Here is a 55,473-nt window from a genome sequence, read left to right on the forward strand (position 1 = left end):
GCGGGTCAGGCGCATGAGTTTGCGGATGCGTTCGTCGACGGGGAGGCGGCCTTGGGCGTCGCGGGTCCAGTGGGTTTGTTGTTCTTCGCCGCGGACTCGCGGGGTGTAGCCGAGCATCGGGCCTGCACCGCCGGGGTCGGCTTTGGGCAGGATGGCGGCCAGGTGGGCGGGGACCAGTGCTCGGGAGACCAGGGCTAGGCGGATATCGCTGCCACCGTCGGGGGTGATGCGTTGTGCGGCAACGACACCGAGGCCGTCCAGGGCTGCGCCGTGGCTGCGGATCTCGGTGTTGCCGATGGTGCTGACGCTGGCCACTCGGGTGTCGGCGTTGGACATGATGGTGAAGACCGCGGACAGGCCTTGGTCGCCGCCTCGGGGGAAGCGTTCGCTCAGGACTGTTCGTAGTTTGTCGGCGGCGTCCGCGGTGGTGGGGGTGGTGCGGACCGCTAGGGGGTCGGGGTGGTCGTAGGCGTCGTCGAAGCGGGTTTCTCGGCGCCAGACCCAGTCGAATTCGTCGCTGGTCAGGGTCCAGGTGGGGGTCATCGGTCGGTGCGCTCGCTTCCGGCGGGGGCTGGCTCCGTCGTGCCGTGTTGGGCGAGTAGGGCCGCGACCTCGGGTGGCAGGGTTGGCGCGGTGGGTTCGATCGCTGACCGGCTTGGAGTGGAAATCGCTGGGGCGCTTTCGGTTTCGATCGGCTGGTCGAGCAGGGATGCGACCGGGGGTGCGGCAATGGGTGCTGCGGTGGTGGTCGGGGTTGGTTCGCTCGGCTCGAGGTCGGCGCCGATGACTCCGGCGAGAACGTGTGTGGTGTCGAACAATTCGGGCTGCACGCGGCGTAGGTAGTCGGGGGAGCCGTGTTCGGAATCGTCGTCGCCGGGCTTGCGGCCTGCGCCTGCCCCTGCGCCCGGCATCATGCCCATGCCGGGTCCGCCTACGCGCGAACCCGCCGCGGACCCGCCTGGCGCGAGAGTTGCTCCTACACCTGGTGATTGGGGCTGACCCGGCACCGCCGCACCTGGCGAGCCGAGACCGCCGGGTGAACCGCCGCTGCCGAGCGGTGAACCCGTGCCGCCCGAGGGGGAGCCGGTGCCGCCCAGCGGGGAGCTGACTCCTGCTGGGTTCGCGGCAGCGGGTGCGGTTGACGCCGGTTCGGTGCTCGCCGGGGACGTGTCGTCGGTTCCCGTGGGTGTTGTGCTGGGGCTTTCCGCTGCCGGTGAGTCGTCGGACGTGGGGGAGGTCGGGCTGCTCGGTTCCTCGGCCACGGGAGTCTCTGGCGCCATTGGTGTTTCAGCGGTCGGACTGCCCGCCGATGGCGACCCCGCGCCCGGCGAACCACCGCCCGGCGACCCACCTCCGGAACCGTCCGGTCCGCCACCGGACCCTGGTCCGCCGGGCACCACCGAGTAGGACGGCACCCCCGACCCGGTCGGCGGGATGGTCGGGGTGTAGATCCGATTCATGGTCGCCTGCGTGTCCAGTTCCGCTTGCCGCTGCGCCTGCCGGTCGACCGTCGCCACCACCGGGTTGGTCAGGCCGGGAATGACCTGGATGTAGTGGTCGTCGGGTTTGGCCGCGACGATCTGCGCGGTCGGTGCCTGCACGGCCATCCGGATCGCCTCCACGGCGGGTCCGACGATGTCGAGGCGAGTTTTCATCGCCTCGCACACCTGGGCCATCTGCTGGATCGAGGTGTTGAGCGCGGCGATCCCGGCGCGCGCGGAATCACCGCTGGCGCCGGCCCATTCCCCGTGTGCCAGTAGCGCATTGGCCTTGGTCTGGTGGGTGGTCGCGATCCGGGTGAGCTCGGTGTCGATGGTGTTCCAGGTTTCGCGCAGGGTGTTGATGGTGGTGATGCTCATGCCACCCTGGCCGTTCTTGCCGTGGACGCCGTCGTAGATCTGCTGGTGGGAGAGGCCGTCGAACTGGTCGACGGTCTTCACATAGTCGGGATCGGTTCCCGCCGACTTGTCGCGCAGCGCCTGATCGATCGACTGCGTCCGCGTCAGCGCGTCGATGACCTTCTGGTTGTTCGGAAACACCGCGGTCAGCGCCGCCGGGTCGAGATTGATGAACGGAAAAAGCGGATTGGATGGCGGATTGTCACCGGTCATTTCGTGCCCCTCCCACAGGTGATTCGGAGGCGTTCGCGGCGACCGCGGATCGCCCCCACGCCCCACCGACAGGCCATCTATAGATGGCATCGGCCAGTCGCGCACATAATGCCATCTATAGATGGTCGACGCGAGAGCGATCCCTCGGAAACCTCATGGAGATGTCCGAATCCGCCGTCGAGAAGCAGCTCATGGCGATTTTGGGGCAGCACCTGGCGACTCTGCGCGAGGCCAGCGGCCTCACTCAGGAGGCGGTGGCGGAAGCCGCGGGCATCAGTCGCAACTACTACCAACTGCTCGAGAACGGCATGGGCAATCGCACGACGAAGAAGCCGCCGAACCCGCGGTTCTCGACGCTGATCGGGCTGAGCACGGCCCTGAACACGACGGTGCCCGACCTCGTCGACGTGATGTTCGGACGAAGCGCGAGCTGACGCCGAGATTGCCGTGTGGGCGACGCTTCAGTTCACGTGGGGTGCGGTTTCGGCCAGTGTCGGGTAGTCGAGCAGGTCGATGTCGTTGGCGGCTTTGTCGCCGTACTTCATCATCACGGTGAACAGGCGGGAGCCGAGGAACCAGTTGCGGAGTTTGATGCCTCGGGGCGTTTTGGGGGCCAGGAAGGGGCCGGTGTTGCTGTTGCCCGCTATTTTGGCGTAGCGCTTCATGATTCGGTTGTAGTTGTCGTATGCCGTCACGTGATCGTCTGTGGCGGAGGCTAGTTCGCCTGCTAGGACGTAGGCGCCGACGATGGCGAGGCCGGTTCCGAAGCCTGCCAGGGTGTTTCCGTAGGCGGCGTCGCCGATGAGGGCTGTGCGGTCTCGGGTGTAGGTGCCGTTCATGCGGACCTGGCTGAGCGAGTCGAGGTGGATGTCGTCGAAATCGGTGAGGTCGGTGAGCATTCGGGGGGTGTGCCAGCCCATGTCGGTGAAGGTTTCGGTGATGATCCGGCGTTGGGCGGCGGGGTCGTTGCGGGGGTAGTCGAGTTCGGGGGAGGCGAACAGGTACATCTGGGGGGCTTTGGGGCCGCCGTCGACGGCGAGTTTGCCGGGGGTGTTGTGGGCGTGGCCGGTTGCTTTGTCGGTGGTCGGGTCGCTCGAGCGGGTGCCTGCCACGCAGTAGTAGTAGCCCAGGTGTGCGACGTAGTCGGATTCGGGGCCGAAGGCCAATTTCCTTACGCGGGAATGGATTCCGTCGGCGCCGAGGACGAGGTCGAAGGTGCGGGGTGGGCTGTTCTCGAATCGCACAGCCACCACGTCACCGGTGTCGTGCAGGTCGGTGATGGTGTCGCCGAAGACGTATTCGACTGTGTCGGCGGTCTTTTCGTACATGATCTCGGCCAGGTCGCCGCGCAGGATCTCCAGGTCGCCGCCGGTGAATTCGCCCGACATGACGGCGAGTTCGTGGCCGCTGTCGTCGACGAAGACCAGGTCGGTGGTGCCGGTGCGGCGGGCGCGGACGTCGTCGAGGATGCCCATGCGTTCCAGCACCGTGAGGTGGGTCTTGCCCTTGAAATCCACAGCCTGGCCGCCTGCGCGCAACGCGGGGGAGCGCTCGACGACGGTGACAGCGAAGCCGTAGCGGTGCAGCCAGTAGGCGAGGGCGGTGCCCGCGACGCCGGCGCCGGAGATGAGAACAGTGCGCATGGGGAGCTCCTGACTAGGGACCGGGAATCTGTGTCCGGTGGATACAAATTAGCGTATGGTAGACACAGTTTCCCGTCAAGGGGTTTTCAGGAGAGGATGGGCAGATGCCGCCGCCGACCACCGTCGAGCTGCTGTGGGGAACCGCGCAGCGTCCCAAGCGTGGGCCCAAGCCCGCGCTCACCCTCGACGGGATCGTCGCCGAGGCCATCGTGCTCGCCGATGCCGAAGGGCTGTCCGCGCTGTCGATGCAGCGGTTGGCGCAGCGGCTGGGCTTCACCAAGATGTCGCTGTACCGGTATGTGCCGGGCAAGGAACAGCTGACCGCGCTGATGCTCGATGCCGCGATGGGCGAACCGCCGGATATCGGTGGGGGACAGCGGAATTGGCGGGTCGCGCTGCGTGCCTGGGTCGAAGCGATTTTCGACCGATACCGCGCGCACCCGTGGGCGATCGAACTCACCCTCGGCGTGCGCCCCTTCGGCCCGAACGAGATGGGATGGACCGAGGCCGCGCTGGCCGCTCAGGCGGGGACCGGACTGTCCGGCTCGGAAAAACTCGACGCGATCGTGCTGCTCAACGGTCACGCCCGCAACCTGGCCCAGCAGGTCGCGTCGATGACCGACGGTGGTGAGCAGCAGTTCACCGAGATGATGGTCGCCGCCGCCGACCGGTATCCGCAGGTCCGTGCCGCTTTCGCCGAGGAGGCCGTGGCACCGGCGGGGAAGGGCGGGCCCGACGACGCCCTTCGCTTCGGTGTCGACCGCATTCTCGACGGATTGGCCGTGCTGATCGACCAGCGAAGCTGACCCTGGTCTCACGGCGATCAGCGCCCTAGGCTCGACGCATGAGCGATGAACAGCCCGCCGTCATCACCGTGCGCGAATTCTTCGGCGCGCTCGAACTCGGCGTGGTCGACGAGGCGGTCGAGCTACTCGACCCCGCGATCGTCTGGAAGAACACCTCGCTGCCCACCGTGCGCGGCAAGAACCGGGTCGCCAAACTGTTGCGCGGACTGAATCGGCCCAAGCTCGGGTTCTCCGCCGACATGCACCATATCGCGGCCGACGGCGACATCGTGCTCACCGATCGCACCGACTATCTGCACGTGGGTCCGGTGCGGATCGGCTTCTGGGTGACCGGCACCTTCGAACTGCGCGACGGGCGAATCGTGTTGTGGGACGACCACTTCAGCAAGGGCAATGTTCTGCGCGGCACCCTGGTCGGCGTCGTGAAGGCGATTACCGGCCGCTGAATTACTGGTGCTTGCGCAGGTAGTCCAGGTAGGTGGGGCGCAGCACGTCGGCGAGCTTGCCGTCGCCGGCGTGGATGTAGTCGTCCAGCATCGGTAACACGTATTTGATGTCGGCCGAGCTCTCGCCCAGATCGCCCGCTTCGGCCTGGGCCGCGGGGATCGACTTGAGCAGTTCCCACAGGAATTTCACGTCGCCGTGACGCACGGCTGTTTTCACCGCGCGGTCGTGTAGTTCCTTCGACGACAGCTCGTTCAGATCCTGGTCATCGGCCATGTCTGCATGGTAGCCGTCGTTAACGACAAATTCACGACACACCTGTGCCGGTCCGGCAGCGCGGGCACGAATTGGGCGGTAGCGTCGGAGATGCGAGTCGCGTCGGTGTGATTCGTACGGGAGGTCCTGACCGTGACTGAGCTACTCAGTGCGAGAGGGCCGGCACCTGGCCCTCGGGGCGGTTGACGTCAACATCAACCCCCACCAGGACCGGCCGGTCCAGCGAGATCGTTCGCGCGGGTGCCGTGCGAACACCTAAGGAGCCCACCGTGACTGCTACACGCTCCGTTTCCGCTTCCGCGAAGCACACGGCCCCTACCTCCGAGAAAGCCGCGAAAACCACGTTCGTCGTCGACACTTCCGTCCTGCTGTCCGATCCCTGGGCCGTGACCCGGTTCGGTGAACACAGGGTGGTCCTACCTCTGGTCGTGATCAGTGAGTTGGAGGCAAAACGTCACCACCACGAGCTCGGTTGGTTCGCCCGCGAAGCGCTGCGCATGCTCGACGACCTGCGGGTCAAGCACGGCAGGCTCGATCAGGCGCTGCCGATCGGCACCGAAGGCGGCACCCTGCAGGTCGAGCTCAACCACACCGATTCCTCGGTACTGCCCGCCGGATTCCGTTCCGACACCAACGATTCCCGCATTCTGGCCTGCGCGCTGAACTTCTCGGCCGAGGGCGCGGATGTGGTGTTGGTGTCCAAGGACATTCCGCTGCGGGTGAAGGCCAGCGCGGTCGGTTTGGCCGCGGACGAATACCACGCGCAGGACGTGGTGACGTCGGGCTGGAGCGGCATGGTCGAACTCGACGTGACCGGCTCGCAGATCGACCAGCTCTACACCGATTCGGTGATCGACCTGGATCAGGCACGAGAGTTGCCGTGCCACACCGGCGTTCGCCTGCTGGGCAGCAGCTCCAGCGCACTGGGTCGGGTCACCGCCGACAAGCGGATCCAATTGGTGCGCGAGCGTGAGGCTTTCGGGTTGCACGGGCGTTCGGCCGAACAGCGGATCGCGTTGGACCTGCTGCTGGACGAGAGCATCGGCATCGTGTCGATGGGTGGGCGCGCGGGTACCGGAAAGTCGGCGCTGGCGTTGACCGCGGGGCTCGAGGCGGTGCTGGAACGGCGCACCCAGCGCAAGGTGGTCGTGTTCCGGCCGCTGTACGCGGTGGGCGGGCAGGAGCTGGGCTATCTGCCGGGTTCGGAGAGCGAGAAGATGGGCCCGTGGGCTCAGGCTGTCTTCGACACGCTCGACGGGCTGGCCAGCCGTGAGGTGCTCGAGGAGGTGCTCAGTCGCGACATGCTCGAAGTGTTGCCGCTGACCCACATTCGCGGGCGGTCGCTGCACGATTCGTTCGTGATCGTGGACGAGGCGCAGTCGCTGGAACGCAACGTGTTGCTCACCGTGTTGAGCCGCCTTGGCACGGGGTCGCGGGTGGTGCTCACCCACGACGTCGCCCAGCGCGACAACCTGCGCGTGGGCAGGCACGACGGGGTGGCCGCGGTGATCGAAAAGCTCAAGGGCCACCCGCTTTTCGCGCATATCACCCTCACCCGCAGCGAGCGTTCGCCGATCGCGGCGCTGGTTACCGAGATGCTCGAGGAGTACGGTCCGAACGCGTAGATCAGCCGGCAATCGGGCCGCGTCAAGGCCCGAATCCGTTTGATTACCGCAAACAGTGGGTATTATCCGCGACGACACCAATCCAGCAACGGCTCGGCGAACATCGTTTTGCCGGGCCGTTGCGGATGTCGGCCAGGCTCCATGTCGGGGGTACGCCCCCGGGGGCCACTCGCGAGAGGATGGATATGAACCACTTCGCTCGACGTACTGCTGCCGGGAGCGCCGCGGTCCTGGCTGCGGCGGGTCTGCTGTTCGCTGCCGGCTGCAGCGAGGAGAACAAGGACAAGGCCAAGGACGCCGTCGCCTCGGTGACGTCGGCGGTGGGTGCACCGGGTGGCAGCGCCACCACGGAGCCCGGTGGCATGACCACCACCCCGGGTTCGGAAACCACCTCCGGTTCGGAAACCACGTCCGGTTCGGCCACCACCAGCGGGGCGGCCGGTGAGTCGACCACGGTCTCCACTCCCAACGGCGACATCGCGATCTCCGGCGAGGTCTACAAGAAGTACAAGGCGGCAGGCGGCGCGAGCAGCCCGCTCGGCGCTCCCGAGGAAGCCCAGGAGTCCGGCCCCGACGGCGGCGAGTACCAGGACTTCACCGGCGGCACCATCTACTGGAGCAAGGACTCCGGCGCCCACATCGTCTGGGGCGCCATCCGCGAGGCGTGGGAGGAGAACGGCGGCGCCAACGGCACGCTGGGCTACCCGACCAGCGACGAGAAGGACATCACCGGCGGCAAGCAGAGCGACTTCACCGGTGGCACCATCACCTGGGTCAACGGCGTCACCACCGTGACACCCAAGTAGCAGCCGTACCTGCGCGCGGGGGCCCGGTTACCCCGTAGGTCCCCGCGCTCGCGGCCCAGGTACTAGGTTGTCTGGGTGCAGAAAACTTTGACCGATCGTGAGTTGCTGGATTCGCTGGCCGACGTGGTGGAAACCAACCTGCGTCGGCACATCGAGGTAGCCGACGCCTGGCAGCCGCACGAGCAGGTGCCGTGGTCGGACGGGCGCAACTTCGCCTTCCTGGGCGGCGAGGACTGGACCCCTGAGCAGTCCGAGCTCAGCGACACCGCGCGGCTGGCGCTGACCGTGAGCGTGCTGGTCGCGGACAATCTGCCGTCCTACCACCGTGAGCTCGGCAAGCACCTGCGCACCGGTTCCTGGTGGCGCTGGGTCGGCCGGTGGACCGCCGAGGAGAACCGCCACGAGATCATGATCCGCAACTACCTCATGCTCACGCGTGCGGTGGACCCGGTCGCGCTCGAGCGGGCCCGGATGCAGCACATGACCGACGGGTTCAACCGTCCCGCCATGCACCTGATCGACGTGCTGGCCACCTGCGCGTTCGAAGAGCTCGCGGCCGCGGTTCGGCATCGCAACACCGCCGCGCTGGGCGAGAACCCGACCGTCACCGCGATGGCGGAGAAGCTGGCCGCCGACGACGAGCTGCAGGCGGAGTTCTTCGCCGCGCTCGTGGGCGAGGCACTGGATCTGGTTCCCGATCAGGCCGTGCGGGCCATCGCCGACCGGATCGCGGATTTCCGGGTGCCGCACGTGGATCTGCCCGGTGGCGGTTCCAGTGACGAGGCGCTGGCCGCCGCGGGCATCTACGATCGCGCGAACGAGGCCGAGCTGGTGTTCAAGCCGCTGCTGCAGCGCTGGAACATCTTCTCCCGCACCGATTTCAGTGAAGAGGGCGAGAAGACCCGCGCGGAACTCGCGCACCTGGCCTGATATTCGACCCGTGAACGGCCGTCACCTTCGAAAGAGGTGGCGGCCGTTGCGCGTTCAGCGGTCGACGTCGGCCATGGCCAGCACGTCGAGCTTGGCGTCGAGTTCCTCGAGGGAGAGCTTGCTGGGCACCAGGCCGCGATCGATGACGGTCTGCCGGATCGTCTTCTTTTCGCGCAGAGCTTGTTTGGCGACGGCGGCGGCTTCCTCGTAGCCGATCGCGGAGTTGAGCGGGGTGACGATCGACGGTGACGATTCCGCGAGGGTGCGCAGGTGGTCCTCGTTGGCGACCAAGCCGCTGATGCATTTGTCGGCGAACAGTCGAGAAACGTTGGCCAGCAGGCGAATCGACTCCAGCAGGTTGCGGGCCATCACGGGGATGTAGACGTTGAGTTCGAACGCGCCACTCGCGCCGCCGAACGCGATCGCGGCGTCATTGCCGACTACCTGCACCGCCACCTGCGTAACTGCTTCGGGCAGAACGGGATTCACCTTGCCGGGCATGATCGAGCTGCCCGGCTGCAAGTCCGGCAGCTGCAGTTCGCCCAGGCCCGTCAGCGGGCCCGAGCCCATCCAGCGGATGTCGTTGGCGATCTTGGTCAGGCTCACCGCGATGGTGCGCAGCGCACCGGAGGCTTCGACGAGACCGTCGCGCGCGGCCTGTGCTTCGAAGTGATCGCGGGCTTCCCTCAAAGCATCAATTCCGGTGGTGCGCACCAGTTCTGCCACGACCTTCGCGCCGAATCCGGCGGGTGCGTTCATGCCGGTACCCACCGCCGTGCCGCCGATCGGCAGCTCGCCCAGCCGTGGCAGCGTGGCCAGCGCGCGTTCGATGCCCGCGGTGATCTGGCGGGTGTAGCCGCCGAACTCCTGACCCAGCGTCACCGGCACCGCGTCCATCAGGTGGGTGCGTCCGGACTTCACCACGGTGCGCCACTGCTGCGACTTGTCCTGTAGGGCCAGGCGCAGATGCTCGAGGGCGGGAACGAGTTCGGTGATCACGGCCTCGGTGGCGGCCAGATGCGTCGCGGTGGGGAAGGTGTCGTTGGACGACTGCGACATGTTCACGTCGTCGTTGGGGTGCACGGTCACGCCGTTGCGGGCGGCGATCGACGCGATCACCTCGTTGGCGTTCATGTTGGAGCTGGTGCCCGAGCCGGTCTGGAACACGTCGATGGGGAACTGGTCGTCGTGGCGGCCGTCGGCGATCTCACCGGCCGCGGCGATGATCGCGTCGGCCTTCACCGGGTCGAGCAGGCCCAGATCCCTGTTGACCTGCGCGCACGCGGCTTTCAGCAAGCCCAGCGCACGGATCTGCGCGCGTTCGAGGCCGCGTCCGCTGATCGGGAAGTTGTCCACCGCGCGTTGCGTCTGCGCCCGCCACAGGGCGTCGACAGGGACGCGAACCTCCCCCATGGTGTCGTGCTCGATCCGGTACTGCCCGTCGTCGTCAGCCATAGTTCGACACTAGGACGAGATCGCCGCCGATGGGGGGCCACACACCCGCGCGAAATCCCACAGCCGCGCGAGGAATATTCAGTCCGAGTCCTCCGGCCAGACCGCGCGCACCTCGTTGACGTAATCGGCGGCCTGCTTGCGTCCACATTCCGCGGAGTCGTGCACGCGCGTGGGGTCGAGTTCATTGGGCCCGATTGCCTTGCGGCACAACTCATCCGGGTTGATCACCGTGACCTTCGCCGATCCCAGGTGCTCGAGCTGGTTGGAGATCCGGCCGCTGCGGCGACCGGACAACACGTTGGACGCCAGGCCCACGATGCGGTCGTAGCCTTTCGCCAGATCCAGATTCATCGGCGAACGGACCCCGCCGTCGATGTAGGTGTGGCCGCCGACCGACGCGGCGGGCCACGCGAACGGGATCGCGCAACTGGCGTTGACCGCCTCGGCCAGGGTCACGTGGCTGTCGCGGTCGAAAACCTTCAGCTTCCCGGTGTGGGCGTCGACCGCGGTGATCCATAGCGGGCGCTTGGGCCAATTGCGTTCGGGCAGGCGCGAAGACACCGCGGCCAATCGCAGCACCGGGTCGATCTTCGACGTGCCGCGGGAGGCGCGCGCGACCCGGCGCGCGGCACTGGTGTCGCTGCGGGCGGTGCGCGCCAGCAGCGCCCACCGTGCCACCTGACGCACCGAGAGACGGTTGGGAATCTCGGCGAACAGCGGCCCCAGTTGCCGTTTGTAGAGCTCTTCGGTCGACAGCTTGCTGCGAATTTGCGCGCCGACGACCGCGCCCGCGGACGTGCCGATCACCAGATCGGCCGACCGCAGGTCGATCCCGGCATCGGCCAGACCGGCGATCATGCCGATCTGCCAGCCGAGACCGGCGATGCCACCGTTGCCGAGGACCAGGGCGGTGCTGGGCGTTGCCATAGTTCGACTATAGGGACGCCCAGCCCCGGATCACGGTAGCGGCGGGTTCGCGCTGTCGTCGCCGTCGAAGTCGACCGAGGAGTACTCGCGCAGCTTGGTCAGACGGTGGTACGCGTCGATCATGCGCACGGTGCCCGACTTGGACCGCATCACGATCGACTGGGTCGACGCGCCGCCGGCGTAGTAGCGCACGCCGCGCAGCAGGTCGCCGTCGGTGACGCCGGTGGCGCAGAAGAACACGTTGTCGCCGGAGACCAGGTCGGTGGTCGACAGCACACGGTCCAGATCGTGGCCGGCGTCGATCGCCTTCTGGCGCTCTTCGTCGTCCTTGGGGGCGAGCATGCCCTGCAGTTCGCCGCCCAGACAGCGCAGCGCGGCGGCGGCGATGATGCCCTCGGGGGTGCCGCCGATGCCGACCAGGATGTCCACGCCGGACTCCGGACGCGCGGCGGCGATGGCGCCGGCGACGTCACCGTCGGAGATCAGGCGGATGCGGGCACCGGCGTCGCGGGCCTGCTGGATGAGGTCGTCGTGGCGCGGACGGTCCAGGATGCACACGGTCAGATCCGACACCGACAGGCGCTTGGCCTTGGCGACGCGGCGGATGTTCTCGCCGATCGGGGCGGTGATGTCGATCGAGCCGGCGGCGTCGGGGCCCACGGCGATCTTGTGCATGTAGAACACCGCGGACGGGTCGAACATGGCGCCGCGCTCGGCGACCGCGAGCACGGAGATCGCGCCGGGGGAGCCCTTGGACATCAGGGTGGTGCCGTCGACCGGGTCGACCGCGAAGTCGACCTCGGGGCCGGTGCCGTCGCCGACGAGTTCGCCGTTGTACAGCATCGGCGCTTCGTCTTTCTCGCCTTCGCCGATGACGACGATGCCCTTCATCGACACCGAGCTCACGAGCTGGCGCATGGCGTCGACAGCCGCGCCGTCGCCACCTTCCTTGTCGCCACGGCCGACCCAACGGCCACTCGCCATCGCACCTGCCTCGGTGACGCGGACCAGCTCGAGTGCGAGGTTGCGATCGGGTGCCTCGCGGCGGCTGGGGGCGGGCGAAGATGCCGTCATTGCGGAGTGCCTCCTTGGCGTTGGTGATACCGGGGCAATTGTCGCATTACGAACCGGCACGCCCGTGCACGACCTCCGCGCGATGCCCCCTGGGCGGGCAGGCGCGGGCTCGAGTGGATACTGATAGCCGTGTCCCAGAAGAAGCACCGCATTTTCAACGACTATCGCGATCTGTTCTGGTCGTTGGTCCCGTTGGTGCTGGCCGCGGTCGTGCTGGCAGGGGTCGCCAGCCAGTGCACGGTGGCCACGAACGGGCCGACCCAAGGTCAGATCCCGCATTTCGACGCCGATGCCGCGTTGAAGTCCGATGCGAAGTCGCTGCCGTTCCCGATCCGCAACCCGGTGTTGCCGCAGGGGTGGCAGTCCAACTCGGGCAGTCGCGACACCATCGCGGCCGCGGGTGGCGGTCCGGTGAGCACCGTCGGGTACATCACCCCGCAGGGCACCTACATGCGGTTCTCGCAGAGCAGCGCGTCCGAGGAGGCGTTGTCACGGCAGGAACTGGGGTCGCGGTATCCGACCGGGGCCACCGACGTGGCCGGTCAGAAATGGGTGGTCTACTCCGAGCCGACCGAGGAAACCGCGTGGATCGCGGACCTGGGCGGGGTGCGGATCCTGATCACCGGCGCGGGCAATGAGGCCGCGTTCACGACCTTGGCCACCGCGATCACCGCGGCGCCGCCGCTGTCGAAGTGAGTTGATCAGCGCACGATCAAGCTGGGTGTGAACGTCTGATTCGGTGGTCTTTCGCCGCTGGTCAGTGCGGCTACCAGCATCCGAACCGCGGCGGCCGCCTGCTGTTCGCGGTGGGTGTCGATGGCCGTCAGTGGCGGGTCGTTGTCGCGGGCGATGCTGCCTTCGGAGGTGATCAGGCGCAGGTCGGTGCCGATGGTTCGGCCGAGTTCGCGCGCGGCGGTGACGCATCCCGCGGCCACGGAATCCAGGGGCGCGTAGATGGCATCGACATCGGGGTGGTCGGTCAGCAGTCGGACGCAAGCGCGGTGGGCGAGTCTGGTGCGACCGCCTTTTTCGGTGAAGTCGACTGTTTCGATGATGGGGGTTTTGTGCGCGGCGGGGCACCAGTTCTCGTAGGCGGTTCTGGTGGCGGCGGCGTTCTGTCGGCCGCTGTTGTCCACCAGCAGTGCTGGTTGTCGCGCGCCGGTGGTGAGGAAGTGGGTCATGGCCAGGTCGACGGCGGCGTCGCGGTCCAGGGCGACCGAGCTGGCCGGGCCGGGGGCGTGGCCGCCGATGGTGACCACCGCCAGGCCGCGGGCGGTGGCCGCTTCGACGATGCCGTCGACGGGGTCGGGGTCGATGAGCAGCACGCCGTCGGCGGCGAGGTCGTGGACCTGGTCTTGGTCGCCCAGTGGCGGGACCAGGACCAGGGCGTAGCCGTGGCGGAATGATTCGTTGGCTGCGGCAAGGGCGGTGCGGGTGTACCAGTCCAGGCGGGATTCCTGGTCGTCGACCTGGTCGGCGACCATGGAGGTGACCAGGCCGATCATCATGGTGCGGCCGGTGCGCAGGGCTCTGGCTTCCCGGTTGATCCGGTAGCCGAGTTCGGTGGCGGTGGCCAGGATGCGGGCGCGGGTGCTGTCTTCCATGCGGCCCTTGCCCGCCAGCGCCAGGGAGACCGCGGACGGTGAGACACCGGCGGCGGCCGCGATGTCGCGCATGGTCGGCCTCGGTGGCACACGCACCTCCTTCGTGGTCATCAGGTTACCGAGGGATCGGCGAAGCGCAGCGCGACGACCCGTTCGACAGCTCCGACCAGGGTGTAGAGCACGATCGACGCCGCGGCGACGACCGCGATCGAGGCCCACAGTTGTGGATAGTCGTACCGGGGAATGGCTTTGAGCATCGACGAGCCCAATCCTTCGCCGGTACCGAGCCATTCGGCGATCAGAGCACCGATCAGCGCGCCGGGCACCGAGATTCGGATCGCCGCGAACAGTGACGGCAATGCGGCCGGCAAGGCGACCATGCGCAATGCCTTGGCTTCGCTGCCGCCGTACGCGCGGATCAGGTCCATGCTCTGCTGTGGGGCGGCGCGTAGACCGGCCACGATGGTGACGAAGGCGGGGAAGAACACGACCAGTGCGCCGGTGATCGCGACCATGGTCATGCCGCGCCCGAACGTGGCAACCAGGATCGGGGCGAGGGTGACCAGCGGGATCGAGCGCAGCAGGGTGGCGACCGGGACGGCGCTGCGTTCGAATTCGCGCGACAGCAGTGCCAGTGCGGCACCGCTCAGGGCCAGGCTCAGGCCGACGACGAAGCCCAGGCCCGCGTCGCGCAGGGTGATGGTGAGGCCGTCGATGATCTGGGCGCGGTGGGCGGGTTTGCCGTCGAACAGGTAGGTCCACACGTCCATCGGGGTTTGGCCGATGCGTGGGCCGATCTGGGGGAAGGCGGCGAGGAAGCCGAACCACACGGCCAATACCAGCATTGTCGCCAGGGCTACCGAGCCCAGAAATGCCAAGACGCTCTTCATGATTCACCCTCCGGTGCGGTGATGGCGCCCGGTCCATACAGTCGGGACTGGACCAACTTGCCCGCCAGCGAGGCGGCGAAATACCCTGCGCCGGCGAGTAATCCGGCCGCCAATGCCATGCCCCAGGTGCGTGGTAGGTCGTAGGAGGACTGGGCGGCGGTGAGTGCCACGCCGACGCCGCTGTCCACGCCGCCGAGGTATTCGCCGAGGATCGCACCGAGAACCGCTGCGGGGGCGGCGATTTGGAGTGCTGCGGTGGTCGACGGGAGGGCGGCGGGGATCTGGACTCGTCGGAGGCGGTGCCAGCCGTTGCCGCCGTAGGCGTTGACCAGGTCGATGCTGGTGCGGTTGGCGGATTTGAGGCCGGTCAGGGTGCCGATCATGGAGGTGAAGAACACCGAGACCGCGGCCAGGAACACCGTCGGCGTGCGCCCGCCGAACACCACGAGCACGATCGGGCCCAGCGCCAGCAGCGGGACGCAGTAGCTGATCACCGCCAGTTGGGCGGCCAGTGGTTCGGTGCGGGGGAACACGGCCACGGCCAGGGCGACCGCGATGGCGGCGATATTGCCGAACACGAAGCCCTGGAAGGCGCCCCAGGCGGTGATCGACAGGTTGGGGCTGTAGAGGGCGAATCCGTCGCTGACCACCGACGATACGACGGCCCACGGGGTGGGTACGGTCTTGGTGCTGAGCCCGGCGATCGCCCACAGCAGCAGCAATACCGCCGGGCCACGCAGTCTGTTCATGCCGGCCGCCGTTCGCCGAACAGCAGGCCCGACAGGTGATCGTGCAGCGCGTGGAACTCGGGGGTGCGCATCATCTCGGGTGCGCGCGGGCGCGGCAGGTCGATGTCGACCAGTTCGATCACCCGGCCCGGTCGCGGCGACATCACCGCGACGGTGTCGGACAGGAACACCGCCTCGCCGATGCCGTGCGTGACCATCAGGGTGGTGGCGGGCTTCTCGGTCCAGATCCGCAACAGTTCCATGTTCAACCGCTGCCGGGTCATGTCGTCCAGTGCGCCGAACGGCTCGTCCAGCAGCAGCACCGACGGCTTCACCACCAGCGCGCGGGCGATCGAAACCCGTTGTCGCATACCGCCGGACAGCTGTGCGGGTTTGGCGGACTCGAAGCCGGTGAGGCCGACGAGTTCGATCAGCCCGTCGATCACCGACTGGTCGATCGGCAGACCCGCCACCTGCAGGGGCAACGCGATATTGGATCGCACACTGCGCCAAGGCAACAGCGCGGAGTCCTGGAAGGCGATGCCCAGTTCGTGTTCGGTGCGCAGCTGTTCGGGGGTGCGGCCGTTCACCAGCGCCGAACCCGAGGTCGGGGTGTCCAGTCCGGCCAGGATGCGCAGGATCGTGGACTTGCCGCACCCGGACGGTCCGAGCAGGGACAGGAACTCGCCCTGCTTGCTGCTCAGATCCACCTCGGAAAGCGCTTCGACTTTGCGCTTGCCCGCGGTGAATGTCTTTGTCAGGCCTTTGATTTCGATACCACTCATCGCAGGCCCTGGTTCTCGGCGTACAGCTCGGTCAGCACCGAGGCGTCGAACAGTTGGGCGGCGGTGACCTTCGAACCGGTGCGGCCCAGTGCGGTCACCGTGTCGGAGATCAGGGTCGGTGACAGGGTGAGCAGTCCGTCGCGGCGGGTGTCGGGGGTTTGGATCAGCGGCAACGTGGCATCCAGCAGGGCCCGCTGCTGTGCGGTGTCGAGCTTCTGATCGACGCCGTACTTCTGCACGGCCAAGGCGACACCGCGGTCGGGGTCGGCCAGCGCGTCCTTCCAGCCCTTGATCTCGGCGGTGAGGAACGACTTGCACTTGGCGCGGTCCTCGGTCAGCGACTTCTCCGACACGACGAAAACCTGTGCGCACATGCGCAATCCGAAGTCGCCGTACAGGAAGGAGGTGGTGGCGAAACCCTTGGCGCGCAACGCGACCGGTTCATTGGTGGTGAACCCAGACCACGCGTCGACCTCGCCGTTGACCAGCGGCGACGGATCGAACTGCACCGGAATGACTTTCACCGACGACGGGTCGACGCCATTGGCGGTCAGCAGCGCTTCGAAGGTCGGCAGGTTGTGATCCGCGACGCCAACTCGCTTGCCTACCAGATCTTTCGGCGTGCGCAACGGCTTGGATTCCGGCGAGGTGATGCAGGCCGGACTGGTGGACAGGGTCGCGCCGATGATGCGCACGGGCACCCCGCGTTCGATCGCGGCGGCCACCTTCTGCGGGGTGGAGGTGCCGATCCAGACCTTGCCGGTGTCGATCCCGGCCTCGGTGCTGGTACCGGCCGCGCCACCGGCGAGCAGGTCCACGGTCAGCCCGGCGTCGCGGTAGTGACCGTTCTCGATGGCGAGGTATTCACCGGCGAACTGGACGTTCTTGATCCAACCCAATTGCATCGCAATCGAATTGCCGGTCTGAGTGGAGTGGGAGGCGGCGGGGGAACAGGCGGCCAGGCCCGCGGCGGCACCGGCGTATCCGGTCAGTCGCAGGGCATGTCGACGGGAGAGTTGCATGGTGGGGCGCCTTTCTCAGTTGCTCAGTCGGTAGGACCAGCCGCTGTTGGGCAGCGCGGTCGAAGTGGAAACAGTGTCGGTGGACACGACGTCGTCGGCCTTGCCCTGAGCCAGCAGGCCATAGGGGTCGAATTCGCGTTTGAACGCCGCCTCTTTGGGCCCCCACGGCTTCATGCCGCTGGCGGCGAGCACGGGGGTGTGGGTATTGGCGATGAACAGGCCGGCCTGCTGCAATTGGGAGGTGATGTCGGCCAGTTGTTCCTGGCTTTCGAATTCGAAAACCGGCGAGCCCTGGCAGGAAAGCCCACCGTCGATGCGCTTCATTTCCAGATGCAGCGGGCCGAGTTCGCCGAAATCACGGTGAATGCGCATGATCGCCTCGTACAGGTCTTCTTGCGGATACAGCGCGAGTAGGCCGATGAGTTTCTTGTTGCGGCGCTGGTAATGCATCATCGAATGCCCCCAGGTGAATTCGTACAGCGGAGCGCCGTAGGTGCCCTTGCCTTCGAGGCAGCGGTAGCGGATCTGGCCGCCGTTGGCGTGCACGAGATCCTCGACATTGGGCACCGACTGCACCGCCGCCATCAGCAGCACCATCGCCTCGCCGTCGGGAACCAGGCCGTCCAGGTCGGGAAAGTACTGCGGCAGGGGATGCGCGTGCGGGGAAACGACCTTCTTCAGCACGCCGTCGCTGTTGCAGATATCGACCGAAAAGCGCGCAGCCTGCGCGAATTCCGGGAACGAGATCACCAGCTCATGCCATTCCCAGGCAGGCGACACCGGCAGTTCGACCTCGGTGATGATGCCGTTGGCACCATAGGCGTGGTGCACGGTGTTCACGTCGCGGCCGCGCAATTCGATCAGGCGCGGATGTTCTTCCACCGTCATGACTTCCAGCGCGGTGATATTGCCGGTGTCGCGCAGAATTCCCCACTGGCAGCTGCCGATTCCGGCGTGCCCGCCCGCGATATAGCCGCCGATAGTGGCCTGCTGTGACGTGGACGGGTGCATGCGCAATTCCCAGCCCGACGGGCGGATCGCGGCGTCGATATCGGACACGACCGTGCCGGTGAGCGCGCGTACGGTGCGCGGGACCTGCCTGCCGCGATCGCCGTGCCAGCCGATCACGCCGGTCAGGGCGGTCACGTCGATCACCGCGCCGCCGCTGAGCGGCACACCCTGCCCGAACTGCCCCGAACCCGCGCCACGCACGGTGATCGGGATGCGGTTGCGCGCGCACGCCGCCACGGCGGTACGCAGTTCCTCCTTGTCGCGCGGGGCGATGAAGATCTCGGCATTGCGGCCGCGCAACAGGTCTCGCAGCACCGGGCTCTGCGCGAAGCGGTCGCGGCTCTTGCTGCGCAGCTTGCGGGCGTCGGTGGAGTGATCGATGGGGCCGAGATCGGTCCGCAGCTGGGTCAGGGCTTCGATAGGTGACATCGGTAGGGCTCCAAGGTGTTTCGGGAGGTTGCCGGGGGAATCCGGCATCGAGGAATGGGTCAGAGCAGTGCGCGCAAAGCGGCGACACGCTCGTGGACCGCGCCGGGCGCGGTCGGTTCGAAAGGTCCGGTGGACACGCTGCGTCCGGCCACGCGTACGTCGGTGATGTTGGCTGCTGACAGCGCAAGAACAGTGTGCGCGTACAGGTCTGGTGACACCGGGCCCGCGCTGGGGCGTTCGGGATCCAGGACGATGAAGTCGGCGAACTTGCCCGGCTCCAGGCTGCCGACCCGGTCCTGCACGCCGAGTACTTCGGCGCTGCCCAGGGTGTGCATGCGCAGGATTTCGCGGCTGGACAGCACGGTCGCGTCCTTGGCGGCGGCGCGCAGCAGGTACAGCCCGGTGCGCATGTTCTGGAACGGGTCGGCCACATCGGCGCTGGCCTGCCCGTCCACGCCCAGGCCCACCCGCACGCCCGCGGCGCGGTACCCGAGGATGTCGGGGATACCGGAGCCGAGTCGGCCGTTGGACAGCGGATTCCAGGCCATGGCCGCGCCGCGCTCGCCTGCCTGCGCCACGATCTCGGGAGTGGTGTGGATGAAATGCGCGAAAACTGTGTCAGGGCCGACACTTCCGGTGCGCAGCAACTGCGCGAACTCGGCTTGCTGATGTTCGGTGACGCCGGGGTCCTCGAGGTAGTGCAGGTGCTTGCCGATGCCGTACTCGGTGAGCAACTCGACCTCGGCGCGCATGTCCGGCTCGTCCAGCGGCCAGGTGGTGTTGTACGAGCGGCCGAGAATGCGCGGATCGTCGACGTCGGCGGTGGCCTTCTGGAAACGCTCGATCCCGGCCCGGCGTTCGGCGGCGGAATCGAAGCGAGAAGGGCTGTGCGAGTAGACCGTTCGCTGCGGAAGATCCAGCGCCGCCCGCCACTGACCTTCCTCGCCCGCGCCGAAACTGTGCGTGTGATTGCACACGGTGGTGATGCCGTGGCGCAGCAGGTCGCGGCCGCCGTGCACGGTGAATTCGTACATGTCCGACTCGGTGAGCAGCGGACCGTACTTCAGGTGCAGCTGATCGATCCACCCGTAGGTGGAGCAGCCATCGGCCAGCCCGCGGAACACCGACTGCCACAGGTGACTGTGCGCCGACACGAAGCCCGGCAGGACCAGTTTGCCCGCCAGATCCACCACGGTGGCATCGGCCGGAATACGCGGCGAACCAGGTCCGGTCGCGGTGATGATGCCGTTCTCTACGGCAAGGAATCCCCGGTAGGGGGCGGAGCCGTCGTGCACTGGCACGAACAGTCCGTCGACGAAAATCTCCACGGCGTACGCCTTCCAGCCCGAAGGCTGATCAATCGATTTACCAACGAAGATTAGCGTGCCCGGATCGTGTTTCGTGGCCGTAAAGCGTGAATTGCGTTTGCGGGACCGGCCGTTAAGGGCGGTGTTCGCTCAGCTCTCGGTGTCGAGGTCCGCGCGTGACAGCGCGTCCTCCACGCGGCGGCGCGCACCGGCCAGATGTTGTTCGCAGCGGGTGGCGAGGGCTTCGCCGCGCTCCCACAGCACCAGCGAATCGTCGAGGTCCAGGCCGCCCTGTTCGAGCATTTTGACCACGTTGATGAGTTCGTCGCGGGCGCGTTCGTAGCCGAAGGTCGCGATCTCGGCCAGGGTGTCGGTGTTCTCGGAACCGGCGTCGGCCACGGTCACTTCCTCTTCTGTTCGGTGGTTTCGGGGGTCAGGCGTTGGGCGCCCAGTGCCGCGGCGGTGACGGCGCCGTCGGCGACGCGGATGCGCAGCTGGCTGCCTGCGGGGGAGTCGTCGATGCTGCGCACGACGTGTCGTTCGGGACCGGCCACGCGCTGCACGACAGCGTAACCACGGGCCAGGGTGGCGGCCGGACCTACTGCGGTGAGCTTTTCGCGCAGGTGCAGGGTGGTGGTGGACTCGCTGCGCAGCAGTTGCTCGACGTTGCGGCGCGCGGCGGTGCGTAAGCGTTCGAGCTCGTCGTGGCGGTGGGTCAGTTCGCGCAGGGGGTCGGAAAGTACTGGGCGCGAACGTAACTGGGTGAGCGTGTGGGTTTCGCGTTGGACCCATCCGCGCAGGGCGGCGGCCGAACGCGCGCGCATCTCGCGGACCCCGGCCAGTTCGGCGGCGGCGTCGGGGACGATGCGTTTGGCGGCGTCGGTGGGGGTGGCGGCGCGCAGGTCGGCGACCAGGTCGAGCAGGGGATTGTCGGGTTCGTGGCCGATGGCGCTCACGATCGGGGTGCGCGCGGCGGACACCGCCCGGCACAGTGCCTCGTCGGAGAACGGCAGCAGGTCTTCGACACTGCCGCCGCCACGGGCCAGCACGATCACTTCCACGTCGCTGTCGCGGTCCAGTTCGACCAGGGCTTCCAGTATTTGCGGCACGGCCGTCGGACCCTGCACGGCGGTATTGCGAATGACGAAACGGACTGCGGGCCACCGGTTCTGGGCCACGGATAAGACATCTTTCTCCGCCGCGCTCGCTCGCCCGGTGATCAAGCCGATCGTCGCGGGCAGGAACGGCAACGGCCGCTTCAATCGCGCATCGAAAAGACCCTCAGCCGTCAACAGGGCTTTCAACCGTTCGATCCGCGCCAACAGCTCGCCGACACCCACCGCGCGAATCTCGGTGACCCGCAACGACACCGAACCGCGCCCGGTGAAGAAGTGCAGCTTGCCGTAGACGACCACCCGGCTGCCCTCGGTCAACGGCACCGGCAGCCTGCGTAACAGTTCCGGGTCGCAGGTCAGCGACAGCGACATGTCCACCGACGCGTCACGCAGCACCAGGAACGCGGTGCGGGTGCCGGGGCGGCTGTTGATCTGGGTGACCTGCCCCTCCACCCAGATGCTGCCCAGCCGCTCGATCCACTGGGCGACCTTCACCGCGACCGAACGCACCGGGTACGGCTGCTCCGCCGAATTCGCCGGTGCGGCCTGCGCCACGTCGTCTGCAGTCATACGACAGTTCTACGCGGGGGCACCGACACAACCAAAAGGCGGCCGCTGTCGCGAGGACAGCGGCCGCCTGGAACGAGGGTTCTTACTGCTGCGCCTGGACGGTGGCGATGCGGTTGGTCAGCATCGTGACGAACGGCGCGCGGGCGCGAGTCTGCTGTTCGAAGGCCAGCAGTTGCTGCAGCTCCTCGACGGTGAGCATGCGCAGGCGGGCGCGCAGCTGGGCCAGCGTCATCGCCGGGTAGTCGTAGCGGATCGCGACCTCGGGGGCCACGACCTCCTCCTGCTCGACAACCTCTTCCTCGGTCTCGAGCAGCAGCAGCGACGCGGGCACGGCATTGCCGTTGGTCTGCTTGGCCGGCACCTCTTCGAACAGGTCGAAGCGGCTGGCGTGACCGTTGGTGACGGGCGCGGGCTCGATGTCCTCGTCGAAGGTGGCCCACTCGGGCTGCTCGGCCGGGGCCGCGCCCATCCGCTCGAACACACCGTCACCCTTCAGCGCGAGGCTGGTGACGAACTGCTGCACATGCATGGTCGTCTGCAGCACCCGACTCAGGGCGGTGATCGGGAAATTGACCGCGGCGACGGGCAGCCGCCGGGTCTCTTCTAAGGCATACACAGCGGCGCCGGCGGCCACCCGGGCCAGGAACGGAGGTCGAAACATGCCCCCAGCCTGCCGTAAACCCGCTGTGATGCAAAGGACCAGGGCAGGTTTATGTGACGATCGCCGCTGCATCCGACCCGATCGCGCCCATCACACGCACGTAAGCTGTGGACTATGACCTCGGCTATCCCCTTGAACGTCGGTATCACGCGCTCCGCGGGCGCGAACACTGCCGGTGGCAAGCGCGTGCTGCTGGCCGAGCCGCGCGGCTACTGCGCAGGCGTCGACCGCGCCGTCGAAACCGTGGAGAAGGCGCTGGAGAAACACGGCGCCCCCATCTACGTGCGCAAGGAGATCGTGCACAACCGGCACGTGGTGGAAACGCTGCGCGACCAGGGCGTGATCTTCGTCGACGAGACCGACGAGGTGCCCGAGGGCGCGCTGGTGGTGTTCTCCGCGCACGGTGTCGCGCCGATCGTGCACGAGGACGCCGCGCAACGGAATCTGCGCACCATCGACGCCACCTGCCCGCTGGTCACCAAGGTGCACCAGGAAGCCAAGCGCTTCGCCCGCGACGATTTCGACATCCTGCTGATCGGCCACGAAGGGCACGAGGAAGTCGAAGGCACCGCTGGCGAAGCGCCCCAGCACGTGCAGCTGGTCGACGGGCCCGACTCGGTGGACAAGGTGACCGTGCGCGATCCGGCGAAGGTGATCTGGCTGTCGCAGACCACGCTGTCGGTGGACGAGACCATGGAAACCGTCGAGCGGCTGCGCGAACGGTTCCCGACGCTGCAGGACCCGCCCAGCGACGACATCTGCTACGCCACCTCCAACCGGCAGACCGCGGTGAAGGCGATGGCGCCGGAATGCGATCTGGTGATCGTGGTGGGGTCGCGCAACTCGTCCAACTCGGTGCGACTGGTCGAGGTCGCGTTGGGGGCGGGTGCGAAGGCTTCATATCTGGTCGACTACGCGCGTGAAGTGGATCTGGCGTGGCTCGAGGGCGTGCAGACCATCGGCATCACCTCCGGTGCTTCGGTGCCGGAGATTCTGGTGACCGGGGTGCTGGAGCTGTTGGCCGAGCACGGGTTCGGTGAGGTGCAGCCGGTGACCACGGCCAACGAGACGTTGGTGTTCTCGCTGCCGCGTGAGCTGCGTCCTGCGCGCCGAGACGCGCCTTCACAGAGCTGACCTCGTTCGCATCGGCGGCACACCGACGCGCACGTGTGGCCGACCGCACCGGGCGTGGGATGGTTCGCGTCGCCGCGATCGCCGAACGTTCGAAACTTACTGTGCTGCACGCCGACAAGGATTGCGAGCTCATCGCCGACATCACCGGTCAACCCATGGACCGTCTCCAGTTCGAGGAGTGCTGACCCGCTACGGCGACCAGGCCGACTCCGATGGAGCAAGCCCGGAATGTTCGGGCGGCGATGGTGCCCGCATGGAGCGAAGCGGCGACGTCCGCGAGGGCGTCTAGGCGACCGTGGCCTCGAGTCGAGAACCTGTGCGGCCGCGCAGGACGTGGAGGCGGCTGGGGATGCGTTGGCGCATTTCGTCGACGTGGCTGACGACACCCACCACGCGGCCGCCCGCGCGCAGTTCGTCGAGCACGCCCATCACGGCGTCGAGGGTATCGGCGTCGAGGCTGCCGAAACCTTCGTCGATGAACAGGGTGTCCAACACGATGCCACCGGATTCGGCGGCCACCACATCGGCCAGGCCCAGCGCCAATGCCAGTGAGGCCATGAAGGTTTCGCCGCCGGACAGGGTTTTCGCGGAGCGGATGGCGCCGGTGTAGTCGTCGCGGACGTCCAGTCCGAGTCCGCCGCGTCGACCGCGCGGACCCGCCTTGTCCGAGTGCACGAATTCGTAACGGCCACCCGACATTCGACGCAGACGCAGCGATCCCGCGACGGCGACCTCTTCGAGTCGAGCGGCAAGTACGTAGGAGCGCAACGACATCCGCCTGGTGTTCTCGCCGCGCCCCGCGACCACCTCGGCCAGCGACGCCAACTCGTCGAACTCACGCTGCTTGGGCGCGATCCGCTCGACCTCACCCCACAGCTGCGTGCCCAACTGTTCGAGCTGGGCGACCCGCTCGGTGGCCGCGGACTGGGCTGCGACCGCGGCGGTGAGCGCACTTTGCGCCTCGGCGAAACGCTGCTCGAGTGCGTTCAGATCGCCGGGGACCAGCTCGGCGACCGCCTGGATCTGCGACTCGGCGAGTACCGCGTCGGCATGTGCTCGGGCCCGGTCGGCGGCGGTGAGCTCCGATTCGATCGCGGTCTGCTGCTGCGCGGTGCGGGCTACGGCGGTGACGACCTGGGCGTACGCGGTGAGCAGGGCAATGTCGTCGCGAGGCAAGGCCGACCCGGCTGCAACCTGCTCGTCGATGGAATCGTCGTCGAAAAGGTCGAACAGGCTGGGCACTTCAGCCTCGGTGCGAGGCGCACCCGCGCTGGCGGCCTCTTCTTCGACGGCGGCATCGGACTCAGTGACGGGCGCGAACGGGCTCTCGTAACCTTCCGGCACGAGACCCGCTGTGCACGCGAGGTTTTCGACGCGGGTGGCGATGGTTCGGACGGCTTCGCGGGCGGTGGATTCCTCGGTGCGGGTGGTGCGCAGGGTGGTGGCGGCGGTGATGAGGGATTGCAGGCGGGTGGTGCGGGCGTCGACGGTGTCGTCGGCGCCCGCGGCGGTGCGCAGGCGGGCGGTGAGTTCGTCCAGGCGCGTGCGGGTGGCGGCGATGGTGGCGGTGACGGTGCCGAGGCGGGCGTCGAGGTCGCGGGACTGGTCGTGCAGGGCGGTTTCCTCGGCGCGCAGGGCTTCGAGGCGGGTGGTCAGCTTCGGGGCGCGTTCGGCGGCTTCGGCGGTGTCGTCGAAGCGGTGGGTGGCGATGCGGACGGCGTCGGCGAGGGTGACGGGGTCGGCGTCGCCACCGCGCGCGGTCAGCGCCTCGATCTCGCGTTCGATGACGCTGATGCGTTCGGCGATCCGGTCGCGCGCGGCCTCGGCGGCCTGCTCGGCGGTGTGCGCGGTGTCTTCGGCATCTTTGGACACCGCGTCGTCGGTGGGCTCGGCAGGTTCCGGGTGCTCGGCGGACCCACACACCGTGCACGGCGCACCCTCGGTGAGCGCGCCCGCGAGTTCGGCTGCCATGCCCGCGAGGCGGCGGGCACGCAGATCGAGCACACGCTCCCTGGCATCGAGGTGCACGCGCCGAGCGGTATCGAGTTCCGCCTGCGCCCTGTCCAAAGCCGGGCGCTGCCGGGCGATGTCGACGGCAGCAGCGGCCGAGTCCTGCCACTTGCTCAGATCGTTGCGAATCCCGGGCAGCGCCGCGGCCGCATCGGTGGCCTCACGCAACTGTTCCTGCACCGAGCCGATCGCCGCCGGCACTTCGAGCCGCCGCTGCGCCAACGCGGCCGCCCGCTGCGTGAGGCGACCGGCTTCGCGCTCGTGCGCCGCGAGATCCGTGGTGAGCTGGCGCGCGGTCACCGCGTCCGCGCGAACCTCACCGAGTACGCCGAGCAGCGCATTCCACTGGCTGACAGCCACATCGAGATCACCCTCGACATCCACACCATCGGCGGGCAGGTCGATCGGCACGACTGTCAGCACGCCTGCGATGTCGGTCGCGGCCGGGGCACACAGCTGGTCAGCCAATTCGGTTGCGGCCCTGCGGGTCGAGACCTCGGCGCGGCGGAGGTTGCGGACTGCGGAGCGCGCTTCGTCGATGGCTTGGACGACGGGTTCGGCGCGGCGGGCTCGGACGAGCTCATGTTCGAGTTCGGTGCGGCGGGGGGCCGACGCGGTGTACGCAGCCAGTTCGTCGCGGGCCGCTGCCGTCCGAGCGTGCAGCCCGGCGATCCGGCGCTGTTCTTCCGCTTCGGTACGTGCCTCGGCCGATTCCTTCTGGCGCAGTTCGGCATTGGTCGTCGCCTCGGCCAGTGCGGTGCGCGCGGTCGCCAGCAATTCCTGCGACCACCTCACCGAGTCGAGCACGCCGACCGATTCTGCCCCGCCATAACCCGCCGCCATACCGACCTTGGTGATCAGACGATCGATCCCCTGTTTACGGGTATCCAAGTCGGCGGCAGCGGCGCGGCGACGGTCGGACAACCACTGCTCCGCCGTGCCGAACCGCTGTGTGTCGAAAAGCTTTTCGAGCAGCTTCTCGCGTTCTTCGTTCTCGGCGCGCAGGAACTTCGCGAAGTCGCCCTGCGGCAGCAGCACCACCTGGAAGAACTGGTCGGCGCTCATGCCGAGCAGGCGAAGGACCTCGTCGCCGATATCGGTGATGCGCGACAGGTTCTCGCCGCTGCCGTCGAGCCAGGTGAGGGTGGCTTGCGGTTGGATCAGTCGGGTTCCGGTGCCGTCCTTTTTCAGCCGCTCGAATTCGGGCGACCGGGTCAGCCGCAGCAGGCGACCACCGAGCGTGGCTTCCAGCACGACCTTCGGTGGTGTCTGCGGATCCGCGTGATCGGAGTGCAGGCGCTTGCTCTCACCGCGCGCGCCGGGAACTTTGCCGTAGAGGGCGAAGGCGATCGCGTCGAGAATGGTGGTCTTGCCCGCGCCGGTGTGCCCGTGCAGCAGGAACAGTCCGTCGGCGCCGAGCGCGTCGAAATCCACGACGGTGGTGTCGGCGAAGGGGCCGAACGCGGTGATTTCGAGCCGGTGCAGCCTCACGCGATCACGCCCGCGACCGGGTTCACGCGGACAGCTCCGAGGCAGCCGGTTCCTGGTCGGATCGTGTTCGCACCGTGTCGGTTTCGTTCACCGCGGCGGCCAGCGCACGTTCCACCCATGCCATTTCCCCCTTGCTCGGTGTGCCGCGCACGTCGGTCAGGAAGCTCGCCGCGACCTCCGCGTCACGACGACCGTGCACGCGCTCGCGATAGTGCAGTTCCGGATTGCCTTCGGGCCGTGCCCATTCCACGTGCACCGCGTGCGGGAACCTCGCGCGCAGCTTACGCATCGGGTCCACCGGACGCGTGGTGTCGGTGAGCGTGGCCGACACGTAATGCTCTTCGGCGCAGTCGTATTCGGCATCGGTGAGCAGGCTGTCCAGAGTTCCGGTGATCCTGCTCAGCCCACGCACCAGCGGCAGATCATGACGCGACACCGCGGCAAGCCCCTGCCCGTCGAGGTCGACGATCCACACCGCCTTGCGATGCGAACTCTCGCCGAACGAATACGGCAGCGGAGATCCGCTGTAGCGCACCGACTCCGACAGCGTCTGCGGCGAATGCAGATGGCCCAGCGCCACATAGTCGATGCCGTCGAAGGCCGACATCGACACCGTTTCCACCCCGCCCACCGAAATGGACCGCTCCGAACCCGTCGCCTCGCCGCCGATCACGAACGCGTGCGCCAGCACCACCGTGCGAGCGCCGGAGCGGTTCGCGAGATCGGCGCGAATCCGCGCCATCGCGGCATCGAGGATCTCGGCGTGCGAATGCGCCTGCGGGACACCGAGTTCGGCGCGGGTGATCTCCGGTTCCAGGTACGGGATGCCGTAGAAGGCCACGTCACCGTGGATATCGGACAGCACGATCGGCCGGTCCGCGTGCGCGACCTTGGTGCACAGGTGTAGCCCGCCTGCCGCGGCGAAGCTGGCGCCCGCACCGAGCCGGGCGGGCGAATCGTGGTTGCCCGAGGTCGCGATGATCGTCGCGCCCGCCGCCCGGATCGCCTCGAAGCCGCGATTGCAGACCCCGATGGCGTCGGCGTTGGGGATGGAGCGGTCGTAGATGTCGCCGGGCACCACCACCACGTCGACCGACTCGCTCTCTACCAGTTCCGCGATGGCTGTGAGCACGCGCGCCTGATCGGCCAGCAGGTCGACACCGTGAAAGGTGCGCCCGATGTGCCAGTCGGAGGTGTGCAGGATCCGCATGTCGCGAACCGTAGGGCACACCACCGACAGAATTCAATCGGCGCACCACACACGTGTAATTCACACACCCCGCGCCATGCCCGGTTTGCCCGGAAATTGCGAACTTGTCGGTGGGGTCGGGCAGTATCGCCGTCATGACCGCTTCGATGCTCGTCGCGCTCGTCTTCGTCTTCGCCGCAGGCTTCGGTCTGGGCTGGTTGGGGCACTCCGCCCGTGGTGGCCAACGCGCCGCCACCGCGGAGGCCAGGTTAGCCGCGGCCGGGGACAATCAACGGTTGCTGCAGCAGTCGTTGCACTCGGCCAATGAGGATGCCGCACGCCGACATTCGGCCGCGATCGGTGCGATGGTCGATCCGCTGCGCGATGCGGTGGGCGCGCTGGAGCAGCAGATCAGGCAGGTCGAACACCATCGGATCGACGCGTATTCGGGGTTGCGCGAGCAGGTCGCGGGGATGCAGGCCACCTCGCATCGACTCTCCGACCAGACCGGGCAGCTGGTCGCGGCGTTGCGCGCGCCGCAGGTGCGGGGACGGTGGGGCGAGATCCAGCTGGAACGGGTCGTGGAACTGGCGGGCATGACCCGGCACTGCGATTTCGACACCCAGGTGTCACGGCCCGGTGGTGACGATCGCGGCGCGGTCCGCCCCGACATGGTGGTGCGGTTGGCAGGGGGCAGGCACATCGTCGTCGACGCGAAGGTGCCGTTCTCGGCGTATCTGGACGCGGCCACCACCGACGACCCGGCCGCACGCACCCATTTACTCACCCGCCACGCCAAGCACCTGCGCGCGCACGTGGACCAACTCGCCGACAAGGCGTACTGGGCGGCGTTCGATCCGGCACCGGAGTTCGTGGTGCTGTTCGTGCCGGGCGACCCGTTCCTCGACGCCGCGCTCACCACCGACGCCGATCTCTTGGAGTACGCGTTCGGGCGGAACGTGATTTTGGCAACCCCCACTACATTGATTGCGCTGCTACGAACGGTGGCCTTCAGTTGGCGGCAAGAAGCGCTGTCGCGCGATATGGCAACGGTGCAGCAACTAGGTAAGGAGCTGTACACCCGACTGGGGAAGGTGGCCGAGCATCTGGACAATCTGGGCGTGAATCTCGGTAAGGCCGTTGCGGCTTTCAACTCCACGGTGGGGTCGATGGAGTCGCGGGTGATGGTCACCGCGCGCCGGATGCACGATCTCGGGATCGCCGATTCGGAGATCCCGGCAATCCGACTCACCGACACCCGACCGCGCGCTGTCGCGTTCGCCGACGGGCAGGATCGCCTCTGAGATCCACGTGCCGTGACGCCTGAGGGGCCGATATGCAGTTAGTGTCATGGGGTGGCTGCTTCCCAACGTGCGCGACCCCGGGTGCCCGCGCCGCAACGTTCGATCGTGCCCTCGGTACCCGGCATCCCCGCCTGGGCCGCGATTGCGCTCGCCACGGGTGCGACCGGTCTCGGGTTCCTGATCGACGGATTCGGCGGCGAGACCTATCCGACCGGCACGTTCTCGGCGCTGTATGTACTGGGCTGTGTGCTCGCGGTCTGCGCGGTGCGCTTCCGCGGCCTGTTCTCCACGATGGTGATGCCGCCGCTGCTGCTGTTCATCGCGGTGCCGCTGGCGTGTCAGATGCTGGGTGGGCGCGTCACCGCGTCGATCAAAGACGTGCTGATGAACCTGATCATCCCGCTGGTGGAACGCTTCCCGACGATGGCACTGGCCACGCTGCTGGTGTTGGCGATCGGCGGTGCCAGAATCGCGATCGCCAAGCGCGTGCCCGCGGCCGCCCGACCCGCCGCCGCGGACCGCAGAAGCGAACGCAAACCGGCCAAGCGCCGCCGCCCCGAATCCACACCCGACTTGGCCACCGCGGCCCGTAAACGCCCCCGCCGCACCGCCACCCACGTCGACCCCGACACCGAGGTGGACATGGCGAGCCCGGCCCGCCGCGCCGCTCGCCCCGACGCCAAGCGCGCCCCGGCCGCCGCCCGTCCCCGCGAACCCCGCGCCGCCAGGACCGCAGCAGCCCCCCGAGAAGCCGAACCCCGCCCCGCCCGCACCCCCGAACCGCGCGCGGCCCGCGCTGCCGCCGCAGCCCGCGAACCCGAACCGGCCCGCGTCCCCCGCCGCCGCGGCGAAGCACCCCCGCATCCCCAGCCGAACGTGCGCTACCGCGATCGCGCCGACTCCGCCCGCACCGAACGGCGTCGCCCGGATAACGTGTAAGTAGTAGACGTAACCCCCCGCCCACCTCACAGACGGTCGCGTACGAGTCAGGCGGTGATGTTCACGCTGGTGTTGTCCGCGAGGGCGATATCGAGAGGGGACCCGTAGTCACTGCCAGTGGTCGCGAGCAAGGGTGCGGTGTCAGCGTCGGCGGCTGACGGCGCGGAACGTCCAGCAACTCATGGCGTAGCGGGAGCTTGTGCGGTGAGTGTCGGTTCCTGGTGGATGATCGGCTCGAAACCGGGCAGTTTGCCGTCCACGAGCGGGATCATCAGCTGGACCAGCGGGCCGATGCCGAACGCGTAGACCAGGGTGCCGATGCCGACGCTGCCGCCGAGGAGCCAGCCGGTGGTCAGCACCGCCACCTCGATGCCGGTGCGCACCGACCAGACCGGCCAGCCGGTGCGGGCGACCAGTCCAGTCATCAGGCCATCGCGGGGACCCGGCCCCATGCCCGCGCCGATGTAGAGCACTGTCGCCGCGGCGTTCACGACCACTGCCGCGCCCATGGCGAGCACTCGCCACCACATGCCGTCCACGGCGGGGATCAACCACAACGCGGCGTCGACGGCGATCGCGATCACCACCACGTTGCTGATCGTTCCCAGACCCGGCCGCTGACGGAGCGGAATCCAGGCGAGCAGCACGACAATTCCGGTCAGCGCGGTGACTACGCCGAAGCTCAACGGCACGTGTTCGGTCACGCCCTGGTGGAAGACATCCCACGGGTCGAGGCCGAGCCCGGCACGGATCATGACGGCCATCGAGGTGCCGTACAACCACAAACCGACGTAGAGCGCGACCAGGCGACGAGTGAGCATGGTTAAAGCATCCGGGGTACTGGACCTGAAAAGAAGAGCCACTTGGAGAACGCTGGACTGGATGTTGTCACTTCTCGTGCGCGAGCAACCAGGTCTTGGCTTCCAGTCCCCAGCGGAACCCACCGAGTGCGCCACCGATCCGCAACACGCGATGGCACGGCACGAACAGCGCGGCGGAGTTGCGAGCGCACGCCATCGCCGCCGCGCGCGTGGCTGCCGGGCGTCCGGAAAGTCCGGCGAACTCGGTGTAGGTGATCGGCTCGCCTGCCGGCACCTTGCGCAGGACCTCCCACGCGTGAACCAGGAATTCGCCCGACTGTTGACGCACCGGAATCGCGTCGATCGCCGTCAGGTCGCCTGCGTGATAGTCGATGACAGCCTTGGTGACCGCCCCCAGCGAATCCCGTTGCCGCAGTTCAGAAGGCCGCAAGGTGGCGTGGATTTGGCCGGTCAGTGTCGTCGGGTCGCCGGTCCAGCCGGAGGCGATCACGGCACCGTCGGCGTCGACCATGGTGGTGAACGGGCCGATCGGGGTGGTGACGGTCGCGAAATCCGCGACGCGAATAGCAGTGTCAGTCATGGTGTTTCGCTTCCTGAGGGGAGGGTTCGAGTGCGCCGCGATCTTCGAGCGCGGTCTTCCACAAGTGCATGGACAAGTAAGAGCGCCAGGGTGCCCAGCGCGCGGTGTCGCCGAGGTCGATGCCTGCCAGCGCCGCACCCTGGCGAACGACCAGATCGGTATCGAGCAAAATGTCGGGATCGGCCAGCGATCGCATGGTGACGTAATCCGCGGTCCACGGCCCGACGCCGTCGAGCGCGAGCAGGTCGCTTCGCAGGTCATCGGCGGTGCGGCCGGAGTGCAGGACCAACTCGCCGTCGGCAATCGCCCGCGCCGCGGACACGATGGCGGCCACCCGTCGAGCGGGACCGGTCAACACCTCGGCACCGTGTTCGGCCACCGCCTCGGCCGTCGGGAACAGCCGAGGAACCGGCCCTTCGATCTGCTCACCGAGCGCGTCGACCAGCCGCGCGGTATGCGTACCCGCCGCCCGCACTGAGATCTGCTGCCCGATCATGGTGCGCAACAACAATTCCGGCCCATCCAGGCAACCGGGCACCCGGATTCCCGGCGTGAATCCGTGCCCATCGGTGACGCGACTCGCACCTGAATATGTTGTGGAACAGTCTGATTGGTGTTCGGTGCCGCCACCGGCGCGACCATCGGCTCGTCCACCCATCCCGTCGATCCCCGGCGTGCTGCCGATGTCCAGCGCCTCATCGATCCCCAACGGATCCGCATCCAAATCGAGCAGATGCCGCACTCGCGCCACCGTCGGCGCCAGATCCCGCATATCCCGCAGAGCCAACTCGGCCCGCACATGCCCGGGCTGAAACGACAGCCGAATAGTCGCGTGCCCGTGCGGAGTTCGCAGACTGCGCGAATACACGCCGTCCTCCCACACCTCCATCCCCGGCACCGTGTGCGCGGACAGGAACCAGGTCAGCCACCGCGTGTCCAGGGGCTCCCGATACGGCAGCCGCAACGTCAGCAGACCGGGCGTGGCAGGTGCGACAGCGTCCGCGCGGGGGGATCGCCCCAACTCGGTGCGCATCGTCGTCGGACTCACCGCGAACACCTCGCGCACCGTGTCGTTGAACTGCCGAATGCTGGCGAACCCCGCCGCGAACGCGATATCCGACATCGGCATCTCGGTGGTCTGGATCAGCAGGCGCGACGTGTGCGCACGATGCGCCCTGGCCAGCGCTAGCGGCCCGGCCCCGAGCTCCGTGGTGAGCACTCGCGTGAGTTGTCGTTGCGAATAACCCAGTGTGGCAGCGAGTCCCGGCACGCCGCCGCGCTCGATCATGCCGTCGCCGATCAATCGCATGGCCCGCGCGGCCAGATCGGCCCGCACATTCCACAGCGGCGAACCGGGCGCGGCATCGGGCAGGCAGCGGCGGCAGGCGCGGTAACCGGCCTGCTGCGCCGCCGCCGCGGTGGGCAGGAACGAGACGTTGACGCGCTTGGGCGTGATCGCCGGGCACGAGGGGCGGCAGTAGATGCCGGTGGTGCGCACCGCGGTGAAGAACTGCCCGTCGAAGCGGGAGTCGCGGGTGGACACGGCCCGGTAGCAGCCTTCGAAGTCCAATGCAGTGATGGTCACGCGTTCCACAATGGCACCCACGCGGCGGGGGTGCTAGCGGAAATCAGCCATCGATTCATCGCCCGCGTGCGGCGGCCGGCGCACCAGCGACGTCCGGGGGCGCGGATCGCGTTGGGGCCTCTCAGCAGCAGCGGTTGGTGGGATTGCGCTCGGCCTCGGCATACCGCTCGCGCCAATAGTCGCGCACAGACGGCACCGGGGCGTCCGGGTGATTGCGCCGCAGGTGGTCGACATAGCGCTGATAGTCCTGGCCGCCGTTGATCGCGCTGTACCACCGGGCGACCCCGCGCGCCGCCGCCCACACTCGGCCGAGCACTGCCTTCACGGAAGAACCTGTCGTCACAACCGGCCCGGTCACACAGCCGCGGACGGCCGATTCAGTGAACCGGCCGTCCGCATCCCTGGTGATACTCACTTCGACAGTGGCACCGATCCGGGCGCGCTGACCTTGCCCTCGGCGATCAACGCATCCCACTGCTTCTGCACGTCCTTCTCCGCCGCGGTGGCGATGAAACCGCTGGGGGAGAAGATCTTCGACGGCTGCTCCTCGGTCTCACTGCTGGACACCGTGCCCGACCGAATCGCCTTCGCGCACACCAGCACTCCGACCACGGTCACGATCAGCACCAGCACCGCGAACACGATCGACAGCGTGCCCTGGATGAAGGTGTTGCGGATCGCGATGTCGACCTGTTCCGGCTTGGCCGTGAGGCAGCCCTTGCCCGCGTCCTTGGCGGCCTGGCACAGGCTGTTCTGCTTCCAGTACCCGAGCTTGGGGTCGTCGGAGAAGATCTTCTGCCAGGACGCGGTCATGGTGACGATCAGATCCCAGGCCAGCGGAATGCCCGGAATCCACGCCCACTTCCACTGCCCGCGCTTGACGATGATCGTCAGCACCACGGTCAGCGCGATCGCGGCCAGCAGCTGGTTGGCGATGCCGAACAGCGGATACAGCGCGTTGATGCCACCGAACGGATCACCGACACCCATCAGCAGCACGCCACCCCAGCCCGCGACCACGATCAGCGAGCACAGCCACGCGCCGACCCGCCAGGACGGGTCACGGAACTTCTTGAACTGGCCACCGAAGTTGCCCAGCGCGTCCGATACCAGGAAGCGCGCGACACGGGTGCCCGCGTCGATGGTGGTGAGGATGAACAGCGCTTCGAACATGATCGCGAAGTGATACCAGAACGCCTTCATGGACTGGCCGCCGAGGAAGCCGGAGAAGACCTCGGAGATGCCGACCGCCAGGGTCGGAGCGCCACCGGTGCGCGACACGATCGACTTCTCGCCGACGTCGGCGGCCGCGTTCGCGAACAGGTCCGGCGTCGCTGCCGGGCCGGAAAGCCCGAGCGAGTTCGTGAACTTGGCCGCGCCTTCCGCGGTGCCGCCGGTGAGCCCGGCCGAGGCGTTCATGCCGAAGTACAGGTGCTGGTCGATGATCGAGGCGGTGATGATCGCCATGACCGCGACGAACGACTCCATCAACATGCCGCCGTAGCCGATCATGCGGGCATTGGATTCCTTGGCCAGCAGTTTCGGCGTGGTGCCCGAGGAGACCAACGCGTGGAAACCCGACAGCGCACCGCAGGCGATGGTGATGAACAGGAACGGGAACAGACTGCCCGCGAACGCGGGACCTGTTCCGGTGTGCGCGAATTCGGAGACCGCGGGGGCCTTCAGCACCGGCATCGTGATCAGGATGCCGACCGCCAGCAGCACGATCGTGCCGACCTTCATGAACGTGGACAGGTAGTCACGCGGGGCCAGCAGCAACCACACCGGCAGCACCGAGGCGATGAAACCGTAGGCGATCAGACACCACGCGATGGTGGTGCGCGACAGCGTGAACCAGTCCGCGCCCCACTCGGTTTCGGACACCCAACCGCCGCCGATGATCGCGGCCAGCAGCAGCACGACACCGATCGCGGACACCTCGCCGACCGCACCCGGCCGCAGGTACCGCAGGTACACACCCATGAACAACGCGATCGGGACGGTCATCGCGATGGAGAACACGCCCCACGGGCTCTCGCCCAGCGCGTTCACCACGACCAGTGCCAGCACCGCGAGCAGGATCGTCATGATCACCAGAATCGCCACGATCGCCGCGACACCACCGACGGCGCCGAGCTCGTCGCGCGCCATCTGGCCCAGGCTGCGCCCGCGTCGACGGGTCGAGGCCCACAGCACCAGGTAGTCCTGCACCGCACCGGCGAACACCACGCCGACGATGATCCAGATCGTGCCCGGTAGATAACCCATCTGCGCGGCCAACACCGGACCCACCAGCGGGCCCGCGCCGGCGATGGCGGCGAAGTGGTGCCCGTAGAGCACCCGCCGGTCCATCGGCATGAAATCCTTGCCGTTGTCATAGATTTCGGCAGGCGTGGCCACGTCGTCGCGCGGCTTGGTGATCTTCCATTCGATGAACCGCGCGTAGAAGCGGTAGGCGATGATGTAGGTACAGACCGCCGCGATCACGATCCACACCGCGTTCACGGACTCGCCGCGCACGAACGCGATCACCGTCCACGCGATGGCGCCCACGACGGCGATCGCCGCGAACACGGCCTTCTTGACGGGTGTGATCGGCGTGCGATCCACGACCCCGACCGGAGGTAAATCCGGTTCGGTCCGCAGATATTCGATAGTCGCCATTGACTCAACTCTCCTGTACAACGCGCAGAGCCTCGGGTGAAGCAATCAGCAACGTAGCCGATCCCGGAACTGCGACGGAGAGGTTCGCAGCCCATCGTGCGCATATTGAAATTTTGTTCAGGCCACGCGGTAGGTGCCGAAGCTCCAGAGGTTGCCTTCGGGGTCGGCGGCGCTGAAGCCGCGCGAGCCGTAGTCCTCGTCTCTCAGTTCGCGGATGATGGTCGCGCCCGCGGACTTCGCCCGGTCGTAGAGGGCGTCGGGGGTATCGGTGACCAGGTAGAGGTTGGCCACGCCGGGTGGTCGGGTGCCGAAGGGGGAGTCGTCGCGGCCGGTGGAGCCGAACATGATGCCGCCGCCGCCCGGCCAGCGCAGTTCGCCGTGTTCGACGATGGTGGCGTCGTCTTCTCTGGCGAAGACCGCTACCTCCTCGAAACCGAAAGCAGTGGTGAGGAATTCGATCATCGCGCGGGCGTCGGTGAAGGCGAGACAGGGCCAGATTCCTGGTTGGGTGTTCGTTGTGGTGTCCATGTACTCAGCCTCGCGCTTGTTCGGCGTCGGGGTCTTGGACGGATGGAATCTCCTCGGCGAGCCAGGCGGTGGGGGAGATGCCCGCCAGCTCGGCGAAGTCGCGGTTGAGGTGGGCTTGGTCGTAGTAGCCGCAGGTGTTGGCGATCTGGGCGATGGAGATGTAGGACGGGGTGCTGGTCAGCATTTGTCGGGCGCGTTCGAAACGGATGATTCTTGCGGCCAGTTTCGGGCTCGCGCCGAACTCGGCGGTGAACTTGCGGGTCAGGTGTTGGCGGGTCCAGCCGATCTTGTCGGCTAGGGGGTTGATCGGGTGGGTGCCGCCTGTGCTCACGAGAGCTCGCCAGGCCCAAGACAATTCGAGGCCGGGGTGGATTTCGGAACGTGCCGCGAGGGTGAGTGCGCGGTCGCAGGCGGCGAAGCGGCTGGGCCAATCCTTTTGGGATTGAACAGCATCGGCTAGTTGGTCGCCCAATATTCTTTGGGCTTGGGAACATTCGATCGTGATGTCCCACAGTTCGGCCGCCGGCATGCCGAACAAGACCCGACAACCCAGCGGGGTCAGTTCGATCGCCACACCTTCTTGAAAACCGTTGTGCGCGATCATCGCTGGGCTCGCCTGTAAGCCGCTGAGTACGCAGCGGTAGTTGGCGGGGGCCTGGTGGGGGTCGGTTTGTTCGATGACATCGATCGTCGGGCCGACCGCGACGATGAAAGTCATGTGGCGGGAAGGCATGCCGCGATGCAGGCCCGGTGCGAAGCCCGTGAGTCGGTAGCCCACGTACCGGTCGATGAACGCTGCCAGAACCGGCGCGGGGGCCGCTGTCACCACCTCGGTGGTCGCCTCCATACGGCAACGCTACGCCGGAAACGGGGTCGGCGACCAGGGGAGTCGGTAGCCCATTCTGCGGTAGGCGGACCTCCCCGGCGGACGAAACCGCGCCCTCTCGCTGACCACCGCTGTGGGATTACCCACGCGTCGCCGACATCGTGGCGGGGTAATCCCGTCACGAACGTGCTCTCCGTCGAGGAACAGCGGCGGTGAGATTTCGCACTCACGGGTGTTCGGTAGATGGAAACGCGAGGTCAGCCGGTTAATCTGGCGCCTTCGCACAACTTATGTAGGAGGTGTCATGCGGCGGGTTCAGTACGAGCGCGGCAGTGGTTCGGAGGCGCTCGAGGTCGTCGCGGCCGACGTGCCGGTGCCCGGTGCCGGGGAACTGCTGGTGCGGGTCGAGGCGATCGGGGTCACCCTGTCGGCGATCCGGCGGATCAGCGGCGAAGCCGAGCAGGTGCGCGCCGAGATCGCCGGTGAGGTCGTCGGCGTCGGTGACGGGGTCGACGGGTTCGTCGTCGGGTATCGCGTGGTCGGGCTGTGCACGTCCGACGCCTATGCCGAATACGTGGTGCTCGCCGTCGACCAGGCCTCCGCCATCCCCGACGGTGCCTCCGCCGTCGACGCCGTCGCCCTGATGCGCAGCGGCCTCGTCGCCCTCGGCGCCCTCGACACCGCCGCCCCGCGCGAGGGCGAAACCGCCCTGGTCACCGCTGCGGCGGGCGGTGTCGGCCACCTCGCGGTGCAGCTGGCCCGCGTGCGCGGCGCGAGCTGGGTGGTCGGCGCGGTCTCCGACGAATCGAAGATCGACTTCGTGCGCGAACTGGGCGCCGACGAGGTCTTCACCTACGACCAACTGCACTGCGGCAAGCAAGCCGACTACGCCCTCGACGGCGTCGGCGGCACCGGCCTGGACGGCACCCTCGCAGCCCTGTCCGAAGGCGGCCGCGCCGTCACCTACGGCACCGGCACCGGCCTCATCGACACCGAAGCCCTCCTGTCCGGCGGCAAAACCCTCACCGGCTTCCGCATCGGCCGCCTCGCCCAACGAGACCCCGCCCGCTACGAAGACGTCCGCCAAGAGGTCTGGCAGTACTACGCCTCAGGCCTGCTACACCCCACAGTCCACGCCCAATTCCCCCTAGACCAAGCCGCGGCCGCCCACGCCGTCATCGAACAACGCGCCAACCTGGGCAAGGTCGTCCTGGTCCCCTGATGGACAGTTGATCACCACGCTCTCAGCGAGGGAATTCGTCGAAAACGCCTCGCTGAGAGCGTGGTGATCAATCGACCAGGTCGGGGGGTCGGGGAGGGGCGGGGGGTAGCGCGTAGACTTTCTTTCTCGTGAGCCTCACCCTTGGAATCGTCGGCCTGCCCAACGTCGGAAAGTCGACGCTGTTCAATGCGCTGACCAAGAACGACGTGCTGGCCGCGAACTATCCGTTCGCGACCATCGAGCCCAACGTCGGCGTCGTGCCGCTGCCCGACCCGCGCCTGGACAAGCTCGCCGAGATCTTCGGTTCCGAGAAGACCGTGCCCGCGGTGGTGTCGTTCGTCGACATCGCCGGCATCGTCAAGGGCGCCTCCGAAGGTGCGGGCCTCGGCAACAAGTTCCTCGCCAATATTCGTGAGGCCGACGCGATCTGCCAGGTCGTGCGCGTGTTCGCCGACGACGACGTGATCCACGTCGACGGCCGGGTCGACGCCGCCGCCGACATCGAGGTCATCGAAACCGAGCTCATCCTCGCCGACTTGCAGACCCTCGAGAAGGCGATCCCGCGCCTCGAGAAGGAAGCGCGCGTCAAGAAGGATCGCAAGCCGCTGCTCGACGCCGCCAAGGTCGCCGAGGGTTTCCTCAACGAAGGCACCACGCTGTTCGCCGCAGGCAAGAAGATCGACGCCGACCTGCTGCGTGAGCTGTCCCTGCTCACCATCAAGCCGTTCCTCTACGTCTTCAACGCCGACGAGTCGGTCCTCACCGACGAGGCCAAGGTCGCCGAGTTGAAGGCCTCCGTCGCCCCCGCCGACGCCGTCTTCCTCGACGCCAAGGTCGAAGCCGAACTCCTCGAACTCGACGACGAATCCGCCCTGGAACTCCTCGAGTCCATCGGCCAAACCGAACCCGGCCTGCACGCCCTGGCCCGCGCCGGCTTCCACACCCTCGGCCTGCAGACCTACCTCACCGCAGGCCCCAAGGAATCCCGAGCCTGGACCATCCACCAGGGCGACACCGCCCCCAAGGCCGCAGGCGTCATCCACACCGACTTCGAACGCGGCTTCATCAAGGTCGAACTCGTCGCCTTCGACGACCTGGTCGAAGCGGGCTCCATGGCTGCTGCCAAGGCCGCGGGCAAGGTCCGCATGGAGGGCAAGGAATACGTCATGCACGACGGCGACGTCTGCGACTTCCGCTTCAACGTGTAGTTCGCTTCGCCTGAGGAACGTGGAGCCGACCATCTGGTCAATTAACAATACTGTTGTTAATATTGGGCGATGGGCAACTCTATGGTTCCAGGTGAAGGGCCCGTGCGCCCTGTCTCGGTCTCGCTTCATGAAGGCACCATCGCCGCACTGCGGGAGCGCACGGGGAAGCGTGGCATGTCGGCGTACGTCGAAGCGCTCATCCAGCGTCAACTCGAACGGGATCATCTGCGTGAACTCATCGTTGACGCCGAGTCCGAGCACGGTCCGGTGGACCGTGCAGCTGTGGACGCCAAGCGAGCAGTGCTGCGCGGCGAAGCAGCCGACCCGGCTGACGCTGCGTGAGCGGCACTCTCGTTCTCGACTGTGAGGGATTGTCTCAACTCATCCGGCGCACACCGGAACTCACCGAGTGGCTGGCCGCAGCGGAGTCCGAGGACATGCGCGTGGTTGCGAGTTCGGTGACGCTGGTCGAAGCCCGTGATCCCAGGACAAGTCAAGCGCGCTACGACTACGCGGTATCCCGGGTGAACGTGGAGCCACCCACTGAAGCAATTGCCCGCCAGGCGAGCAAGTTGCTCGCCCGCGAAGGGCTGCACGGCCACAAATACGCACTCGACGCACTCGTTGCCGCCACGGCGCTCTCGTCGCCACGTCCGATCGTCCTCTTGACCTCCGACCCCGAAGACCTTCGGATGCTCTGCGGTGACTCGGTCCGGGTTGTCACGATCTGATCAGTTGCGCTGTGCGGCAGCGACACTCATTACCACGCTGCGGGCGGTGCTCGAACGGCGCAGACGAGAGGATTCAGGGCATGAAGCGCAGATTCAGCCAGGTCGATGTGTTCGGTGAGGGTCCCTGCACCGGCAATCCCGTCGCGGTGGTCCTTGATGCAGAGGGGCTCGACGAGGAGGCGATGCGGAGGTTCTCGGTCTGGTCGAACCTGTCCGAGTGCACTTTCGTGCTGCCACCGACTGACGCCGGGGCGGCAGACTATCAGGTGCGAATCTTCTCCCTGAACACCGAGTTGCCGTTTGCCGGGCACCCGACTCTGGGAACGGCGCGGGCCTGGCTGGATGCGGGAGGTGTTCCCGCGACGCCTGGGGTCGTGACGCAACAGTGCGGCGCCGGTCTGGTTCCCGTCCGAATCGAAGGGGGCAGACTAGCCTTCTCAGCACCTGCGCGACTGCGTTCGGGGTCGGTCGACGCTGCCACGCTGACCGAACTGGTCGAAATCCTCGGGATCGAGCGCGAGCAGGTCGTGGACGCGGAGTGGCTCGACAACGGACCCGGCTGGGTGGGGCTGCTGCTCGATCACGCGGACACGGTGCTGACGTTGCGCCCCGACGCGACCGCGCATCCAGGCCGTTGGGATATCGGCGTGATCGGCGCTCATGATCCCGGATCGGAGGCGGCGTTCGAGGTGCGGGGTTTCTTCACCCAGGGTGATGAACCGCTGCGCGAGGATCCGGTCACGGGCAGTCTGAACGCGGCGGCCGCGGAATGGTTGATCGCGACTGGGCGCGCCGACGCACCTTATGTCGCCGCGCAGGGTACCGCGATAGGCAGACACGGCCGCATCCATCTCAGCGTCGACGACGGCAAGATCTGGGTCGGCGGTCGCGCCGAGGTCATTCTCACGGGGTCCGCCATCCTGTGACGTCGCCTTCGAATTCGACGACGGTTCGATCGCCGGGCGCGGCTCCTACGATGTCGCAAGTCTGCCCGACGGCAGTACGCGACTGGTCTCGCACCTCGAGATGCGACCGTCGGGACTGTTGCGATTCTTCGAGCCGTTGCTCCGGCGAATTCTTATTCGCGACATCGACCGTGACGACCGCAGGCTGAAGCTGTTGCTCGAGTCGACCGGCGACTAGGTCGAATTCCTCGATTCGGGGATACGGGGCGGATCGGTATGTCTGGCATGGCTTTCCGCCTCCTGCGTCGAAAGGCGGATGCGGCGGCTACGTCAGGCGGGTTGGATGCTGGTGTCGCACAGGCGGCATCGGTAGTAGCCGTGAAAAACCGGGTGGTGGGTGCACAGTTCGAGGGAGCTCGGGTTCGGTGGGGTAGTCCAGTCGCCCAGCGGGGATGGGGGTGTCGGGGTGGGTCTGAAGGCGGTGAGCAGGTGGGTGAAGGCGGCTAGGTGGTGGTCGATGGCGGGGGTGTAGGTCAGGTGGTGCCAGGCGGTGCGGGCGGTGGCGCGATCGAGGAGGTCTAGGAAAAAGTCCTGTTCGGCTCGGTGGTCGGCGGTCCATGGCAGGTCGTCCAGGTCGAAGCCCGCGAAGCCTCGGGATGCTCGGGACGTGTCGCAGAAATGCAGGACCAGATTCTGTTGCCAGGTGGTTCGTGCGAGGGGGGAACCTGCCAGGGCGATCACATCGCAGAAGACGTCGGTGCTGCCGTTGTTCATGTTGACTTCCACGCCGAGCGTTCGTGCGCCGAATCTATTGCCCATAGGGCGACTCTAGATGTGCCGTGCGGTGGAATCGTCATGACAGGTCATTGTGACTTCATCACGGCCAGTGCGGAATTGGGGCGGACGTTGCCGGAGGCTGGGTGGTGGAGGTGGGCAAGTGCGGTGAAGCCTGCTTCGGTGACTACTTCGGTGAGCGTGTCGGTGGGCCAGCGGTAGGCGGTGGTTACTTTGTGGGGGAAGGGGTCGATGGTGTCGGGGGATTCGAAGTAGCCGATTACCAGGCGGCCACCGGGGGTCAGTACGCGGTGGAATTCGGTGAGGACGGTGGAGAGTTCGGTGGGGGTGAGGTGGATGAGGGAGAACCACGCGAGGATGGCGGGGATCGATTCGGTGGGGGCGGTGAGGGTGCGCAGGGAGCCGAGTTCGAAGGGGATGTCGGGGTAGGTGGTGCGGGCGTGGGCGATGAATTCGGGGACTATGTCGATGCCGGTGGTGGGGATGCCCGCGTCGGTGAGGAATTTGGTGAAGTGGCCGGGGCCGCAGCCGAGGTCCAGGACCGGGCCGGGGGACAGGTGGGTGACGGCGAAGGTGGTGTCTTCGGGGGCGAGGGAATCGGGGGAACCGAACAGGTCTGTGTACAGGGCGTGGATGGCGGAATAGGCGGCTTGGACGGTGTGGTCGGGCACCTGATCGACACTAGCCACTGGACAGGGCATGCCCGGTTTCGTCCATCGTTTGTCATCGCGAGACCCGGGTAGTCGAATGTAGGGATGCCGTTTTCCCAGTCGTAGACACGAAGGGATCGACGATGCCGATCAAGCCTGTTCGACGCATTGCTCGCGCGCTGCTGGGGACCACTTTCGTGGCCGCCGGGGTGAACGGGTTGATGAATCAGAAACCGCGTGCCGCCGCCGCGAACGCGCTGGCGGAAAAGGGCAGGACGGGACTGCCCGACGCGCTGGCGGCGCGGGTGCCCGACGATCCGAGTCAGTTCGTGAAGATCAACTCCGCGGCGCAGGTGGCCGGTGGGTTGTTGCTGGCCAGTGGGCGCGCCCCGCGGCCCGCGGCGGTGTTGCTGGCCGCGACCGTGGTGCCGGGGACTGTCACCGAGCAGGACTTCTGGGCCGAGAACGATCCGGATCGCAGGGCGGCCAAGCGGGTGGGGTTCTTGAAGGATCTGGGGCTGCTTGGCGGGTTGATGATCGCGGCCTCCGATACCGAGGGCAAGCCGTCGCTGGGCTGGCGGGCCCGCCGGGCGTTCTCGCGGGAGGAACCGCGCATCGCGGCCGAAGGTGCGGCGATCGCGGCGGCGGCGAAGTTGCGCGGCGCCCAGATCGCGGAGTTCGCGCACGAGGAGGGCACGCACCTGGCGGAGGTCGCCAGTGAGCGTGGGTCGCAGTTGGCGGAGATCGCGCGGGAACGGGGGCCGCAGCTGGCCGAGGCGGTGCGCAACCGCAGCGCGCATCTGGTCGAGGTGGCCAAGGAGCGCGGACCGGAAGTGGCCGAGGCGGCGCGCACCCGCACTGCGCACCTGGCGGAGGTCGCCAAGGAGAGAGGGCCGGAGCTGGCCGAAGCCGCCCGCGAGCGGGGCACGCAGCTGGTCGACGTGGCACGCGAGCGCGGTACTGAACTCGCCGACGTGGCCCGCGAGCGCAGCGCCGAACTCGCCGACGCGGCCCGTGAACGTGCGGACAAGCGCGCCTCCTGACCGACCGATCCCACGCAATGCCCCGAAAATCGTGGTCTAGCGCGCAGACCTGCTGTGGCGCACCATAAATTCGGGGTCGGGCAAGCCGACGAACTCACCGCTGGAACCTAATATCCGGGCAATCCCGGCAATTCAGGTTTGGCGGTGAGTTCTCGTGTGAATACTGGGCATTCGCAATGCATTTCGACAGAAGTGGGATTCATCTGATGTTGGCCGACCGTGAAACGCCCAAGCCGTACGCCGTGAGACTCGCAGTGGTGGGGGCGGCAGTAGCCATCGGACTGCTCGGATCGGCGGGAACCGCTGCGGCACTTCCCGGTTCGGGATCGGCGAGCGGTTCGGCCACCGGATCGGCCAATCTGGCGACGGGTTCGGCGTCGGGTTCCGCGGAGGCCGCGCCGTCGGCTGCCGCCTACATGACGTGGCAGTCGGCGCAGTTCATCCACAACACCCTGCGCATGCTGCTGTCGGTGCCGCAGCGCATGTAGTTCACTTCCAGGTCTGTTCCCAGCGCTCCGCGGCCCAATCGCGCACTTCGCCGCTGACCAGGATCGCGGGCAACAGCAGGGCGAAACCGATCAGCAGGATCGCCAGTCGAATCCACACGCTGAGTTCGCCAAGGGCACGCAACAGTGCTGGTAGGACGCAGATCGCGGCGAGTACGCCGAGGGCGATCGCCGCGATCTGGTGTTGCGGTCCGGCGATCAGCGCGGCGCAGGTGCCGAAGCACAGGCCCAGAACCAGTCCGCCGACGCCGACGAAGTAGTTGTCCCAGGAAAGCCAGCTCGGGCGGGTAGACCGGGAAGTGACCACGCGGCGCAGCTTAGCGCGCTCACCTGTCGGCGTGCGGCGGTCTGGGCCACGGGTTTTCCTCGAGCTTCTCCACCGACCGGTTGAATTTGCGCATCAGTCTGCTGAGCTCGGTGAGGTCGGCGTCGTCCCAGTCCGCGACGACCTTGCCGATGTCGCTGCTGCGCCGACGCCGGTCCGCGGTCAGGGCGGCTTTGCCGTCGGCGGTGGTCTGGATCTTGCGGGCGATGCCGCCGTCGGGGTCGGGAACCCGTTGCACCAGTTCCTGTTTCAGCATCGCGCCGACCTGGCGGTTGATGGTGGAGATGTCCAGTTGTAGCGCCTCGGACAGTTCGCGCAGGCTCAGCGGCTCGCCTAGATCGAGGCGCGTGAGGATCAGGAACGCCGACCGGTCGAGCAGGAAACCGGGGCGGCGGCGCACGGTGGTGGGGTAGTGCCGTGAGATCAGGTTCAGCTCGAACACCAGGCGGGCGAACGGGGTGTCGTCGGCGGGGCCGGAATCGGACATGTGCCAACTATGTCGTGTGGGCCGTCGTCGAATCAAATTGTGCACTATGCACATCATATGTACTGTGCATATCGTGTCTGTACTTGCCGCCGACGCTTCGCCGGCCCTCCCCGAAGCCAAACGACCGTCGCCGGGCGTACTCATCGCGGTGCTGAGCACGGTCGGCATCGTGGTCTCGCTCATGCAGACGCTGGTCGTGCCGATCATCCCGTCGCTGCCGGGCCTGCTGAACACGTCGGCGTCCAATGCCTCCTGGGTGATCACCGCGACGCTGCTGGCGGGCGCGGTGTCCACGCCGATCGCCGGACGCCTGGGCGACATGTTCGGCAAACGTCGCGTGTTGATCACCAATGTCGGCTTCATGATCGCGGGCTCGGTGATCTGCGCGACCGCGAACTCGCTGCTGCCCGAAGTGCTGGGCCGGTCGCTGCAGGGCATCGCGGTGGGCGCGATCCCGCTGGGAATCAGCATCATGCGCGACGAACTGCCGCCGGAGAAGGTCGGCGGTGCGATGGCGGTGATGAGCGCGACGCTGGGGGTGGGCGGGGCGGTCGGCATGCCGTTCTCGGCGGTGATCGCGCAGAACATGAACTGGCACATGCTGTTCTGGGTCGCGGCCGGATTGGGTGTGATCTGCGCGGTGCTGGTGTTCGTGTTCGTGCCCGAATCGCCGGTGCGCACACCGTCGCGGTTCGATTTCGGCGGGGCGATCGGGTTGTCGATCGCGTTGATGACGCTCCTGATCGGCATCACCAAGGGTGTGGACTGGGGGTGGACCAGCGGTTCGATCCTGGGACTGTTCGCGGTGTCGCTGGTGAGTTTCCTCGGCTGGGGTGCCTATGAGCTGCGGCAATCCGCGCCGCTGGTGGATCTGCGGGTGTCCGCGCGACCACGCGTTCTGTTCACGAACATGGCCTCGATCGCGGTCGGTTTCTCGCTGTACGGCATGTCGCTGACCTTCCCGCAGCTGCTGATGGCACCCGAGGCCACCGGGTACGGGTTCGGCCTGTCGATGGTGGTCGCGGGGCTGGCGATGGCGCCGGGCGGCATGGTGATGATGCTGTTGTCGCCGATTTCGGCACGGCTGACCGCGAAGAAGGGGCCCAAGCTCACGCTGGGTCTGGGTGCGACGGTGATCGCGGCCGGGTATCTGTGCGCGCTGGTGCTGACCGACAGCGTCTGGCAGATCATGATGTCGGCGATGATCGTGGCCGGTGGTGTGGGCCTTGCCTACGCGGCGATGCCCGCGCTGATCATGGGCGCGGTGCCGATCACCGAAACCGCCGCGGCCAACGGACTGAACTCGCTGATGCGCTCGATCGGCACGTCGACCTCGGCGGCGGTGATGAGCGTGGTGCTCGCGCACATGACCATGCAGCTGGGCCCGCACGTGCTGCCCTCGCGCGAGGGTTTCCACACCGCGTTCTTCATCGCGATGACCGGTGCGCTGGTCGCGATCGTGCTCACCGCCTGCATTCCGCTACGCAAGCGCGACTAGATCTCGTCGGGCGAGGGACAGAACACGACCAACGCCCAGTCGCGCCGCGGAATCATCGGTTCCAGCGCATGCATGATCATCGTGACCGACTCACCCGTATCGGGATCGAGGATCCGCTGCACCGGGCGGTCCAGATGGGTCGGGGCGTCGGGCTCAGTGGTCCAGAACCGCGTCCACTCCGGCGCCTGCGAGCAGGCCGCGACGAGTTCGTCGATCCGACGCTGCGGCACCACACCGGGACTCATCACGCGAAACCCGTAGACGCACAGGTGAACCTGGATGTCCCAGTCGATCATCACCGTGCGCGCCCGCGGATCCAGCAGCATCCACTCGAGCAAGGTCGTGCCGGGGTGCAGGCCGGGGAAATAGTGCTCCCACGCGGTGTTGGCGGCCAGGATGTCGAAGGTCGAGTAGTCCTGCAGGCTGGCGGGGTAGGGGATGGCGTCCAGCAGCACACGGTCGACGGCGGGCACCTCGATCGTGGTCGCGGGCGCGGGGCTGTCGTAGCGATCCGACAGCGACAGCGCGACCAGGTGATCGCGGAACAGGTCGGGTACTTCCAACGCGTCGAACAGCGCGGTCAATGCCTCCAGGGTCGGCGCGCGGGTTCCCTGCTCGATCTTCTGGATCAGCCCGGGGGAGATGCCCGCCATCGCGCTCAGGGTGGCACGGGTCAGCCCGGCTGATTCGCGGCGTTCGCGCAGGTAGCGCGCAATCGGCGGATGCGGGTTTTCCACGCGGTCAACCTCTTTCGGATGGTGGTACAGATTGGGACAGGCGTCTAGCTTGACCGAGGGTAAAGGGTTCGCAAAACTCATCACAGCCGGGCGGGTCACCGCCGGGCTACCTGGCTCCTGCTCGCCGACCGCGTTTCGGTCTTCGTGCAGGTCGCAGCAGTGTGTTCCGGAGCGGAAAGTGTTCGACACCACCCGCGCGGACGATGTCGCCGGAGGGGACGGCGCGCGCTCGCGTGGCGCGCGCCGAGAGCACGAAGCGGGCCGATACCCGGATGGCGCAGGGGTCCACCCGGTGATCGGTTCCCGCTTCGGAAAAACACGTGCTCGATCGGGAACCGAAAGCCCTCGCGATTCGTCCAATAGAACAGAAGGACGAACGAGAGTGGGGGGCGATGACGCAACTGCAGACCGAACGGCCGGGACGCCGCACGTCCTGGGCCATCGGGATTTCCGGCGTGCTGGCGGCCACGGCGGTGGTCGTGGTGGGACTGGTCTGGTGGCAACACGATTGGGGCGAGCCGTTCCCCGCGCTGGACAGCGAGCGTCTCGACGAACAGCAGATCGTGCTGGTCGACGTGCTGCGTCGCGAATACGAGCAGCCCGGCGACGGCCCGAAGTACGCCGAGGGCGTCCAGGAGGCCTGGTGCGCGGACTTCGTCAGCTGGACCATGCGCGAGGCGGGCAGGCCGCTGGCCAACCCGAACTCCGGTTCCTGGCGGATCCCCGGCGTCTACACGCTGGAGGACTACTACCGCAAGCAGGGCCGCTTCACCTCGGCGCAGGTCGGTTATCGCCCGCGCACCGGTGACGTGGTCCTCTACGGCCCCGACAGTCCGCTGGGTCAGCACACCAACATCGTGCTCAGAGCCGACGGCGACACGATCACCACCATCGGCGGCAACGAGATGGGCACGGTCCGCGTTCGCACCATCACCCCCGCCGAAACAGCCGACCTGGTCGGTTACGGACGATTCTGAAATCGATTGTCGCTCAACACAACCGGTGAGATCCTGGACGGCGGTACCACGCCGCTACCCGTACCATGGAACACGCGGCGCCCGGCAGCGCCGTTGCCGGCTCCTCCGTCCTGCTTCCCCCTCATCGGCAGGACGGGGGCGCTGTGCCACCAGCCGAGGTGTCACCGCCGTCACGTAGCGTGGTCGATGTGCGTGTGACCGTGGACGAGAAAGCGCGTCGGGACCCGGTGTGGATCGATTACGCCGATTTCGGCGAACGGTTCGTCACCTACGCGGTGAACGAACAGCGCATCACCGCCGCCGTGGCGGGCATGACGGGGCGCGGGGTGAAGATCGGCCCCTTCTCACTGGGGCCCGCCGGACTGGCCGGTTTCGAGGCCGAGGGCGCGCTGGGGACCCCCGTGGTCACCCGAACGCCCGGCGACGCGCTCAGTTTCGGCGTGCGGATCCCGCTGACCCTGGCCGTGAAACTGGTGCTGGGCGGACGCAAACTGCGGCTGGCCGCCGTGGTGGAGATCGGCCTGACCCTGCACGCCCGCACCGCCGCGCCGCTGCTGGTGATCATCGATGTGGCCCCGGTGACCGCCAGGGACGTCAGTTTCACCTTGCGCGCCGAGGCCGTCGACGGTGCGTGGGAAATGCTGTTGGACCCGATCGCGGGCATGGTGCAGCGCGAGGTCGCCAACCGGGTCAACGCGATCGTCGGCGATCCGAAAGTCCGCGCGGAGCGGGTGTTCGACATCGAGGCGATCCTGGACGGTTACCGCTCCTCACACCGCAACGACACCGTCTTCGACTGGATCGACTACCGCGAATTCGGGCTGCGGTTCTTCACCACCATCGTCACCAGGGACCGCGTGCACGGCGTGGTCGCGCAGATGGCGGGCAGCGAGATCGAGGTCGGGCCGCTGTCGGAGGGTCCGCGCGGTGCGGCCACGGTGACCGTGCGCGGCGCGATCGAGCAACCGCGAGTGGTCGACAGGGGCCTTGGCGAGCCCGGTGACCTGCGGATTTTCGATATGGTCCTGCCGGTCGGGCTCGACATCACCGTCGACGTGCTCAAGGCCAACCACTACCGCGCCGACCTGGAGATCCCCCTGGTCCTCACCGCGCGCGCGGCGCAACCGCTGCTGATCGTGATCGACGTGCCGCCGCCCGCGCTCGAGGACATTTCGATGGAATTCACCGCGAAGGGTCTGCGCGCGGCCACGCTGGCCCGGCTGGCCGGGATCAAGAAGCAGGTCATGGCGCAGGTGGTGGCGGTGGTCAGCACCGAACTGGCCGACCCGACCGGCCGCACGATCGACGTGGGCGCCGCGATCGACGGCGCCACCTGATTCGTGTGACTCGTGGGGCGAAAGTTGCCGTTGGTTCTGGTGGTTCGCCTGGGGTTGTGATGCAATAAGCGCACGTTCTGAGGCTCCCGGCGCGCGAGAGGGCGCGCGGGGCACGCTTACCGGTTGGTCGGGTTGCGCGAAGGAGTCCTGCGATGCGTTCTGTTCCGGTGACCAGGCGGAAGTTCTTCGGCTTCGCCGCCGCGGCCACGATCGGTGCCGGTTTCGCCGCCGCGCCCGCCCGCGCCCAATCCTTCGGCACCATGGTCGATTACGCCGCGGGTGTGCCGTCGGCGGAGTCGATCGCGGCCGAGGGGCACATCGGTGTCATCCGGTACGTCTCGGATCGACGGCCGGGCGCGGAATGGATGGAAGGCAAACCGCTGCTGGCCGCCGAGGTCGAGGACCTGTGGTCGCACGGGTTGTCGATCGTGTCGAACTACCAGTTCGGCAAGGGCGCCACCGCGGACTGGCGCGGGGGACTGGAGGCGGGCAAGCGGCACGCAGAACGAGGCTGGGAGTTGCACACCGCCGCGGGCGGCCCCGACACCGCGCCGATATACGCCTCCATCGACGACAATCCGTCCGAAGGCGAGTTCTACGAGATGATCGCGCCCTACATCGAGGGGTGGCAGTCGGTGCTGGGATCGGACCTGGTCGGTGTCTACGCCAACGCGCCCACCATCGACCGCGCGTTGGACGCGGGCCTGGGTTCCTGGTTCTGGCAACACAATTGGGGCACCGAACGTGGTTTCGTGCACGATTCCGCGCACCTGCACCAGTTCGAAATCGACAAGCGCTCGATCGACGGCATCGGCGTGGACCTCAACAACGTCCTGGTGTCGGACTACGGCCAGTGGTGAAACAACTGAGCCCGACCCGTCGAAACGGATCGGGCTCAGTTCGCGTTATCTCCTAGACGGTGAAGAAGCCCAGGGTCGGCATGAACGTGCAGGTACGCGGTGCGGCGCCCTCGGCGGCGGTGGTCAGCGAACCCGACACCACGGCCACGACCCGGCCGTGACCGGTGCTCGCGACGGCCGACAGCGTGGCCGGACCGCCGGGGTTGATCTTGGCCTCGTCGGTCAGCGTCTGGATCGCCGACTGGCGGGTGTCGAGGTTGAGCCACTGCACCGTCATCGGCGGGTTCTGCACACCGGTCGGGGCCTTGGTGCCCAGCGCGGTGAACACGAAACCGGCCTGACCGGGCGCGACACCGGGCGGGGGCAGCTGCGCGGGGCCCGCGACCGCGAGTGCGGTGCCCACCGAGTCCGCGCCGTCGCCGATGCAGCCCTTGCCGATGGTTGGGTACAGGAACTGCGCGATGGCCGGGCCGTCCTGCGGGAGTTCGGGTCCGCCGCCGCCGCTGCCGTCGAGGAAGGTGATGATCTTCTCGAGGGTGGCCTTGATGGCGGGCGGCAGGTTCAGGGTGGCCAGCAGCACGCGCGCCTGATCGAGCAGGGCGGTCTGCGGGCTGGCGACGTCGGCGGGGCCCGCGACCAGGCCGACGACGGCGGGGGCGAAGGCGGCCAGCGCGTCGACCGGGACGCCCTCGGGCACCATCGGGACGCTGATCGCCGCCGCCTGCGGGGCGGGTGCGGGGGCGGCGATGGTCGACGCGGGCGCGGCGAGCATGGCGCCGGCCGCGATGGCGAGAGCGGTCGTCGCGAGCCGCGATCCTCGGCTACGAAGCACTGTCGGGCCGTCCTTAACCTCGGTGGTGCGATGGGCGGGAGTTGTCGAGCCCAATGTCGGGGGTCACTCTAAGGACAACGCCGCCGTGTTGTACAGCCGCCGGGCCCGAAGCCGGTCACCGGCCGAAACCATGTTCGTCGACGCTAGCCCCGCGCGGTGTTACACCTGGGGATGTTGATGCAAATGTTACGCATGGTGTCGTGCTGGCCGGTGCGCGTGGCCGCCGGTCGGGGGCTGGTTACAGTACGGAGGCGAACGTCTCACCCATTCGACCGAAAGCCTGGCCTTGAACCGACACCTCCGATGGGCTCTCGTGCTGCTCGGACTGTCCGTGCTGGCCCGGCTGGCCTGGATGTTGTTCGCCCCGAACGGGCTCAATGTCGTCGACCTGCACGTGTACGTGGACGGGTCGGCCTCGCTGCTCACCGATCGGCTCTACGACTTCACCTATTCCGAGGTGACCCCGGACTTCCCGCTGCCGTTCACCTATCCGCCCTTCGCGGCACTGGTGTTCTTCCCGCTGCACTATCTGCCGTTCACGCTCGTGGCGATCGGGTGGATGCTGGCCACGGTCGCGGCGCTGTACGGCGTGATCAGGATCAGTTTCGAATTGCTGCTGGGCGCGGACAAGGCGAAGCAGACGCCGTGGATCACCGCCGCGGTCGGCTGGACCGCGCTGGGGGTGTGGCTGGAGCCGGTGCGCACCACCATCGACTACGGGCAGGTCAACGTCTTCCTGGTGTTCGGCGCGATGTTGGCCGTGCGCAGCGCGCGCTGGTGGATCTCGGGCACGCTGGTCGGCGTGATCGCCGGCATCAAACTGACCCCGGCCATCACCGGCCTGTACTTCGTGGCGCGCCGCCGGTGGGCCACGGTGCTGTGGTCGGCGGCGGCCTTCGGGCTGACCGTGGCTGTGAGCTTTCTCATCAACGCGCACGAGGCGAAGCGCTATTTCGGCACCCTGCTCGGTGACGCCGACCGGATCGGCCCGGTGGCCTCGGTCTGGAACCAGTCGCTGCGCGGCGCGCTGAGCCGCATCCTCGGACACGACGTGCAGTCGGGTCCGTGGTGGATCGCCGCGGTGCTGGTCACCGTCGTGCTGACGTTGCTCGCCTGGCGAACCCTGGGCCCCGATGATCGCCTCGGCACGCTGGTGCTGGTGCAGCTGTTCGGCCTGATGATCTCGCCGATCTCCTGGTCACACCACTGGGTGTGGCTGATCCCGACCGTGCTGTGGCTGCTGTACGGGCCGCTGCGCGACGAGCGGGTCGCGCGCCTGCTGGCGGGGTTCTGGGTGGTGACGATGCTGGTCGGCGTGCCGTGGGTGCTGTCGTTCGCCCAGCCCGACATCTGGACCATCCCGCGTCCGTGGCCGCTGGCGTGGCTGGGCGCGGTCGATGTGATCGGCGTGTTCGTGCTGCTGGTGTGGTTGATCTGGCGCGGCCGCGACACGCTGGTCGCGCACCTTCCCGGCCGTCGCGCGGCCGGGATCGCGGCGAGTTAGAACGACTTGTCGACGAGTTCGTCGATGGTGTGCGCCATCGCTGTGTCGAGGGCGGTGAGGCCACCTTCGGAATGCGTGCTCAACACGAAACGTAGTGTGCGCCAACGGATATCGATATCGGGATGATGGTCGGCGGCCTCCGCGGCGGCAGCGACCTTGCGTACCAACGCAATTCCGTCGAGGAAGCTGGGTGCCTTGACCGTTCGAGTGATCGCGTCACCCTCGCGTGACCACTGCGGCAGCGTGCCCAGTGCGATGGTGAGTTCGGGCGCGGAAAGCTTCGGAGTACCCATGACTCGTTTGTACGCCGGCCCTACTTGACGCGCGCCGCCTTCAAAGCTTTTTTGAGATCTTTGCCGCATATTCCGGCGGCTTCGGCCTTCTTCATTCGCATGATGACGACCGGGCATTTGAAGCAGCGAGTCTTCTTCCTGCAGCACTTTTTCTTCGGCTTCAGGCTCGAGACCTTCTTCGCCTTCACCTTGCCCATAGTGACTTAGCGTAGCCTAAGTACAAAGCCTGACACGAGGGTGCCGCTTCGGTACCGGTAAGCTACACAAGGCCGCGATGCCAGATGAATGCGCGCCAAATACCCCAACAGCAGGAGGATCCAGGCGTGTCGTCTTCACGCGATTTTCGCAACGTCGCCATCGTGGCCCACGTCGACCACGGCAAGACGACGCTGGTCGACGCCATGCTTCGTCAGTCGGGCGCGTTCGCGGAGCGAGCAGAACTGGTCGACCGAGTCATGGACTCCGGTGATCTCGAGCGCGAGAAGGGCATCACCATTCTCGCGAAGAACACCGCAGTTCATCGCCACAATCCCGACGGTTCTCTGACCGTCATCAATGTCATCGACACCCCCGGCCACGCCGACTTCGGTGGCGAGGTCGAGCGCGGCCTGTCCATGGTCGACGGCGTCGTGCTGCTCGTGGACGCGTCCGAGGGCCCGCTGCCCCAGACCCGTTTCGTGCTGCGCAAGGCCCTCGCGGCCAAGCTGCCGGTCATCCTGGTCGTGAACAAGACCGACCGTCCCGATGCCCGCATCGCCGAGGTCGTGTCCGAGTCGCACGACCTGCTGCTCGACCTGGCGTCGGACCTGGACGACGAGGCCGCCGAAGCCGCCGAGCTGGCGCTGGACCTGCCGGTGCTGTATGCCTCGGGCCGTGAGGGCAAGGCGTCCAAGACCGCTCCCGAGAACGGTGCCGCTCCCGACGCCGAGAACCTCGACGCCCTGTTCGACGTGCTGATGGAGTACATCCCGGCACCGAAGAGCAACAAGGACGCGCCGCTGCAGGCCCACGTCACCAACCTCGACGCGTCGGCGTTCCTCGGCCGTCTGGCCCTGGTTCGTATCTACGCCGGCGAGCTGCGCAAGGGTCAGAACGTCACCTGGATCAACGCCGACGGCGCCAAGACGGTCAAGATCACCGAGCTGCTGCAGACCATCGGTGTCGAGCGTCAGCCCGGCGAGGTCGCCGAGGCCGGTGACATCGTCGCCATCGCCGGTATCCCCGACATCATGATCGGCGACACCCTCGCCGACCCGGACAACCCGGTTGCGCTGCCGCGCATCACCGTCGACGAGCCCGCCATCTCGGTGGTCATCGGCACCAACACCTCGCCGCTGGTCGGCCGGGTGCAGGGCCACAAGCTCACCGCCCGGATGCTCAAGTCGCGCCTGGATCAGGAACTGATCGGCAACGTGTCGCTGCGCGTGCTCGACATCGGCCGTCCCGACGCCTGGGAGGTGCAGGGTCGTGGTGAGCTGGCGCTGGCCATCCTGGTCGAGCAGATGCGTCGTGAGGGCTTCGAGCTGACCGTCGGCAAGCCGCAGGTGGTCACCAAGCAGGTCGACGGCAAGACCCACGAGCCGTTCGAAGAGCTGACCATCGACTGCCCCGACGAGTACCTGGGTGCTGTCACCCAGCTGCTGGCCGCCCGCAAGGGCAAGATGGTGCAGATGAGCAACCACGCCGCCGGTTGGGTGCGCATGGAGTTCATCGTGCCCTCGCGTGGCCTGATCGGCTTCCGCACCGTGTTCCTCACCGACACCCGCGGCACCGGCATCGCCAACGCCGTCGCGCACGGTTACGCGCCGTGGGCCGGTGAGATCCGCGGCCGCCACACCGGTTCGCTGGTGTCCGACCGCGCCGGCACCGTCACCCCGTTCGCGATGATCCAGCTGGCCGACCGTGGTCAGTTCTTCGTCGAGCCGGGCGCCGACACCTACGAGGGCATGGTCGTGGGCATCAACCCGCGTGCCGAGGATCTCGATATCAACGTGACCCGCGAGAAGAAGCTGACCAACATGCGCAGCGCCAACGCGGACACCTTCGAGACCATGGCCAAGCCGCTGCAGCTCGACCTCGAGCTGGCGATGGAGTTCTGCACGGAGGACGAGTGCGTGGAGGTCACCCCCGAGGTGATCCGCGTGCGCAAGCTCGTGCTCGACTCCAACCTGCGTGCGCGTGACCTGTCGCGTCGCAAGGCCCGTGACAAGGCCGCCGCGAACTAAGGCGTATCTCTGACGGCGTCGGCCGGGTTCCTGCAATGGACCCGGCCG

At 67.4% G+C, this 55,473-nt stretch carries 58 protein-coding genes (1 of these 58 only partly in view); 24 read left to right on the forward strand and 34 right to left on the reverse strand.

Translation table 11 applies throughout. The features are described from left to right. Positions 1–543: the 5' portion of an ESX secretion-associated protein EspG gene (locus ACFWVD_RS01575; protein ID WP_379239965.1), read on the reverse strand. The gene continues 228 nt to the left of window position 1, outside the view; only the first 543 of its 771 coding nucleotides appear in the window; the start codon lies at positions 541–543; its stop codon lies off the left edge, out of view. Next, on the reverse strand, positions 540–2,111 hold the full coding sequence (locus ACFWVD_RS01580) for a hypothetical protein (RefSeq protein ID WP_379239966.1): 1,572 nt from the start codon (positions 2,109–2,111) through the stop codon (positions 540–542). The genes ACFWVD_RS01575 and ACFWVD_RS01580 overlap by 4 nt, the downstream gene beginning before the upstream one ends. A 161-nt stretch (positions 2,112–2,272) precedes the next feature. Here ACFWVD_RS01580 and ACFWVD_RS01585 point away from each other — a divergent pair, with 161 nt between their 5' ends. After that, entirely contained in the window at positions 2,273–2,545 is a 273-nt protein-coding gene (locus ACFWVD_RS01585; protein WP_379239968.1) for a helix-turn-helix domain-containing protein, read from the forward strand. A 27-nt stretch (positions 2,546–2,572) separates the two neighbouring features. Here the strand turns inward: ACFWVD_RS01585 and ACFWVD_RS01590 are convergent, their stop codons facing one another. After that, a complete protein-coding gene (locus ACFWVD_RS01590) occupies positions 2,573–3,754 on the reverse strand; it encodes an FAD-dependent monooxygenase (protein WP_379239969.1) in 1,182 nt (393 codons plus the stop codon). Positions 3,755–3,858: 104 nt separating this feature from the next. Here ACFWVD_RS01590 and ACFWVD_RS01595 point away from each other — a divergent pair, with 104 nt between their 5' ends. Together ACFWVD_RS01595 and ACFWVD_RS01600 are read left to right on the forward strand one after the other, a co-directional pair. Next, positions 3,859–4,560 (forward strand): TetR/AcrR family transcriptional regulator, encoded by a 702-nt coding sequence (locus tag ACFWVD_RS01595; protein WP_379239970.1) that lies wholly within the window; start codon positions 3,859–3,861, stop codon positions 4,558–4,560. A 38-nt stretch (positions 4,561–4,598) separates the two neighbouring features. Continuing rightward, positions 4,599–5,006 (forward strand): limonene-1,2-epoxide hydrolase family protein, encoded by a 408-nt coding sequence (locus ACFWVD_RS01600; RefSeq protein WP_379239971.1) that lies wholly within the window; start codon positions 4,599–4,601, stop codon positions 5,004–5,006. 1 nt (position 5,007) lies between these two features. Here ACFWVD_RS01600 and ACFWVD_RS01605 read toward each other — a convergent pair whose 3' ends face one another. Continuing rightward, positions 5,008–5,280 (reverse strand): hypothetical protein, encoded by a 273-nt coding sequence (locus tag ACFWVD_RS01605; RefSeq protein ID WP_379239972.1) that lies wholly within the window; start codon positions 5,278–5,280, stop codon positions 5,008–5,010. Positions 5,281–5,549: 269 nt separating this feature from the next. On the opposite strand from ACFWVD_RS01605, the gene ACFWVD_RS01610 reads away from it, so the two are divergent. The 3 genes from ACFWVD_RS01610 (at position 5,550) to ACFWVD_RS01620 (ending at position 8,641) form a co-directional block, all read left to right on the forward strand. Continuing rightward, complete coding sequence (locus ACFWVD_RS01610) at positions 5,550–6,905, forward strand: PhoH family protein (protein ID WP_379239973.1); 1,356 nt, start codon at positions 5,550–5,552, stop codon at positions 6,903–6,905. Between the two features lie 185 nt (positions 6,906–7,090). Further along, positions 7,091–7,711 (forward strand): LGFP repeat-containing protein, encoded by a 621-nt coding sequence (locus ACFWVD_RS01615; RefSeq protein WP_379239974.1) that lies wholly within the window; start codon positions 7,091–7,093, stop codon positions 7,709–7,711. Between the two features lie 75 nt (positions 7,712–7,786). Next, a complete protein-coding gene (locus ACFWVD_RS01620; protein ID WP_379239975.1) occupies positions 7,787–8,641 on the forward strand; it encodes an acyl-ACP desaturase in 855 nt (284 codons plus the stop codon). A gap of 54 nt (positions 8,642–8,695) precedes the next feature. Here ACFWVD_RS01620 and ACFWVD_RS01625 read toward each other — a convergent pair whose 3' ends face one another. From ACFWVD_RS01625 to glpX, 3 genes are all read right to left on the reverse strand, one after another. Next, positions 8,696–10,096 (reverse strand): class II fumarate hydratase, encoded by a 1,401-nt coding sequence (locus ACFWVD_RS01625; protein ID WP_379239976.1) that lies wholly within the window; start codon positions 10,094–10,096, stop codon positions 8,696–8,698. Positions 10,097–10,174: 78 nt separating this feature from the next. Then, positions 10,175–11,023 (reverse strand): patatin-like phospholipase family protein, encoded by an 849-nt coding sequence (locus ACFWVD_RS01630; RefSeq protein WP_379239977.1) that lies wholly within the window; start codon positions 11,021–11,023, stop codon positions 10,175–10,177. A gap of 30 nt (positions 11,024–11,053) precedes the next feature. After that, on the reverse strand, positions 11,054–12,097 hold the full coding sequence (glpX, locus tag ACFWVD_RS01635) for a class II fructose-bisphosphatase (protein WP_379239978.1): 1,044 nt from the start codon (positions 12,095–12,097) through the stop codon (positions 11,054–11,056). A 129-nt stretch (positions 12,098–12,226) separates the two neighbouring features. On the opposite strand from glpX, the gene ACFWVD_RS01640 reads away from it, so the two are divergent. Further along, positions 12,227–12,793: a DUF4245 domain-containing protein gene (locus ACFWVD_RS01640; protein WP_379239979.1), complete on the forward strand. Its 567-nt coding sequence runs from the start codon at positions 12,227–12,229 to the stop codon at positions 12,791–12,793. A gap of 5 nt (positions 12,794–12,798) precedes the next feature. On the opposite strand, the gene ACFWVD_RS01645 is transcribed toward ACFWVD_RS01640, so the two are convergent. From ACFWVD_RS01645 to ACFWVD_RS01690, 10 genes are all read right to left on the reverse strand, one after another. After that, positions 12,799–13,812 carry a LacI family DNA-binding transcriptional regulator gene (locus ACFWVD_RS01645; RefSeq protein ID WP_379239980.1) on the reverse strand — a complete coding sequence of 338 codons (1,014 nt, stop codon included), beginning with the start codon at positions 13,810–13,812 and terminating at the stop codon, positions 12,799–12,801. Next, entirely contained in the window at positions 13,812–14,591 is a 780-nt protein-coding gene (locus tag ACFWVD_RS01650) for an ABC transporter permease (protein WP_379239981.1), read from the reverse strand. The genes ACFWVD_RS01645 and ACFWVD_RS01650 overlap by 1 nt, the downstream gene beginning before the upstream one ends. Next, entirely contained in the window at positions 14,588–15,340 is a 753-nt protein-coding gene (locus ACFWVD_RS01655; RefSeq protein ID WP_379239982.1) for an ABC transporter permease, read from the reverse strand. Before ACFWVD_RS01655 ends, ACFWVD_RS01650 begins: the two co-directional genes overlap by 4 nt. Next, positions 15,337–16,104 carry an ABC transporter ATP-binding protein gene (locus ACFWVD_RS01660; protein ID WP_379239983.1) on the reverse strand — a complete coding sequence of 256 codons (768 nt, stop codon included), beginning with the start codon at positions 16,102–16,104 and terminating at the stop codon, positions 15,337–15,339. Before ACFWVD_RS01660 ends, ACFWVD_RS01655 begins: the two co-directional genes overlap by 4 nt. Further along, entirely contained in the window at positions 16,101–17,126 is a 1,026-nt protein-coding gene (locus ACFWVD_RS01665; protein ID WP_379239984.1) for an ABC transporter substrate-binding protein, read from the reverse strand. The genes ACFWVD_RS01660 and ACFWVD_RS01665 overlap by 4 nt, the downstream gene beginning before the upstream one ends. Before the next feature lie 15 nt (positions 17,127–17,141). Then, complete coding sequence (locus tag ACFWVD_RS01670; RefSeq protein ID WP_379239985.1) at positions 17,142–18,566, reverse strand: FAD-binding oxidoreductase; 1,425 nt, start codon at positions 18,564–18,566, stop codon at positions 17,142–17,144. A 59-nt stretch (positions 18,567–18,625) separates the two neighbouring features. Next, positions 18,626–19,894 (reverse strand): amidohydrolase family protein, encoded by a 1,269-nt coding sequence (locus ACFWVD_RS01675; RefSeq protein ID WP_379239986.1) that lies wholly within the window; start codon positions 19,892–19,894, stop codon positions 18,626–18,628. Positions 19,895–20,023: 129 nt separating this feature from the next. Then, positions 20,024–20,278: an exodeoxyribonuclease VII small subunit gene (locus ACFWVD_RS01680; protein WP_379239987.1), complete on the reverse strand. Its 255-nt coding sequence runs from the start codon at positions 20,276–20,278 to the stop codon at positions 20,024–20,026. Further along, positions 20,275–21,558 carry an exodeoxyribonuclease VII large subunit gene (gene xseA, locus ACFWVD_RS01685; protein ID WP_379239988.1) on the reverse strand — a complete coding sequence of 428 codons (1,284 nt, stop codon included), beginning with the start codon at positions 21,556–21,558 and terminating at the stop codon, positions 20,275–20,277. The genes ACFWVD_RS01680 and xseA overlap by 4 nt, the downstream gene beginning before the upstream one ends. Before the next feature lie 82 nt (positions 21,559–21,640). Continuing rightward, entirely contained in the window at positions 21,641–22,219 is a 579-nt protein-coding gene (locus ACFWVD_RS01690; protein WP_379239989.1) for a lipid droplet-associated protein, read from the reverse strand. Between the two features lie 114 nt (positions 22,220–22,333). Here ACFWVD_RS01690 and ACFWVD_RS01695 point away from each other — a divergent pair, with 114 nt between their 5' ends. Both ACFWVD_RS01695 and ACFWVD_RS01700 read left to right on the forward strand, forming a co-directional pair. After that, on the forward strand, positions 22,334–23,353 hold the full coding sequence (locus ACFWVD_RS01695; RefSeq protein WP_379239990.1) for a 4-hydroxy-3-methylbut-2-enyl diphosphate reductase: 1,020 nt from the start codon (positions 22,334–22,336) through the stop codon (positions 23,351–23,353). A 35-nt stretch (positions 23,354–23,388) separates the two neighbouring features. Beyond that, a complete protein-coding gene (locus ACFWVD_RS01700) occupies positions 23,389–23,538 on the forward strand; it encodes a hypothetical protein (RefSeq protein ID WP_379239991.1) in 150 nt (49 codons plus the stop codon). Between the two features lie 100 nt (positions 23,539–23,638). On the opposite strand, the gene ACFWVD_RS01705 is transcribed toward ACFWVD_RS01700, so the two are convergent. Both ACFWVD_RS01705 and ACFWVD_RS01710 read right to left on the reverse strand, forming a co-directional pair. Beyond that, the gene (locus ACFWVD_RS01705) at positions 23,639–26,854 is read right to left on the reverse strand and encodes an AAA family ATPase (protein ID WP_379239992.1); all 3,216 of its coding nucleotides are present in this window, start codon (positions 26,852–26,854) and stop codon (positions 23,639–23,641) included. Between the two features lie 22 nt (positions 26,855–26,876). Further along, a complete protein-coding gene (locus ACFWVD_RS01710) occupies positions 26,877–28,064 on the reverse strand; it encodes an exonuclease SbcCD subunit D (protein ID WP_379239993.1) in 1,188 nt (395 codons plus the stop codon). 134 nt (positions 28,065–28,198) lie between these two features. Here ACFWVD_RS01710 and ACFWVD_RS01715 point away from each other — a divergent pair, with 134 nt between their 5' ends. Together ACFWVD_RS01715 and ACFWVD_RS01720 are read left to right on the forward strand one after the other, a co-directional pair. Next, positions 28,199–29,347 (forward strand): DNA recombination protein RmuC, encoded by a 1,149-nt coding sequence (locus ACFWVD_RS01715; RefSeq protein ID WP_379239994.1) that lies wholly within the window; start codon positions 28,199–28,201, stop codon positions 29,345–29,347. Positions 29,348–29,398: 51 nt separating this feature from the next. Continuing rightward, on the forward strand, positions 29,399–30,286 hold the full coding sequence (locus tag ACFWVD_RS01720) for a DUF6542 domain-containing protein (RefSeq protein WP_379239995.1): 888 nt from the start codon (positions 29,399–29,401) through the stop codon (positions 30,284–30,286). A 179-nt stretch (positions 30,287–30,465) separates the two neighbouring features. Here ACFWVD_RS01720 and ACFWVD_RS01725 read toward each other — a convergent pair whose 3' ends face one another. From ACFWVD_RS01725 to ACFWVD_RS01755, 7 genes are all read right to left on the reverse strand, one after another. Beyond that, positions 30,466–31,107 (reverse strand): YitT family protein, encoded by a 642-nt coding sequence (locus tag ACFWVD_RS01725; RefSeq protein ID WP_379239996.1) that lies wholly within the window; start codon positions 31,105–31,107, stop codon positions 30,466–30,468. Between the two features lie 67 nt (positions 31,108–31,174). After that, positions 31,175–31,687, reverse strand: a complete 513-nt coding sequence (locus ACFWVD_RS01730) for a methylated-DNA--[protein]-cysteine S-methyltransferase (protein ID WP_379239997.1) — start codon at positions 31,685–31,687, stop codon at positions 31,175–31,177. Next, positions 31,680–33,281 (reverse strand): DNA-3-methyladenine glycosylase 2 family protein, encoded by a 1,602-nt coding sequence (locus ACFWVD_RS01735; RefSeq protein WP_379240935.1) that lies wholly within the window; start codon positions 33,279–33,281, stop codon positions 31,680–31,682. The genes ACFWVD_RS01730 and ACFWVD_RS01735 overlap by 8 nt, the downstream gene beginning before the upstream one ends. Positions 33,282–33,393: 112 nt before the next feature. Beyond that, positions 33,394–33,597: a YbdD/YjiX family protein gene (locus ACFWVD_RS01740; RefSeq protein ID WP_379239998.1), complete on the reverse strand. Its 204-nt coding sequence runs from the start codon at positions 33,595–33,597 to the stop codon at positions 33,394–33,396. An 86-nt stretch (positions 33,598–33,683) separates the two neighbouring features. Further along, the gene (locus ACFWVD_RS01745; RefSeq protein WP_379239999.1) at positions 33,684–35,936 is read right to left on the reverse strand and encodes a carbon starvation CstA family protein; all 2,253 of its coding nucleotides are present in this window, start codon (positions 35,934–35,936) and stop codon (positions 33,684–33,686) included. A gap of 117 nt (positions 35,937–36,053) precedes the next feature. Beyond that, a complete protein-coding gene (locus tag ACFWVD_RS01750; RefSeq protein WP_379240000.1) occupies positions 36,054–36,464 on the reverse strand; it encodes a VOC family protein in 411 nt (136 codons plus the stop codon). A 4-nt stretch (positions 36,465–36,468) separates the two neighbouring features. Then, positions 36,469–37,311 carry a helix-turn-helix domain-containing protein gene (locus ACFWVD_RS01755; RefSeq protein ID WP_379240001.1) on the reverse strand — a complete coding sequence of 281 codons (843 nt, stop codon included), beginning with the start codon at positions 37,309–37,311 and terminating at the stop codon, positions 36,469–36,471. Between the two features lie 283 nt (positions 37,312–37,594). On the opposite strand from ACFWVD_RS01755, the gene ACFWVD_RS01760 reads away from it, so the two are divergent. From ACFWVD_RS01760 to ACFWVD_RS01780, 5 genes are all read left to right on the forward strand, one after another. Further along, the gene (locus ACFWVD_RS01760) at positions 37,595–38,512 is read left to right on the forward strand and encodes a zinc-binding alcohol dehydrogenase family protein (protein WP_379240002.1); all 918 of its coding nucleotides are present in this window, start codon (positions 37,595–37,597) and stop codon (positions 38,510–38,512) included. A gap of 128 nt (positions 38,513–38,640) precedes the next feature. Further along, positions 38,641–39,720 (forward strand): redox-regulated ATPase YchF, encoded by a 1,080-nt coding sequence (gene ychF / locus ACFWVD_RS01765; protein WP_379240003.1) that lies wholly within the window; start codon positions 38,641–38,643, stop codon positions 39,718–39,720. A gap of 69 nt (positions 39,721–39,789) precedes the next feature. Further along, positions 39,790–40,062, forward strand: a complete 273-nt coding sequence (locus ACFWVD_RS01770; protein WP_379240004.1) for a hypothetical protein — start codon at positions 39,790–39,792, stop codon at positions 40,060–40,062. Positions 40,063–40,091: 29 nt separating this feature from the next. After that, a complete protein-coding gene (locus ACFWVD_RS01775) occupies positions 40,092–40,451 on the forward strand; it encodes a type II toxin-antitoxin system VapC family toxin (protein ID WP_379240005.1) in 360 nt (119 codons plus the stop codon). Positions 40,452–40,531: 80 nt separating this feature from the next. Beyond that, complete coding sequence (locus tag ACFWVD_RS01780) at positions 40,532–41,377, forward strand: PhzF family phenazine biosynthesis protein (RefSeq protein WP_379240006.1); 846 nt, start codon at positions 40,532–40,534, stop codon at positions 41,375–41,377. 309 nt (positions 41,378–41,686) lie between these two features. On the opposite strand, the gene ACFWVD_RS01785 is transcribed toward ACFWVD_RS01780, so the two are convergent. Continuing rightward, positions 41,687–42,175: a hypothetical protein gene (locus tag ACFWVD_RS01785; RefSeq protein ID WP_379240007.1), complete on the reverse strand. Its 489-nt coding sequence runs from the start codon at positions 42,173–42,175 to the stop codon at positions 41,687–41,689. A 44-nt stretch (positions 42,176–42,219) separates the two neighbouring features. After that, a complete protein-coding gene (locus ACFWVD_RS01790) occupies positions 42,220–42,822 on the reverse strand; it encodes a class I SAM-dependent methyltransferase (RefSeq protein WP_379240008.1) in 603 nt (200 codons plus the stop codon). A gap of 122 nt (positions 42,823–42,944) precedes the next feature. Between ACFWVD_RS01790 and ACFWVD_RS01795 the strand changes: the two genes are divergently transcribed. After that, complete coding sequence (locus ACFWVD_RS01795; protein ID WP_379240009.1) at positions 42,945–43,844, forward strand: DoxX family membrane protein; 900 nt, start codon at positions 42,945–42,947, stop codon at positions 43,842–43,844. 206 nt (positions 43,845–44,050) lie between these two features. Further along, positions 44,051–44,332, forward strand: coding sequence for a hypothetical protein (locus ACFWVD_RS01800; protein ID WP_379240010.1), 282 nt, complete (start codon positions 44,051–44,053; stop codon positions 44,330–44,332). Position 44,333: 1 nt separating this feature from the next. Here the strand turns inward: ACFWVD_RS01800 and ACFWVD_RS01805 are convergent, their stop codons facing one another. Further along, positions 44,334–44,657 carry a hypothetical protein gene (locus ACFWVD_RS01805; RefSeq protein ID WP_379240011.1) on the reverse strand — a complete coding sequence of 108 codons (324 nt, stop codon included), beginning with the start codon at positions 44,655–44,657 and terminating at the stop codon, positions 44,334–44,336. Positions 44,658–44,676: 19 nt separating this feature from the next. Next, a complete protein-coding gene (locus tag ACFWVD_RS01810) occupies positions 44,677–45,162 on the reverse strand; it encodes a MarR family winged helix-turn-helix transcriptional regulator (RefSeq protein ID WP_379240012.1) in 486 nt (161 codons plus the stop codon). Positions 45,163–45,235: 73 nt separating this feature from the next. Here ACFWVD_RS01810 and ACFWVD_RS01815 point away from each other — a divergent pair, with 73 nt between their 5' ends. Then, positions 45,236–46,660: an MFS transporter gene (locus tag ACFWVD_RS01815; RefSeq protein WP_379240014.1), complete on the forward strand. Its 1,425-nt coding sequence runs from the start codon at positions 45,236–45,238 to the stop codon at positions 46,658–46,660. On the opposite strand, the gene ACFWVD_RS01820 is transcribed toward ACFWVD_RS01815, so the two are convergent. Then, positions 46,657–47,397 (reverse strand): helix-turn-helix domain-containing protein, encoded by a 741-nt coding sequence (locus ACFWVD_RS01820; RefSeq protein ID WP_379240015.1) that lies wholly within the window; start codon positions 47,395–47,397, stop codon positions 46,657–46,659. The two genes, ACFWVD_RS01815 and ACFWVD_RS01820, sit on opposite strands and share 4 nt — an antisense overlap. A 392-nt stretch (positions 47,398–47,789) precedes the next feature. On the opposite strand from ACFWVD_RS01820, the gene ACFWVD_RS01825 reads away from it, so the two are divergent. The 3 genes from ACFWVD_RS01825 to ACFWVD_RS01835 all read left to right on the forward strand — a co-directional run bounded on the left by ACFWVD_RS01825 (position 47,790) and on the right by ACFWVD_RS01835 (position 50,571). After that, on the forward strand, positions 47,790–48,374 hold the full coding sequence (locus tag ACFWVD_RS01825) for a CHAP domain-containing protein (protein WP_379240016.1): 585 nt from the start codon (positions 47,790–47,792) through the stop codon (positions 48,372–48,374). A 188-nt stretch (positions 48,375–48,562) separates the two neighbouring features. Continuing rightward, positions 48,563–49,711 (forward strand): hypothetical protein, encoded by a 1,149-nt coding sequence (locus tag ACFWVD_RS01830; protein WP_379240017.1) that lies wholly within the window; start codon positions 48,563–48,565, stop codon positions 49,709–49,711. A 152-nt stretch (positions 49,712–49,863) separates the two neighbouring features. After that, positions 49,864–50,571 carry a DUF1906 domain-containing protein gene (locus ACFWVD_RS01835; RefSeq protein WP_379240018.1) on the forward strand — a complete coding sequence of 236 codons (708 nt, stop codon included), beginning with the start codon at positions 49,864–49,866 and terminating at the stop codon, positions 50,569–50,571. Positions 50,572–50,623: 52 nt separating this feature from the next. On the opposite strand, the gene ACFWVD_RS01840 is transcribed toward ACFWVD_RS01835, so the two are convergent. Beyond that, entirely contained in the window at positions 50,624–51,403 is a 780-nt protein-coding gene (locus tag ACFWVD_RS01840; protein WP_379240019.1) for a hypothetical protein, read from the reverse strand. A gap of 280 nt (positions 51,404–51,683) precedes the next feature. Here ACFWVD_RS01840 and ACFWVD_RS01845 point away from each other — a divergent pair, with 280 nt between their 5' ends. Further along, positions 51,684–52,907, forward strand: a complete 1,224-nt coding sequence (locus ACFWVD_RS01845) for a mannosyltransferase (RefSeq protein ID WP_379240936.1) — start codon at positions 51,684–51,686, stop codon at positions 52,905–52,907. On the opposite strand, the gene ACFWVD_RS01850 is transcribed toward ACFWVD_RS01845, so the two are convergent. Next, entirely contained in the window at positions 52,904–53,200 is a 297-nt protein-coding gene (locus ACFWVD_RS01850; protein ID WP_379240020.1) for a 4a-hydroxytetrahydrobiopterin dehydratase, read from the reverse strand. The genes ACFWVD_RS01845 and ACFWVD_RS01850 overlap by 4 nt on opposite strands. Positions 53,201–53,220: 20 nt before the next feature. Continuing rightward, positions 53,221–53,397, reverse strand: a complete 177-nt coding sequence (locus ACFWVD_RS01855) for a hypothetical protein (RefSeq protein WP_379240021.1) — start codon at positions 53,395–53,397, stop codon at positions 53,221–53,223. Between the two features lie 126 nt (positions 53,398–53,523). Here ACFWVD_RS01855 and typA point away from each other — a divergent pair, with 126 nt between their 5' ends. Next, positions 53,524–55,425, forward strand: coding sequence for a translational GTPase TypA (gene typA / locus ACFWVD_RS01860; RefSeq protein WP_379240022.1), 1,902 nt, complete (start codon positions 53,524–53,526; stop codon positions 55,423–55,425). Positions 55,426–55,473: the final 48 nt, after the last annotated feature.

The organism is Nocardia sp. NPDC058666, from assembly GCF_042714895.1.
Lineage (GTDB): Bacteria > Actinomycetota > Actinomycetes > Mycobacteriales > Mycobacteriaceae > Nocardia.

What these genes read in the sequence shown, in the direction of transcription:
- ACFWVD_RS01835 (WP_379240018.1), top strand. Translation starts at nt 49,864, where the DNA reads ATGCGTTCTGTTCCGGTGACCAGGCGGAAGTTCTTCGGCTTCGCCGCC.
- ACFWVD_RS01695 (WP_379239990.1), top strand. Translation starts at nt 22,334, where the DNA reads ATGACCTCGGCTATCCCCTTGAACGTCGGTATCACGCGCTCCGCGGGC.
- ACFWVD_RS01590 (WP_379239969.1), bottom strand. Translation starts at nt 3,754, where the DNA reads ATGCGCACTGTTCTCATCTCCGGCGCCGGCGTCGCGGGCACCGCCCTC.
- ACFWVD_RS01770 (WP_379240004.1), top strand. Translation starts at nt 39,790, where the DNA reads ATGGGCAACTCTATGGTTCCAGGTGAAGGGCCCGTGCGCCCTGTCTCG.
- ACFWVD_RS01625 (WP_379239976.1), bottom strand. Translation starts at nt 10,096, where the DNA reads ATGGCTGACGACGACGGGCAGTACCGGATCGAGCACGACACCATGGGG.
- ACFWVD_RS01730 (WP_379239997.1), bottom strand. Translation starts at nt 31,687, where the DNA reads ATGACTGACACTGCTATTCGCGTCGCGGATTTCGCGACCGTCACCACC.
- ACFWVD_RS01600 (WP_379239971.1), top strand. Translation starts at nt 4,599, where the DNA reads ATGAGCGATGAACAGCCCGCCGTCATCACCGTGCGCGAATTCTTCGGC.
- ACFWVD_RS01605 (WP_379239972.1), bottom strand. Translation starts at nt 5,280, where the DNA reads ATGGCCGATGACCAGGATCTGAACGAGCTGTCGTCGAAGGAACTACAC.
- ACFWVD_RS01855 (WP_379240021.1), bottom strand. Translation starts at nt 53,397, where the DNA reads ATGGGCAAGGTGAAGGCGAAGAAGGTCTCGAGCCTGAAGCCGAAGAAA.
- ACFWVD_RS01715 (WP_379239994.1), top strand. Translation starts at nt 28,199, where the DNA reads ATGACCGCTTCGATGCTCGTCGCGCTCGTCTTCGTCTTCGCCGCAGGC.
- ACFWVD_RS01785 (WP_379240007.1), bottom strand. Translation starts at nt 42,175, where the DNA reads ATGGGCAATAGATTCGGCGCACGAACGCTCGGCGTGGAAGTCAACATG.
- xseA (WP_379239988.1), bottom strand. Translation starts at nt 21,558, where the DNA reads ATGACTGCAGACGACGTGGCGCAGGCCGCACCGGCGAATTCGGCGGAG.
- ACFWVD_RS01660 (WP_379239983.1), bottom strand. Translation starts at nt 16,104, where the DNA reads ATGAGTGGTATCGAAATCAAAGGCCTGACAAAGACATTCACCGCGGGC.
- ACFWVD_RS01630 (WP_379239977.1), bottom strand. Translation starts at nt 11,023, where the DNA reads ATGGCAACGCCCAGCACCGCCCTGGTCCTCGGCAACGGTGGCATCGCC.
- ACFWVD_RS01665 (WP_379239984.1), bottom strand. Translation starts at nt 17,126, where the DNA reads ATGCAACTCTCCCGTCGACATGCCCTGCGACTGACCGGATACGCCGGT.
- ACFWVD_RS01745 (WP_379239999.1), bottom strand. Translation starts at nt 35,936, where the DNA reads ATGGCGACTATCGAATATCTGCGGACCGAACCGGATTTACCTCCGGTC.
- ACFWVD_RS01795 (WP_379240009.1), top strand. Translation starts at nt 42,945, where the DNA reads ATGCCGATCAAGCCTGTTCGACGCATTGCTCGCGCGCTGCTGGGGACC.
- ACFWVD_RS01645 (WP_379239980.1), bottom strand. Translation starts at nt 13,812, where the DNA reads ATGACCACGAAGGAGGTGCGTGTGCCACCGAGGCCGACCATGCGCGAC.
- ACFWVD_RS01780 (WP_379240006.1), top strand. Translation starts at nt 40,532, where the DNA reads ATGAAGCGCAGATTCAGCCAGGTCGATGTGTTCGGTGAGGGTCCCTGC.
- ACFWVD_RS01710 (WP_379239993.1), bottom strand. Translation starts at nt 28,064, where the DNA reads ATGCGGATCCTGCACACCTCCGACTGGCACATCGGGCGCACCTTTCAC.
- ACFWVD_RS01585 (WP_379239968.1), top strand. Translation starts at nt 2,273, where the DNA reads ATGTCCGAATCCGCCGTCGAGAAGCAGCTCATGGCGATTTTGGGGCAG.
- ACFWVD_RS01655 (WP_379239982.1), bottom strand. Translation starts at nt 15,340, where the DNA reads ATGAACAGACTGCGTGGCCCGGCGGTATTGCTGCTGCTGTGGGCGATC.
- ACFWVD_RS01810 (WP_379240012.1), bottom strand. Translation starts at nt 45,162, where the DNA reads ATGTCCGATTCCGGCCCCGCCGACGACACCCCGTTCGCCCGCCTGGTG.
- ACFWVD_RS01800 (WP_379240010.1), top strand. Translation starts at nt 44,051, where the DNA reads ATGTTGGCCGACCGTGAAACGCCCAAGCCGTACGCCGTGAGACTCGCA.
- ACFWVD_RS01595 (WP_379239970.1), top strand. Translation starts at nt 3,859, where the DNA reads ATGCCGCCGCCGACCACCGTCGAGCTGCTGTGGGGAACCGCGCAGCGT.
- ACFWVD_RS01580 (WP_379239966.1), bottom strand. Translation starts at nt 2,111, where the DNA reads ATGACCGGTGACAATCCGCCATCCAATCCGCTTTTTCCGTTCATCAAT.
- glpX (WP_379239978.1), bottom strand. Translation starts at nt 12,097, where the DNA reads ATGACGGCATCTTCGCCCGCCCCCAGCCGCCGCGAGGCACCCGATCGC.
- ACFWVD_RS01825 (WP_379240016.1), top strand. Translation starts at nt 47,790, where the DNA reads ATGACGCAACTGCAGACCGAACGGCCGGGACGCCGCACGTCCTGGGCC.
- ACFWVD_RS01670 (WP_379239985.1), bottom strand. Translation starts at nt 18,566, where the DNA reads ATGTCACCTATCGAAGCCCTGACCCAGCTGCGGACCGATCTCGGCCCC.
- ACFWVD_RS01850 (WP_379240020.1), bottom strand. Translation starts at nt 53,200, where the DNA reads ATGGGTACTCCGAAGCTTTCCGCGCCCGAACTCACCATCGCACTGGGC.
- ACFWVD_RS01650 (WP_379239981.1), bottom strand. Translation starts at nt 14,591, where the DNA reads ATGAAGAGCGTCTTGGCATTTCTGGGCTCGGTAGCCCTGGCGACAATG.
- ACFWVD_RS01755 (WP_379240001.1), bottom strand. Translation starts at nt 37,311, where the DNA reads ATGGAGGCGACCACCGAGGTGGTGACAGCGGCCCCCGCGCCGGTTCTG.
- ACFWVD_RS01750 (WP_379240000.1), bottom strand. Translation starts at nt 36,464, where the DNA reads ATGGACACCACAACGAACACCCAACCAGGAATCTGGCCCTGTCTCGCC.
- ACFWVD_RS01760 (WP_379240002.1), top strand. Translation starts at nt 37,595, where the DNA reads ATGCGGCGGGTTCAGTACGAGCGCGGCAGTGGTTCGGAGGCGCTCGAG.
- ACFWVD_RS01725 (WP_379239996.1), bottom strand. Translation starts at nt 31,107, where the DNA reads ATGCTCACTCGTCGCCTGGTCGCGCTCTACGTCGGTTTGTGGTTGTAC.
- ACFWVD_RS01615 (WP_379239974.1), top strand. Translation starts at nt 7,091, where the DNA reads ATGAACCACTTCGCTCGACGTACTGCTGCCGGGAGCGCCGCGGTCCTG.
- ACFWVD_RS01690 (WP_379239989.1), bottom strand. Translation starts at nt 22,219, where the DNA reads ATGTTTCGACCTCCGTTCCTGGCCCGGGTGGCCGCCGGCGCCGCTGTG.